51 protein-coding genes, 1 tRNA gene and 1 pseudogene (1 of these 53 running past the window's edge) are annotated in these 57,671 nt (G+C 63.6%); 12 read left to right on the top strand and 41 right to left on the bottom strand.

Annotation, left to right across the window (positions count from 1 at the left end; genetic code table 11):
* Positions 1 to 1,386, bottom strand: the 5' portion of a protein-coding gene (locus R3355_RS17550; RefSeq protein WP_318962360.1) for an FAD-dependent oxidoreductase. The gene continues 618 nt to the left of window position 1, outside the view; only the first 1,386 of its 2,004 coding nucleotides appear in the window; its start codon is at positions 1,384 to 1,386; its stop codon lies off the left edge, out of view.
* Positions 1,387 to 2,013: 627 nt separating this feature from the next.
* Between R3355_RS17550 and R3355_RS17545 the strand changes: the two genes are divergently transcribed.
* Positions 2,014 to 2,379, top strand: a complete 366-nt coding sequence (locus R3355_RS17545; protein ID WP_318962359.1) for a VOC family protein — start codon at positions 2,014 to 2,016, stop codon at positions 2,377 to 2,379.
* 58 nt (positions 2,380 to 2,437) lie between these two features.
* Positions 2,438 to 3,139, top strand: a complete 702-nt coding sequence (locus R3355_RS17540; RefSeq protein WP_318962358.1) for a YafY family protein — start codon at positions 2,438 to 2,440, stop codon at positions 3,137 to 3,139.
* 34 nt (positions 3,140 to 3,173) lie between these two features.
* Here R3355_RS17540 and dnaB read toward each other — a convergent pair whose 3' ends face one another.
* The 7 genes from dnaB to rnr form a co-directional block, all read right to left on the bottom strand.
* The gene (gene dnaB, locus R3355_RS17535) at positions 3,174 to 4,568 is read right to left on the bottom strand and encodes a replicative DNA helicase (RefSeq protein ID WP_318948333.1); all 1,395 of its coding nucleotides are present in this window, start codon (positions 4,566 to 4,568) and stop codon (positions 3,174 to 3,176) included.
* A 148-nt stretch (positions 4,569 to 4,716) separates the two neighbouring features.
* Positions 4,717 to 5,166, bottom strand: coding sequence for a 50S ribosomal protein L9 (gene rplI / locus R3355_RS17530; protein WP_305256633.1), 450 nt, complete (start codon positions 5,164 to 5,166; stop codon positions 4,717 to 4,719).
* A gap of 21 nt (positions 5,167 to 5,187) precedes the next feature.
* Complete coding sequence (locus R3355_RS17525) at positions 5,188 to 6,081, bottom strand: hypothetical protein (RefSeq protein WP_318962357.1); 894 nt, start codon at positions 6,079 to 6,081, stop codon at positions 5,188 to 5,190.
* A gap of 36 nt (positions 6,082 to 6,117) precedes the next feature.
* Positions 6,118 to 6,348: a 30S ribosomal protein S18 gene (gene rpsR / locus R3355_RS17520; protein ID WP_069519637.1), complete on the bottom strand. Its 231-nt coding sequence runs from the start codon at positions 6,346 to 6,348 to the stop codon at positions 6,118 to 6,120.
* Between the two features lie 28 nt (positions 6,349 to 6,376).
* Positions 6,377 to 6,832, bottom strand: coding sequence for a 30S ribosomal protein S6 (gene rpsF, locus R3355_RS17515; RefSeq protein ID WP_318948322.1), 456 nt, complete (start codon positions 6,830 to 6,832; stop codon positions 6,377 to 6,379).
* Positions 6,833 to 7,126: 294 nt separating this feature from the next.
* Positions 7,127 to 7,879, bottom strand: coding sequence for a 23S rRNA (guanosine(2251)-2'-O)-methyltransferase RlmB (rlmB, locus tag R3355_RS17510; protein WP_318948320.1), 753 nt, complete (start codon positions 7,877 to 7,879; stop codon positions 7,127 to 7,129).
* Positions 7,876 to 10,422 (bottom strand): ribonuclease R, encoded by a 2,547-nt coding sequence (gene rnr / locus R3355_RS17505; RefSeq protein ID WP_318962356.1) that lies wholly within the window; start codon positions 10,420 to 10,422, stop codon positions 7,876 to 7,878. Before rnr ends, rlmB begins: the two co-directional genes overlap by 4 nt.
* Positions 10,423 to 10,637: 215 nt before the next feature.
* On the opposite strand from rnr, the gene R3355_RS17500 reads away from it, so the two are divergent.
* Positions 10,638 to 10,724, top strand: a tRNA-Leu gene (locus R3355_RS17500).
* 172 nt (positions 10,725 to 10,896) lie between these two features.
* Here the strand turns inward: R3355_RS17500 and R3355_RS24425 are convergent.
* The 14 genes and pseudogenes from R3355_RS24425 to R3355_RS17435 form a co-directional block, all read right to left on the bottom strand.
* Positions 10,897 to 11,781: a methyl-accepting chemotaxis protein gene (locus R3355_RS24425; RefSeq protein WP_413243534.1), complete on the bottom strand. Its 885-nt coding sequence runs from the start codon at positions 11,779 to 11,781 to the stop codon at positions 10,897 to 10,899.
* Positions 11,755 to 12,015, bottom strand: a pseudogene (locus tag R3355_RS24420) (HAMP domain-containing protein); the annotation flags it as partial. The pseudogene R3355_RS24420 and the gene R3355_RS24425, both read right to left, overlap by 27 nt.
* Positions 12,016 to 12,961: 946 nt before the next feature.
* Positions 12,962 to 14,257, bottom strand: a complete 1,296-nt coding sequence (locus R3355_RS17490) for an adenylosuccinate synthase (RefSeq protein WP_318948316.1) — start codon at positions 14,255 to 14,257, stop codon at positions 12,962 to 12,964.
* 140 nt (positions 14,258 to 14,397) lie between these two features.
* The gene (locus R3355_RS17485) at positions 14,398 to 15,585 is read right to left on the bottom strand and encodes an ATP phosphoribosyltransferase regulatory subunit (protein ID WP_318962353.1); all 1,188 of its coding nucleotides are present in this window, start codon (positions 15,583 to 15,585) and stop codon (positions 14,398 to 14,400) included.
* A gap of 37 nt (positions 15,586 to 15,622) precedes the next feature.
* Positions 15,623 to 15,808 carry a DUF2065 domain-containing protein gene (locus R3355_RS17480; RefSeq protein WP_318962445.1) on the bottom strand — a complete coding sequence of 62 codons (186 nt, stop codon included), beginning with the start codon at positions 15,806 to 15,808 and terminating at the stop codon, positions 15,623 to 15,625.
* A gap of 106 nt (positions 15,809 to 15,914) precedes the next feature.
* A complete protein-coding gene (gene hflC / locus R3355_RS17475; protein WP_318948313.1) occupies positions 15,915 to 16,784 on the bottom strand; it encodes a protease modulator HflC in 870 nt (289 codons plus the stop codon).
* On the bottom strand, positions 16,784 to 17,938 hold the full coding sequence (gene hflK, locus R3355_RS17470) for an FtsH protease activity modulator HflK (protein ID WP_318962352.1): 1,155 nt from the start codon (positions 17,936 to 17,938) through the stop codon (positions 16,784 to 16,786). The genes hflC and hflK overlap by 1 nt, the downstream gene beginning before the upstream one ends.
* A gap of 96 nt (positions 17,939 to 18,034) precedes the next feature.
* A complete protein-coding gene (gene hflX / locus R3355_RS17465; RefSeq protein ID WP_318947208.1) occupies positions 18,035 to 19,336 on the bottom strand; it encodes a ribosome rescue GTPase HflX in 1,302 nt (433 codons plus the stop codon).
* Positions 19,337 to 19,350: 14 nt separating this feature from the next.
* Entirely contained in the window at positions 19,351 to 19,611 is a 261-nt protein-coding gene (gene hfq / locus R3355_RS17460) for an RNA chaperone Hfq (RefSeq protein ID WP_090501586.1), read from the bottom strand.
* Positions 19,612 to 19,713: 102 nt separating this feature from the next.
* Positions 19,714 to 20,688, bottom strand: coding sequence for a tRNA (adenosine(37)-N6)-dimethylallyltransferase MiaA (gene miaA / locus R3355_RS17455; RefSeq protein ID WP_318962351.1), 975 nt, complete (start codon positions 20,686 to 20,688; stop codon positions 19,714 to 19,716).
* Positions 20,689 to 20,783: 95 nt separating this feature from the next.
* Complete coding sequence (mutL, locus tag R3355_RS17450; protein WP_318962350.1) at positions 20,784 to 22,655, bottom strand: DNA mismatch repair endonuclease MutL; 1,872 nt, start codon at positions 22,653 to 22,655, stop codon at positions 20,784 to 20,786.
* Positions 22,652 to 24,082: an N-acetylmuramoyl-L-alanine amidase gene (locus R3355_RS17445; protein WP_413243531.1), complete on the bottom strand. Its 1,431-nt coding sequence runs from the start codon at positions 24,080 to 24,082 to the stop codon at positions 22,652 to 22,654. Before R3355_RS17445 ends, mutL begins: the two co-directional genes overlap by 4 nt.
* 10 nt (positions 24,083 to 24,092) lie before the next feature.
* Positions 24,093 to 24,560: a tRNA (adenosine(37)-N6)-threonylcarbamoyltransferase complex ATPase subunit type 1 TsaE gene (gene tsaE / locus R3355_RS17440; RefSeq protein WP_318962347.1), complete on the bottom strand. Its 468-nt coding sequence runs from the start codon at positions 24,558 to 24,560 to the stop codon at positions 24,093 to 24,095.
* Positions 24,548 to 26,047: an NAD(P)H-hydrate dehydratase gene (locus R3355_RS17435; RefSeq protein WP_318962345.1), complete on the bottom strand. Its 1,500-nt coding sequence runs from the start codon at positions 26,045 to 26,047 to the stop codon at positions 24,548 to 24,550. The genes tsaE and R3355_RS17435 overlap by 13 nt, the downstream gene beginning before the upstream one ends.
* A 59-nt stretch (positions 26,048 to 26,106) precedes the next feature.
* Here R3355_RS17435 and queG point away from each other — a divergent pair, with 59 nt between their 5' ends.
* On the top strand, positions 26,107 to 27,180 hold the full coding sequence (queG, locus tag R3355_RS17430) for a tRNA epoxyqueuosine(34) reductase QueG (RefSeq protein WP_318962343.1): 1,074 nt from the start codon (positions 26,107 to 26,109) through the stop codon (positions 27,178 to 27,180).
* An 8-nt stretch (positions 27,181 to 27,188) separates the two neighbouring features.
* On the opposite strand, the gene orn is transcribed toward queG, so the two are convergent.
* Together orn and R3355_RS17420 are read right to left on the bottom strand one after the other, a co-directional pair.
* Positions 27,189 to 27,731 (bottom strand): oligoribonuclease, encoded by a 543-nt coding sequence (orn, locus tag R3355_RS17425; protein ID WP_318962341.1) that lies wholly within the window; start codon positions 27,729 to 27,731, stop codon positions 27,189 to 27,191.
* Positions 27,732 to 27,811: 80 nt separating this feature from the next.
* Positions 27,812 to 28,618 (bottom strand): class I SAM-dependent methyltransferase, encoded by an 807-nt coding sequence (locus tag R3355_RS17420; RefSeq protein ID WP_318962340.1) that lies wholly within the window; start codon positions 28,616 to 28,618, stop codon positions 27,812 to 27,814.
* Positions 28,619 to 28,767: 149 nt separating this feature from the next.
* On the opposite strand from R3355_RS17420, the gene rsgA reads away from it, so the two are divergent.
* Positions 28,768 to 29,799, top strand: coding sequence for a small ribosomal subunit biogenesis GTPase RsgA (gene rsgA / locus R3355_RS17415; protein ID WP_318962339.1), 1,032 nt, complete (start codon positions 28,768 to 28,770; stop codon positions 29,797 to 29,799).
* A 91-nt stretch (positions 29,800 to 29,890) separates the two neighbouring features.
* On the opposite strand, the gene motB is transcribed toward rsgA, so the two are convergent.
* Positions 29,891 to 30,898, bottom strand: a complete 1,008-nt coding sequence (gene motB, locus R3355_RS17410) for a flagellar motor protein MotB (protein ID WP_318962338.1) — start codon at positions 30,896 to 30,898, stop codon at positions 29,891 to 29,893.
* Positions 30,899 to 30,904: 6 nt separating this feature from the next.
* Positions 30,905 to 31,756, bottom strand: a complete 852-nt coding sequence (gene motA, locus R3355_RS17405; RefSeq protein ID WP_318962336.1) for a flagellar motor stator protein MotA — start codon at positions 31,754 to 31,756, stop codon at positions 30,905 to 30,907.
* A 119-nt stretch (positions 31,757 to 31,875) separates the two neighbouring features.
* On the opposite strand from motA, the gene R3355_RS17400 reads away from it, so the two are divergent.
* From R3355_RS17400 to R3355_RS17380, 5 genes are all read left to right on the top strand, one after another.
* Complete coding sequence (locus tag R3355_RS17400) at positions 31,876 to 33,402, top strand: HDOD domain-containing protein (protein WP_318962334.1); 1,527 nt, start codon at positions 31,876 to 31,878, stop codon at positions 33,400 to 33,402.
* Positions 33,403 to 33,465: 63 nt separating this feature from the next.
* Positions 33,466 to 34,281 carry a rhodanese-like domain-containing protein gene (locus R3355_RS17395; protein WP_318962333.1) on the top strand — a complete coding sequence of 272 codons (816 nt, stop codon included), beginning with the start codon at positions 33,466 to 33,468 and terminating at the stop codon, positions 34,279 to 34,281.
* 50 nt (positions 34,282 to 34,331) lie between these two features.
* A complete protein-coding gene (gene asd, locus R3355_RS17390) occupies positions 34,332 to 35,195 on the top strand; it encodes an archaetidylserine decarboxylase (RefSeq protein ID WP_318962332.1) in 864 nt (287 codons plus the stop codon).
* 249 nt (positions 35,196 to 35,444) lie between these two features.
* Entirely contained in the window at positions 35,445 to 37,256 is a 1,812-nt protein-coding gene (locus R3355_RS17385; protein WP_318962331.1) for a molecular chaperone, read from the top strand.
* A gap of 63 nt (positions 37,257 to 37,319) precedes the next feature.
* Positions 37,320 to 39,389, top strand: coding sequence for an EAL domain-containing protein (locus R3355_RS17380; protein WP_318962330.1), 2,070 nt, complete (start codon positions 37,320 to 37,322; stop codon positions 39,387 to 39,389).
* A gap of 87 nt (positions 39,390 to 39,476) precedes the next feature.
* On the opposite strand, the gene serB is transcribed toward R3355_RS17380, so the two are convergent.
* Entirely contained in the window at positions 39,477 to 40,691 is a 1,215-nt protein-coding gene (gene serB, locus R3355_RS17375) for a phosphoserine phosphatase SerB (protein ID WP_318962328.1), read from the bottom strand.
* Positions 40,692 to 40,864: 173 nt separating this feature from the next.
* On the opposite strand from serB, the gene R3355_RS17370 reads away from it, so the two are divergent.
* A complete protein-coding gene (locus R3355_RS17370; RefSeq protein WP_318962326.1) occupies positions 40,865 to 42,376 on the top strand; it encodes an AhpA/YtjB family protein in 1,512 nt (503 codons plus the stop codon).
* Between the two features lie 45 nt (positions 42,377 to 42,421).
* Here R3355_RS17370 and R3355_RS17365 read toward each other — a convergent pair whose 3' ends face one another.
* The 12 genes from R3355_RS17365 to R3355_RS17310 all read right to left on the bottom strand — a co-directional run bounded on the left by R3355_RS17365 (position 42,422) and on the right by R3355_RS17310 (position 54,425).
* The gene (locus tag R3355_RS17365; protein ID WP_318962325.1) at positions 42,422 to 43,126 is read right to left on the bottom strand and encodes a membrane integrity-associated transporter subunit PqiC; all 705 of its coding nucleotides are present in this window, start codon (positions 43,124 to 43,126) and stop codon (positions 42,422 to 42,424) included.
* 7 nt (positions 43,127 to 43,133) lie between these two features.
* A complete protein-coding gene (locus R3355_RS17360; RefSeq protein WP_318962324.1) occupies positions 43,134 to 44,087 on the bottom strand; it encodes an MlaD family protein in 954 nt (317 codons plus the stop codon).
* Complete coding sequence (locus tag R3355_RS17355) at positions 44,084 to 44,854, bottom strand: ABC transporter ATP-binding protein (RefSeq protein WP_318962322.1); 771 nt, start codon at positions 44,852 to 44,854, stop codon at positions 44,084 to 44,086. The genes R3355_RS17360 and R3355_RS17355 overlap by 4 nt, the downstream gene beginning before the upstream one ends.
* A 1-nt stretch (position 44,855) precedes the next feature.
* A complete protein-coding gene (locus tag R3355_RS17350; protein ID WP_318947230.1) occupies positions 44,856 to 45,986 on the bottom strand; it encodes an ABC transporter permease in 1,131 nt (376 codons plus the stop codon).
* 24 nt (positions 45,987 to 46,010) lie between these two features.
* Positions 46,011 to 48,260, bottom strand: coding sequence for a DNA topoisomerase IV subunit A (gene parC, locus R3355_RS17345; protein ID WP_318962320.1), 2,250 nt, complete (start codon positions 48,258 to 48,260; stop codon positions 46,011 to 46,013).
* Positions 48,261 to 48,283: 23 nt separating this feature from the next.
* A complete protein-coding gene (locus R3355_RS17340) occupies positions 48,284 to 48,772 on the bottom strand; it encodes a TIGR02281 family clan AA aspartic protease (RefSeq protein ID WP_413243533.1) in 489 nt (162 codons plus the stop codon).
* A gap of 35 nt (positions 48,773 to 48,807) precedes the next feature.
* Positions 48,808 to 49,791, bottom strand: a complete 984-nt coding sequence (locus R3355_RS17335; RefSeq protein ID WP_318962317.1) for an esterase-like activity of phytase family protein — start codon at positions 49,789 to 49,791, stop codon at positions 48,808 to 48,810.
* Positions 49,791 to 51,680, bottom strand: coding sequence for a DNA topoisomerase IV subunit B (gene parE / locus R3355_RS17330; RefSeq protein WP_318962315.1), 1,890 nt, complete (start codon positions 51,678 to 51,680; stop codon positions 49,791 to 49,793). Before parE ends, R3355_RS17335 begins: the two co-directional genes overlap by 1 nt.
* Positions 51,681 to 51,697: 17 nt before the next feature.
* Positions 51,698 to 52,306: a YqiA/YcfP family alpha/beta fold hydrolase gene (locus R3355_RS17325; RefSeq protein WP_318962313.1), complete on the bottom strand. Its 609-nt coding sequence runs from the start codon at positions 52,304 to 52,306 to the stop codon at positions 51,698 to 51,700.
* 84 nt (positions 52,307 to 52,390) lie between these two features.
* Positions 52,391 to 53,206, bottom strand: coding sequence for a 3',5'-cyclic-AMP phosphodiesterase (gene cpdA, locus R3355_RS17320; protein WP_318962312.1), 816 nt, complete (start codon positions 53,204 to 53,206; stop codon positions 52,391 to 52,393).
* A gap of 158 nt (positions 53,207 to 53,364) precedes the next feature.
* Entirely contained in the window at positions 53,365 to 53,817 is a 453-nt protein-coding gene (locus tag R3355_RS17315; RefSeq protein ID WP_318947237.1) for a DUF1249 domain-containing protein, read from the bottom strand.
* Positions 53,808 to 54,425, bottom strand: a complete 618-nt coding sequence (locus R3355_RS17310; RefSeq protein WP_318947238.1) for an NUDIX domain-containing protein — start codon at positions 54,423 to 54,425, stop codon at positions 53,808 to 53,810. Before R3355_RS17310 ends, R3355_RS17315 begins: the two co-directional genes overlap by 10 nt.
* 196 nt (positions 54,426 to 54,621) lie before the next feature.
* Between R3355_RS17310 and R3355_RS17305 the strand changes: the two genes are divergently transcribed.
* The gene (locus R3355_RS17305; protein WP_318962310.1) at positions 54,622 to 55,362 is read left to right on the top strand and encodes a DUF3298 and DUF4163 domain-containing protein; all 741 of its coding nucleotides are present in this window, start codon (positions 54,622 to 54,624) and stop codon (positions 55,360 to 55,362) included.
* Here the strand turns inward: R3355_RS17305 and cytX are convergent.
* Together cytX and thiC are read right to left on the bottom strand one after the other, a co-directional pair.
* The gene (gene cytX / locus R3355_RS17300) at positions 55,331 to 56,620 is read right to left on the bottom strand and encodes a putative hydroxymethylpyrimidine transporter CytX (protein ID WP_413243530.1); all 1,290 of its coding nucleotides are present in this window, start codon (positions 56,618 to 56,620) and stop codon (positions 55,331 to 55,333) included. The genes R3355_RS17305 and cytX overlap by 32 nt on opposite strands.
* A 67-nt stretch (positions 56,621 to 56,687) precedes the next feature.
* The coding region (thiC, locus tag R3355_RS17295) for a phosphomethylpyrimidine synthase ThiC (protein WP_318962309.1) at positions 56,688 to 57,671 on the bottom strand (984 nt) is incomplete at its 5' end.

Genomic DNA, 57,671 nt, shown 5'->3' with positions numbered 1-57,671 from the left:
GGGCAGATCCGTAGCACCGTTGGCGATACAGGCGCTGAGTTGGCCGCGCTGAACACCCATGCACTGGCAGACGAGGGTGTTCGCCGGCCACTGCGCGACCTGCTCGCTGGCCGCCGGCCACAAGCGGCCCTCGCGGCGAAAGCGCCAGAGCATCAACGGTCCGATGCGCCGCCCCTGCTGCAAGGCGTCCAGCCAGCGCCGGCTTTCCGCACACTCGCCCACCGCCAGGGCGCCGAGCAGGCGGCCACGGTGCACCAGCAACTTGCGGTAACCGCCCTGCTGCGCATCGCTGTAGCTGTACTCGCGCTGGCGGATGCGTCCCAGCGGCTCGACCACCTCGCCGGCGCTGAACACCGGCAAGCCGGAGACCTTGAGCTGAGTGGCCTGCAACGAGCCACGGTAATACGCCACCTCGCCAGTCAGCCGGGCGGCCAACACCGCGGCCTGTTCGAAGCCCGGCGCGACCAGGCCGTAGGTCAGGCCACGGTGCTCGGCGCATTCGCCAATGGCATGGATGTCGGCGTGGGAAGTCAGCAGTTCATCGTCGACCACGACGCCGTGGCCGACCCGTAGTTGCGCCGCCAGCGCCAGTTCGACGTTGGGCCGAATACCGGTGGCCAGCAGCACCGTATCGCAGGCCAGTTCGCTGCCGTCGCGCAGGCGCACACCGCTGACCCGCCCGGCACCCAGCACTGCGCCCAGACCGGCACCGAGCAACACCTCGATACCCAGGTCGCGCACCTGGCGCAGCAACAGCTCGGCAGCGGGCTCATCCAGTTGCCGATTCATCAGGCGTGGCGCCTGCTGCACCAGAGTCACCTGGGTATTGCCGCGCTGCATCGCCCGCGCCGCTTCCAGGCCGAGCAGGCCACCGCCGACCACCACGCAGTGGCGACTGCGCGCGGTGCGGGCGAGCAAGGCGACGGTATCGCCCAGGTCGCGAAAGACGAAGACCCCGGCCAGATCGACCCCGGCCACCTCGGGGATATGCGCCCGCGAGCCGGTGGCGAGAATCAAGCGGGAATAGTGGAAGCGCCGGCCCTGGGCGTCTTCCAGGTATTTGCTGGCAGGCTCGATATGGCTGACCCGACAACCCAGATGACTACTCAACTGGCCTGGCAGGCCCGGGGTGGTGATGCCCTCCAGGTCGACCTCGCCGGCCAGTAAGGCGCTCAGGCGCACCCGGTCATAGGGCGCCCAGGGCTCGTCGCCGAACAGCAGAACCTGGCCGGGATAGCCACGGCGCAGCAATTCCTGGGCACAGCGCACGCCCACCGGGCCGGCGCCGACGATGATCAAGGGCGCAACGGCGGGCGACGGCACGGCCACCGGCGGCGCAACGGCGGATACAGCGGATGAGATGGCGGTGACACGATCGAGCAGCATCTGCTTCCTCCTCCGCGCACCGCCTGTGCGGCGGGCGCGGGGTTGAGCCGAAAAAAAACGCCGTGGCCAGGGCGCAGGCGAACTTGCCTGCACCGGTCACGACGTCTTTGTCTGTCAACCCTGCACCGCCATTGGCACAGTCGTTGTGTTGCCAGCGCAATTGCAAGCTTTGCGCCAGCACTCCCATAGCCAGCATCAAGTCGTTGAATTACTTGATTTTAGCTCCTTAAAATCGGCCACCTCGCGGCGCCCCTTCCGGCCACCTTCGACCCGCCGCAGGGCACGCCGCCACATCCTGGGGCAGCGCAGTCCGGGAATGTCATATCAGCCGCCTACAGGCTACTGACAGCAGGTTGTCAGTAGCCCTGGCCTAGAGTGGGCTGCGCAGGCCAAAGCGCGCCATCGACGGCGTTAGGAGCCTGTCGGACTTAACACTGTTCTACTGCGGAAAAGCCGGATTTGGGCATTTTTGCTGCTTTCCCTCGTTAAATAGCCAGCTATTCGCCTCGGAAAAGCACCCAAACTGCCTCAAACCGAGATGTCGGACCACGGCCTTTCCCTCGCTACGAACGGTCAAGCCCGACAGGCTCCTAGCCTGCTGACATCCCCCATTCCAAGGAGAGAAAAATGAATGCGATCAACTGGTTCGAACTGTTCGTCAGCGACTTCGAGCGCGCCCGGCGCTTCTATGAGCAGGCCCTGGCAACCCCGTTGGAGACGATGGATGGTATGGGTGGGCGCATGGCCCTGTTTCCCTGCAACCCGGACAGCGGCGTCGGCGGCTGCCTGAGCGAGACGCCCGAACAGCAAAGCGGCATCGGTGGCACCCGGGTCTACCTGAATGTCGAAGGGCAGTTGGCGGCCGTGGTGAACCGGGTTCCAGCGGCGGGCGGCGTGATCATTCAGGGCAAGATGTCCATCGCTCCCCATGGTTTCATCGCTGTGATAAAAGACAGCGAAGGCAATGAGGTGGGCCTGCACAGCATGTCCTGAACCCGCCACCCCGGGCGAGCAAGCGCTCGCCCGACCACCGCGACCACCAAGAGGACGCATGAGACGCGCCGACCGCCTGTTCCAGATCGTCCAGTTCCTGCGCAGCCGCCGGCTGACCACCGCCCAGTGGCTGGCCGAACGCCTGCAGGTCTCGGTGCGCACCATCTACCGCGATATCCAGGACCTGTCCCTCTCCGGCGTACCACTGGAGGGTGAGGCCGGGGTCGGCTACGTGCTGCGCCAGCCCATGGACTTGCCGCCGCTGATGTTCGAACGCGAGGAGATCGAAGCCCTGCTGACCGGCGCACGCATGGTCAAGGCCTGGGCCGACCCCGCCCTGCAACGGGCCGCCGACTCGGCGCTGGCGAAGATCCACGGCGTATTGCCGCAGGCCCTGCGCGATGAACTCAACCGTAATCAGATGCTCGCCCCGGAAACCCGCCCACTGCCCTTGCACTGGCTCGGCGAGCTGCGCCAGGCCATCCGCCAGCGCCGTAAGCTACTAATCGGCTACCGCGACGAAAACGGCGAGAGCAGTCAGCGCCACATCCGCCCCTTGGGCCTGTTTTTCTGGGGACAGGTCTGGACCTTGTGCGGCTGGTGCGAATTGCGCGATGACTTTCGCAACTTCCGCGTCGACCGGGTGCAGACCCTGGACGACAGCGGCGAGACCTTCGCAACCGCAGCCGGCCAACGACTGGAGGACTACCTCGCGCGCCATATCTGCGCCGATCGGCTGGTCCCGACCTACAAGTCCTGAGAGGCGGTGAAAAACTCCCGCCGACTGCGGGCGCTTATTCGTCGTCGAACTGATAGCTGCCCGGCGCCAGGTTCTCGAAGCGCGAATACTTGCCGAGAAAGGCCAGCCGCGTGGTGCCGATAGGCCCGTTACGCTGCTTGCCGATGATGATCTCGGCCACACCCTTGAGCTCGGTCTCCGGGTGGTACACCTCGTCGCGGTAGACGAACATGATGATGTCGGCGTCCTGCTCGATCGCCCCGGACTCACGCAAGTCGGAGTTGATCGGGCGCTTGTTGGGCCGCTGCTCCAGGGAGCGGTTGAGCTGCGACAGGGCGATCACCGGGCAATTGAATTCCTTGGCCAGGGCCTTGAGCGAGCGGGAAATCTCGGAGATCTCGTTGACCCGGCTTTCGCTGCTGGAGCCCGGAATCTGCATCAACTGCAGGTAGTCGACCATGATCATGCCGATCTCGCCGTGCTCGCGGGCCAGACGCCGGGTGCGCGCACGCATCTCCGACGGCGAGATGCCGGCGGTGTCGTCGATGAACAGCTTGCGGTCGTTGAGCAGGTTGACCGCCGAGGTCAGGCGCGGCCAATCGTCGTCATCCAGACGGCCGGCACGCACCTTGGTCTGGTCGATGCGCCCCAGGGAGGCGAGCATCCGCATGACGATGGAATCCGACGGCATCTCCAGCGAATACACGACGATGGCCTTGTCGCTGCGCAACACGGCGTTTTCCACCAGGTTCATGGCAAAGGTGGTCTTACCCATGGACGGACGACCGGCGACGATGATCAGATCCGCCGGCTGCAAGCCGCTGGTCTGCGCATCCAGATCGTTGAAGCCGGTGGACAGGCCGGTGATCGCATCGCCCGAATTGAACAGGGTGTCGATACGGTCGATGGCCTTGACCAGGATGTCGTTGATGCCTACCGGGCCGCCGGTCTTCGGCCGCGCCTCGGCGATCTGGAAGATCAGCCGTTCGGCCTCGTCGAGAATCTCCTCGCCGGTGCGGCCCTGCGGCGAATAGGCACTGTCGGCGATCTCGCCGCTGATGCCGATCAGCTGACGCAGGGTGGCACGCTCGCGGATGATCTGCGCATAGGCCTTGATGTTGGCCACCGACGGAATGTTCTTCGCCAGTTCGCCCAGATAGGCCAGGCCGCCGACCTGGGACAGCTGCCCCTCCTTGTCCAGTTGCTCGGACACGGTGACCACGTCGAAGGGGTGGTTGCGCTCGGCCAGCTTGTAGATGGCGCGGAAGATCAGGCGGTGGTCGTGGCGATAGAAATCGCCATCGGACACCGCATCGAGCACCCGTTCCCAGGCGTTATTGTCCAGCATCAAGCCACCCAGCACGGCTTGCTCGGCCTCGATCGAGTGCGGCGGCACTTTCAAGGCGGAAGTTTGCAGGTCGTATTGCTCGGGAATGCTGATGTCGTTCATAGGGCTCTGGGCAAAAAAATCGGCTGCACTAAATATCGAGAGTTGAAAAACAAAGGGCACGGCATCGCTTGCGCAATGCCGTGCCCGATGTTAACGGGCTTGCGCCTAAGCGCAAGTCCGTTGAGCGGCTAGCTTCAGAGCGAGGCTCTTAGACTGCTGCAACCACAACGACGCGGACGGTCGCTTCAACGTCGGAGTGCAGGTGCACAGCCACGTCGTATTCGCCAATCTGGCGAATAGTACCGTTCGGCAGACGCACTTCAGCCTTGGCCACTTCCACGCCAGAGGCGGTCAGGGCATCAGCGATGTCGTGCGTACCGATGGAGCCGAACAGTTTGCCCTCATCACCCGCGGTAGCGGTGATGGTGACTTCCAGTTCAGCCAGCTGAGCGGCGCGAGTTTCAGCAGATGCTTTCTTATCGGCAGCCAGCTGTTCCAATTCGGCGCGACGCGCTTCAAACGCAGCCACGTTGGCAGCGGTTGCAGCGGTGGCTTTGCCGAATGGCAGCAGGAAGTTACGGCCGTAACCGGCCTTAACGTTCACTTTATCGCCCAGGTTGCCCAGGTTGGCGATTTTTTCCAGCAGGATCAGTTCCATTTGGTAATAACCTCTTAACTTTTAACCTTCACCGTTCGCGGGACCCGAGCCGTGCTTGCGCTCGAAGCGACCACGAAAATCAAACAGGCTGTCGACGATGGCCAAGACCACCAGTAACGGATAAGTCAGCTGCATGAACAACAGCAGCGTGATGTACAACCCGACCAGCCAGAACTTGGCCAGTCGCCCTTGCGCCACCAGCCCATGCAACAGGGCAACGGCGGCGAACACCAGCGGTACGCTGCACAGCGGAGTCAACATGGCCATCTGCGGCCCCAGATTGGGACCCAGTAGCATGCCGACCAGCAGCAACATCGCCGGTGCCAGCGGCAGTCGCAGCGCGCGAAACTCGCGCCCGAAACCGCCAGGGTTATACAACAGCGCCTGCCAGTAACGCCCAAGCATCAGGCTCAGCAGGCTGACAATCTGCAGCAAAGCCGCCAATAAACCGGTCAGCACCGGTGCAATCAGGCTCTCCAGGTGCGCTCGCTCGTCCACCGACATCTGCTGGTGAACCCCATCGAGCATCTGCGGCAGAAGCTTTTGCAGCTCACCTGCCATCGCCGCGATGGGTTCGCGGAACACCGCACCCAAAACCAACCCGTACACCAGGCCCACTGCCACGCTGCAAAGCAGCACACGATTCCAGGACAGACTGGCGCGCAACAACAACGCCAGCCCCAGTGCACCGAGCAACACCAACAGGGTGCGCGGTTCACCGAAATACCACCAGCCAATCGCCGGCAGCAGGGCCCAAACGAGGATGCCCAGGGCATCACTCAAACCGCGCCGCAGGAGCACCAGGCAACCTGCGGCAGCACTTAACCAGAACAGCAGCGGCAATGCCGCCGAAACAACCACCACGAGGATGGCCTGCACACGGCCGCGCATAATGAATTCAGCCAAGGCGCGCATGCGTTTTATCCCTTACTTCTTGTCGATCACCCGATCTCAGCGGCCGTGGCTGTCGGTGTAGGGCAGCAGGGCCAGGAAGCGGGCGCGCTTGATAGCGGTAGCCAGCTGACGCTGATAACGAGCCTTGGTACCGGTGATACGGCTAGGAACGATCTTGCCGGTTTCCGAGATGTAGGCTTTCAGGGTGTTGAGATCTTTGAAATCGATCTCCTTCACCTCTTCAGCGGTGAAACGGCAGAACTTACGACGACGGAAGAAACGTGCCATGTAATTGGCTCCTCAATAGATCCGTGGATTACTCGTCAGCGTTGTCGCTGGCGTCGCTGTTATCGCGGCGGCTATCGCTACGGTCGCTACGGTCGCTGTCATCGCCATCGGCGGAATCGGCACCTTCAGGACGGTCGCGGCGCTCACGGCGCTCACTGCGGTTTTCTTCGGCCTTGAGCATTTCGGACTGCTCGATAACAGCCTCGTCGCGACGGATGACCAGATTACGGATCACGGCATCGTTGTAACGGAAGTTGTCTTCCATTTCGGCCAGGGCCTTGCCGGTGCACTCGACGTTGAGCATCACGTAGTGTGCTTTGTGGACGTTGTTGATGGCGTAAGCCAGCTGACGACGACCCCAATCTTCCAGGCGGTGGATTTTACCGCCGTCTTCTTCGATCAGCTTGGTGTAACGCTCAACCATGCCGCCGACTTGCTCGCTCTGGTCCGGGTGAACCAGAAAGATGATTTCGTAATGACGCATAAATGCTCCTTACGGGTTGTAGCCTGCCGCCAAACGCGGTCAGGCAAGGAGTGAATATCACTGTGTGTCTTGCCGAAACAGAAGGGCGCACTAGCGCCTGCCGTCACGGCAAGGGCCGCCATTCTAGAGAAGCGCCCAGGCACAAGCAAGGTGGACTGGTGATTATTTGAGCAGTGCGAAGATGGGGGGAGCTTCGTCCACGCTGGGCTTCGCGAAGCGAAGCCAACGTGGCCCGGCCAACCTACGGCCTGGAGATCGGCTCGCACGGAGACCGGATCGCCAGCACGCTGGCTCCTACGGCTTGCTCTTGCTGCTGCGCTGACGCAAGGCTTCGAACAGACAGACCCCGGTCGCCACCGAGACATTCAGGCTGCTGACACTGCCGGCCATCGGCAGCTTGACCAGGTAATCGCAATGCTCACGGGTCAGCCGGCGCATACCCTTGCCCTCGGCGCCCATGACCAGCACGGTCGGCCCGGTCATGTCGTGCTGATACAGCTCCTGATCGGCCTCACCAGCCGTGCCGACCACCCACAGACCACGCTGCTGGAGCTTTTCCAGGCTGCGCGCCAGGTTGGTCACCGCCACCAGCGGAATCACTTCGGCGGCGCCACAGGCCACCTTGCGCACTGTGGCATTGAGCGTGGCGGACTTGTCCTTGGGCACTATCACCGCCAGCGCACCGGCCGCATCGGCGGTGCGCAGGCAGGCGCCGAGATTGTGCGGATCGGTCACCCCGTCCAGCACCAGCAACAGCGGCGGGCCTATGGCGCGATCGAGCAACTCCTCGAGCATCGCCTCGCCCCAGACCTGACTGGGGCTGACGTCAGCGACCACCCCCTGATGCACTCCCTCGACCCAGGCATCCATCTCGCGGCGCTCGCACTGGCCGACGGCAACCCGCGCATCAGCCGCCAAGGCCAACAGCGTTTGTACCCGCGGATCATTGCGCCCTTCCGCGAGCCATATCTGCTTGACCCGCTTGGGGTGATGACGCAGCAAGGCTTCCACGGTATGCACGCCGTAGATCTTTTCCAACTGACTCATGATTTCGCCTTACGCTTGCGCGGCGCGCCCCCCGCAGCCGGCGCCCCGCTCTTTGGCGGACCCTTGCGGTGCTTGGTGGATTTCGCATCCGCGCTCGCCGGCCTGGATGATTCGTTTTTAGCACCGCGCCCCTTGCCCTTGGACTCGGCCAGCAGCGCCTTTTTCACCTCGCGGCTTTTCGCCACATCGGCGTTGCCGGCAGCAGCCACTCGACCGTCCCGACGCCCGGTTTTACCCGCGGCCGATTCGAAGCCGCCACGCCGGTGCCCGACCGGCGCATCCACGACGCTCTGGGCCATTTCGAAGTCGATCTTGCGCTCGTCCAGATCGACCCGCATGACTTTGACCTCGACCGTGTCACCGAGGCGGAAGTTACGCCCACTGCGCTCCCCGGCCAGACGGTGATGAACGGGGTCGAAGTGGTAGTAATCGCCGGGCAACGCAGTGACATGCACCAGGCCTTCGACGTAGATATCGGTCAACTCGACGAACAGACCGAAACCGGTCACCGCGGTGATCACCCCGGGGAAGGTTTCGCCGACACGATCCTTCATGAACTCGCATTTGAGCCAGTTCACCACATCGCGGGTGGCCTCGTCGGCACGCCGCTCGGACATCGAGCACTGCTCGCCGAGCTGCTCGAGGATCGCTTCATCGTAAGGATAGATGCGTGCCTTGGGCATGCTCGCCGCGCCCGCGCGCTTGACGTGCGGGGTGTCGAGTTTGGAGCGGATCACGCTGCGAATCGCCCGATGGATCAGCAGATCCGGGTAACGGCGAATCGGCGAGGTGAAGTGGGCATAGGCTTCGTAATTCAGGCCGAAGTGGCCCTGATTGTCGGCGCTGTACACCGCCTGACTGAGCGACCTCAGCATCACGGTCTGAATCAGGTGGTAGTCGGGGCGACCACGAATGCTTTCCAGCAGCGCCTGGTAGTCCTTGGGCGTCGGACCGTCCTTGGATTTGCCGCGATGCAGGGACAGACCCAGCTCGGTGAGGAAGGCCTTGAGCTTTTCCACGCGCTCCGGCGGCGGACCATCGTGCACGCGATACAGCGCCGGGATTTCATGCTTCTGCATGAATGCGGCGGTGGCCACGTTGGCGGCCAGCATGCACTCTTCGATCAGCTTGTGTGCATCGTTGCGCTGGGTCGGGCGGATCTCGGCGATCTTGCGGTCGACACCGAAGACGATCCGCGTCTCCTGGGTCTCGAAATCGATGGCGCCACGCTCGTGACGCGCCGCCAGCAATACCTGATACAGCGAGTAGAGCTGTTTGAGGTGCGGCAGTACTTCCTTGTACTCACTGCGCAAGGCCTTGCCTTCGCTGCCTTTCGGCTCTTCGAGCATGGCACTGACCTTGTTGTAGGTCAGGCGCGCGTGGGAGTGGATCACCGCCTCGCAGAATTGGTAGTCGATCATCTTGCCGGTCTTGGAGATGCTCATCTCGCAGACCAGGGCCAAACGATCCACCTGCGGATTCAGCGAACAGAGGCCGTTGGACAGCTCCTCTGGCAGCATCGGGATCACCCGCTCGGGGAAATACACCGAGTTGCCACGCACCTGCGCCTCGGCATCCAGCGCCGAATCGACTTTCACATAATGGGAGACGTCGGCAATCGCCACGTACAGCTTCCAGCCGCCGGAGAACAGCCGCCAGTTACTGCCATTCTTCTCGCAATAGACCGCATCGTCGAAATCACGGGCATCTTCGCCATCGATGGTGACGAAGGGCAGGTGACGCAGGTCGATGCGCCTTTCCTTGTCCTTGTCTTCGACTTCCGGCTTGAGCTTGCGCGCTTCCTTGACCACCGCCTCGGGCCAGACATGCGGAATGTCATAGCTGCGCAGCGCGACATCGATTTCCATGCCGGGCGCCATGTAGTTGCCAACCACCTCCATCACGTCGCCCTGCGGCTGAAACCGCGGGGTCGGCCAATGGGTGATTTTCACCTCGACGAACTGGCCCTGCTTGGCTCCGGCATTGCGTCCCGGGGTAACCAGCACTTCCTGCTGGATCTTCGGGTTGTCGGCGACCACGAAACCGATGCCGCTCTCTTCGTAATAGCGGCCAACGATGGTTTCATGGGCACGGGTCAGTACTTCGACGATGCCGCCTTCGCGGCGCCCACGCCGATCCAGGCCGGTAACCCGGGCCAAGGCACGGTCGCCATCGAAGACCAGACGCATCTGCGCCGGGCTGAGGAACAGGTCATCGCTGCCGTCATCCGGAATCAGAAAGCCGAAACCGTCGCGGTGGCCGCTGACCCGACCGAGGATCAGGTCGAGCTTGTCCACCGGCGCATAGGTGCCACGACGGGTATAGATCAACTGGCCGTCGCGCTCCATGGCGCGCAGCCGACGACGCAATGCCTCGATCTGCTCTTCGGTGGTCAGGCCGAACTCGTCGAGCAACTGCTCACGGTTCGCCGGGGAACCACGCTCGGCGAGATGCTGCAGAATCAGCTCGCGACTCGGGATGGGGTTATCGTATTTTTCCGCTTCACGAGCGGCCTCAGGGTCGAGGGATTGCCAGTCGGCCATTAGAGAGAGTTCACCTTTTCTATATAAATTCGGTTTGCCATGTGCCTATTGAAGCGCGAAACCACTATCCGGGTCAGCACAGCAGGCAGAATAAAATTTTTTGATCACAGGGGTTTACAAGTAAAAAGTCGATCCGTATTATGCGCGCCACAACGACGGGAAACGAAGTTAACCGAGTTGTAGTTGATAGCAAACTAGCAATATTTGCAATCAATGCCCAGGTGGTGAAATTGGTAGACACGCCAGCTTCAGGTGCTGGTGACCTTACGGTCGTGGAAGTTCGAGTCTTCTCCTGGGCACCAATTCAAAAAACCGAGCCAAGTGCTCGGTTTTTTATTGCCTGCGATTTACTGCAGCGAAACGGCAATCGACCCAAAAACCCACCCCGTTTGGTTGCACAGCGCAGGCCGGGCCGCGCGACTGCAGACTGCGCGCCCCGGCCCAACCGACAAGAAACCTAGCCCAGACCCGCAGCTAGACGCGGAACTGCCCCAGGCTGGCCTTCAGTTGCTTGGCCAGACCATCCAGCACCCGCCCGCTGTCGGCCGTGGCAGCCACCGCCTCGGCCGCACGCTGGGCCTCGGCATGAATCACCTCGACCCGCCCACGCACCGCATCGGCACCCTGCGCCTGATGCGCCGCCGCCTGCGTCGCCGCATTGATGGCGCCATGCACCTCCTCCACCGCCGCCTGCACCGACTGTTGCACCTTGCCGCTTTCCAGCAGCGCAGCCAGCCCCTGATCCGCCTGCTGCCCGGCCTGCCCGATGGCGCCAACCGCCTCACGCGCACCTTTCTGCAAAGCGCCGATATGCGCCTTGATGTCGCCGGTCGACTGCTGGGTCTTGCTCGCCAGCGCACGCACCTCATCGGCGACCACGGCGAAACCACGACCACTCTCGCCTGCACGCGCCGCCTCGATGGCGGCATTCAAGGCCAGCAGGTTGGTCTGCTCGGCGATGCCATGGATCACCGTCAGCACCACTTCGATCTGCTCGCTCTGCCTGGCCAGACGCTCGATCACTGCCGCACCGTCGCCAACCCGCAGCACCAGGGTCTCCATCGCCCCACCGACCCGCGCCGCAATCGCCGCATTATCCTGGGTCGCCTGACGAATCGCCGCCACCCGGCGCAGCGCCTCTTGCATCGCCTGGCTTTCCGCCTGCGCCTCACCCGCCATCTGCGCCAAGGCCTGCAGACTGCCTGCCACCTCGTCGCGCTGGCGCTCGGCGGCAGCCTCGGCCGCCGCACTGCGCAACGCCAGACTGCCGATTTCCTGCCCAGTGAGCACCGCCACCTCGCCCGCCTCGCGTACGATGGGTTGCAACCTGGCGACAAACCGATTGACCGCGGCCGCCATCTCCCCCACCTCGTCACGACTGTCCAACTCGACCCGCCGGGTCAGATCTCCCTCACCCTCCGCCAAGTCCTGCAAGGCCGCGATCAGCAATCGCAGGCGACTCAACACCCGCCAGCCAAGCACCAGCGCCACCGCCAGCAATGCCAGCAAACCGACCACCAAGAGCCCGACGGCAATGCGCCAGCGCAAGCTCTCGGCAGCGGCCCTGACCGAACCCAGGCTACCCTGCGCCATACCCTCGGCCGCCTGCTGCGCCTCGGCCAGACGGCGCTGCAGTGCCTGGGTGCTGTCGCGCGCCGCGCCGACCAGACTGGCATCCACCAGTTCGCCCGCATCGTTCACCAGAGCGGAGAAACGTTGATCCAGCGATTGCAACTCCAGCTCCACCGCCGACCTGGACAGACCCAGCTGGACCTTGCCGATCTTCGCCCCCATGGGATTGATGTCCTTCTCGACCATGTACACCTGCGGATCTCGCCCTGCCGCCTCGACCAGCTTGTCCAGCGGGGTATCGCCCTGCCCCGCAGCGACCAGGGCCCGCACCCGCGCATCGCTGCGATTGAAATTGCGCGTCAGGCGCCGCCCCTCGGCGTCGTAATACACCGCAAACAAGACCGCCGGATCGCGCTGAACGATACGCGTGAATGCAGTCAGCGCTGGCGAATCGTCATCCCAGATGGCCTTGGGTGCGACACCAGCCAGCAACTGCGCCATGGCGCTGCCCGACTGCTTGAGATTCTCCTCGAGCACGCCGCGCAGCTGCCCCTGCTCGGCCTTGAGCCGCCCGGATAACGCCGCGGCGAGGCTCTCACGGGTATTGGCCGAGAGCGCAGCCAAGTTCTGCACCACCTCACGCTCGGCAGCGCCCAACTCACCGCCCAGACGCTGGCTATCGGCCTCCAGGCGCGTCGCCAGGTCGGCGACCAGATCATCGACAGTCGTGCGGGTCAACCACACGGCCAGGAATACCTGCACCAGCATGGCCACGCCCAGGGCAATGAATACCGGACGCAACAAACGGCTGTGCAGCAATGCGAACATGGCGGACACGACTCCACTCCTTTCCAAGTCAGAACAGCTTGTAACCAATGATCGGCCGCAAAACAAAAAGCTGAAGCCATCGCCGCAAAACGACAAAGGGCCGCCCATGGCGACCCTTTGCTGTACGGCTCACAAGCTCTCAGGCGAACGGGTGACGCAACACGATGGTCTCGTTGCGATCCGGGCCCGTGGAGATGATGTCGACAGGCGCACCAACCAGCTCTTCCACGCGCTTGATGTAGGCACGTGCACTGGCCGGCAGTTCGTCCAGGGTCTTGGCACCCAGGGTCGACTCGCTCCAGCCCGGCAGCTCTTCATATACCGGCTGCAGACCCAGGTAGCTGTCGGCATCGGTCGGCGCATCGACCAGCACCTCGCCGTACTGATCCTTGTAGCCGACGCAGATCCGAATGGTCTCGAGACCATCGAGCACATCGAGCTTGGTCAGACACAGACCGGAAATGCTGTTGATTTCGATCGCGCGACGCAGGATCACCGCATCGAACCAGCCGCAACGACGGGCACGACCGGTAGTGGAACCGAACTCATGACCGCGCTTGGCGAGAAAAGCACCGGTCTCATCGAACAGCTCAGTCGGGAACGGCCCCGCGCCAACGCGCGTGGTATAGGCCTTGGTGATGCCAAGGATGTAATCCAGGTACATCGGACCGAAACCCGAACCGGTGGCAATACCGCCGGCAGTGGTGTTGGAGCTGGTGACGTAGGGGTAGGTACCGTGGTCGATGTCCAGCAGCGAACCCTGGGCGCCCTCGAACATGATGTCCTTGGACTCGCGACGCATCTCGTGCAGCACGGCGGTCACATCGGCCATCATCGGCTTGAGCAGCTCGGCGTATTCCATGCACTCGTCCAGAGTCTTCTGGAAATCGACGGCCGGCTCCTTGTAATAGTTCTGCAGCACGAAGTTGTGGTAATCCAGCAGCTCGCCCAGCTTGGCGGCGAAACGCTCGCGGTGGAACAGGTCGCCAATACGCAGACCGCGACGCGCCACCTTGTCTTCGTAAGCCGGGCCGATGCCGCGACCGGTGGTACCGATCTTGAGATCGCCACGGGCCTTCTCGCGCGCCTGATCCAGGGCCACGTGATAGGGCAGGATCAGCGGGCAGGAAGGACTGATACGCAGCCGCTCGCGCACAGGCACGCCCTTTTCCTCCAGCTTGATGATTTCACGCATCAGTGCGTCGGGGGCGACCACCACCCCATTGCCGATCAGGCATTGGACATTCTCGCGCAGGATGCCCGAAGGGATCAGGTGCAAGACGGTTTTTTCGCCGTCGATCACCAGGGTATGACCGGCATTATGGCCACCCTGGTAGCGCACGACAGCTGCCGCCTGTTCGGTGAGCAGGTCGACGATCTTGCCCTTGCCCTCATCACCCCATTGGGTGCCCAGGACTACGACATTCTTACCCATAACACTTGTCCTCTTCGCGCAAGCTTGATGCCGACCTCAGCCGGCGGAAACAATTTGGGACGGCCGGTCGGGACGGCCAGTTTGGACGGCCTGTCCGGGCAACCCATTGACGGAAAGCAGCCCGCGGCCGACCAGTCAGCTCAACCGGCCAACGGCGTCACCTGCCAGCGGCCATCACTCAGCAATAATTGACGATCACAGCCCACCTCGTGCGCATCGGCCAACGCCTGTCCAGGCAGAGCCTGCACCACACGTTCGCCTTCACCACGCAGGCGCTGCACCGCACGCCACAGGTACAGATCATGATGATCCGGCGCCCAGATGCCCGCCGGCAGTTCACCGAGCGGCATCCGCCCGAGACTGACCAGGGTTTTCAGATCGGTGGAGAACCCCGTCGCCGGGCGCGCCCGACCGAAATCCGCGCCTATATCGTCATAGCGGCCGCCCTGGGCTATCGACTGACCGACACCTGGCACAAAGGCCGCAAACACTACACCGGTGTGATAGCGATAACCGCGCAACTCACCCAGATCGAAGTACAACGGCAACTCCGGATAACGCAGACTCAGCGCATCGGCAATCGCCAGCAAGTCATCCAGCGCAGCATGCACATCGTCCGGCGCCTCGACCAGGCAAGCCTGTGCCAGGTCCAGCACCTCACGACCGCCACAGAGTTCGGCCAGAGCCCGCAGCATCTTGCACGGCGCAGCCGGCAAGGCCTCGGTCAGCAGCACAATCTCATCCATGGCCTTGCGCTGCATCGCGTCGAACAGTTGCTGCTCGACCTCACCAGACAAACCGGCAGCACGCGCCAGGCCACGGTAGATACCGACATGACCGAGATCCATGTGAATGTCGGGCACCTGTGCCAGCTCCAGGGTATCCACCAGCAGGCTGATAACCTCCACATCACTGGCCGGACTGGCATCGCCATACAACTCGGCGCCCAACTGGATCGGGCTGCGCGAGGTGGTCAGCGCGCGCGGCTGAGCATGCACCACGCTGCCGGCATAGCACAGCCGGCTCGGCCCTTCGCGGCGCAGGGTGTGCGCATCGATTCGCGCCACTTGCGGCGTGATATCGGCACGAAAGCCCATCTGCCGACCCGACAACGGGTCGGTTACCTTGAAGGTGCGCAGATCCAGATCCCGGCCCGCGCCGGTCAGCAGCGATTCCAGGTATTCGATATGCGGCGTCACCACGAATTCATAGCCCCAGCGCTGGAACAGATCCAGCACCTGACGGCGCGCGACTTCAATGCGCGCCGCTTCCGGCGGCAGTACTTCTTCGATGCCATCTGGCAGTAGCCAGCGGTCTACCGTTGCCATTTCGCCATTCCCCTCTTGAACCGGGCGGCACAAGCCTTCAGTGAAGCAGATAAAGGAGAGCTGTACCCAGCAACATGCTGGTCAGCCCCATCAGTCGCAGTCGTCGATCCGACAGCCGTGCAAGCTGTGCGACTGCCCCACGCCAAAGGCGCGGATAAAGGAAGGGCAGGATGCCTTCCAGGACCAGCAAGAGACAAAACGCAATGCCCAATTCCTGCCACATGATACCCACAGACGCAAAAAAGCCGGGATTTTCCCGGCTGCCGCATGATACCACGTTTTCCTCAACGGTCACCCCGGCGGACGGCTCGCGCCCACCGGGGTAAAGGTCAAGGCTTGGACTTCTCCAGATAACGGAAGAAGTCACTGCTCGGATCAAGCACCAGCACATCACGCTTATCCGCGAAGCTCTCGCGGTAAGCCTTCAGGCTGCGATAGAACGAGTAGAACTCCTGATCCTGGCCATACGCCTTGGAGTAGATGGCCGCCGCCTGGGCATCGCCATCACCGCGCAGCTCTTCAGCCTGGCGGTAGGCATCGGCCAGCAGCACGCGACGTTGACGATCGGCATCGGCACGAATCCCCTCGGCCAGCTCCCGACCCTTGGCCCGATGCTCGCGCGCCTCACGCTCACGCTCGGAGCCCATGCGATCGAACACGCTGCGGTTGACCTCTTTCGGCAGGTCGATGCCCTTGACCCGCACGTCCACCACCTCGATACCCAGTTCCTGCTGGGCGGCACGGTTGAGCGACGCTGTAACGTCCGCCATCAACGCATCACGCTCACCGGACACCGACTCGTGCAGCGTGCGCTTACCGAACTGGTCACGCAGCGAAGCCTCCAGGCGTCGCGACAGACGCTCGTCGGCGATCTGCTTGATACCCGAAGTCGCGGTGTAGTAACGCTCGGCATCGAGCACCCGCCACTTGGCGAAGGCATCGACCATCAGCGCTTTCTTCTCCAGGGTAAGGAAGCGTGAGCTGGAGGAGTCCAGAGTCAGCAGGCGTGCATCGAACTTGCGCACCTGATTGACGTAAGGAATCTTCACATGCAGGCCCGGCTGCACGTCCGGCTCGACGATTCGGCCGAACTGCAACAGCACCGCCCGCTCGGTTTGCGCCACTATGTAGAAGCTGTTCCAGGCAACCAGCGCCAGCACTACGCCAACAATCAGGGCGATCAGCGATTTATTGCTCATCAGCGGCTCTCCCTTGTACGCAGCTCAATCTGGCGTGAATCGCTGCCCACGCGCGCACCAAGTTCACCAGCACCTGCACCCGAGATGGCACTAGCGCCGGCACTGCTGCGACCGTCGATCATCTTGTCCAGCGGCAGGTAGAGCAGATTGTTCTGCCCCTTGTCGCCAGTCACCAACACCTTGCTGGTATTGCTCATCAGTTCCTGCATGGTATCCAGGTATAAACGTTCACGCGTGACCTCCGGCGCCTTGCGGTACTCGGCCACCAACGCAGTGAAGCGATCCGCCTCACCCGTTGCACGGGAAACCACTTCATCGCGGTAACCACTGGCGTCCTCGATCAAGCGCTGAGCCTGACCACGCGCCTCCGGCACCACGCCGTTGGCGTAGGTTTCCGCCTGATTCTTCTCGCGCTGCTCGTCTTCACGGGCACGGATCACGTCATCGAAAGCCTCCTGCACTTCGCGCGGCGCCGCCGCACTCTGCAAGTTGACCTGAGTGACATTGATGCCGGTGCGATAAGTATCGAGGAAACGCTGCAAACGATCCTTGACCTCGCTGGCCATCAGCTCGCGACCTTCGGTCAGCACCTGATCCATCTCGGTCGAGCCGACCACATGGCGCACGGCGCTGTCGGTGGCGTGCTGCAGACTCACTTCTGGCATGTCGACGTTGAGCACGAAATCCTGCAGATTGCTGATCTTGTACTGCACGGTCAGTGGCACTTCGATGATGTTCTCGTCCTCGGTGAGCATCTGCCCCTGCTTGCTGTAGGCGCGCTCGCGGGTGACGTTCTCCTGGAACTTGCGATCGATCGGCGGGAAGTAGATGTTCAGGCCCGGCCCTACGGTTTCGTAGTATTTGCCGAAACGCAGCACCACGGCCTGCTCCTGCTCATCGATCACATAGATCGCGCTGTACAGCCAAACGGCCGCGAGCACACCCAAACCGATAAAGAGCAGCCCGAAACCACCGCCTTTACCAGCACCGTCGTCACTGCCACGTTTCTTACCGCCACCGAACAGCCCGTTGAGGCTTTCCTGCAGCTTGCGGAAGGCCTCGTCGAGATCCGGCGGCCCCTTGCGATCACCGCCTTTGCGGCCGCCCCAAGGATCCTGATTGTTCGAGTTGCCACCCGGCTCATTCCAAGCCATAGCGCTCTCCATCAAATAAAGCAAAGACGCACCCACGGCGCGCCGACCAATGCTACCGAATGCCAGCCATCAGCGGCAAAGCCACTGTCGCAGGCTTTATTGCAAAGTGTGTTGCTCGATAAATTCCAACGGTTTCAACCCTGCCCGGGTGACCAGTCGATTCAACTCGATCCGCGGCAGACGTACTGCCAACAAACTGCTGCCATCCTCGGCATGTTCCTCGCTCTGCACCGCACCCAGGGCAAAAAACTGTGCGCGCAGCCGCGCCAGGCGCTGCGGTAACTGCAATGTAGCGATAAACAGGTCATCACCCAACAACTCGGCAATGGCCTGCTTCAACAATGGCAGGCCACGCCCGTCACGGGCAGACAACCAGACCCGCTGCGGCTTGCCGTCGGCATCGCGCTGAATTTGCGGCTCAACCCCTTCGAGCAGATCCAGCTTGTTGTAGACCTCGAGCATGGGCAACTCGTGCGCGCCGATCTCGCCCAGCACGGCCATGACCTGCTCGATCTGCTGATCACGCTCAGGTTCATGCGCATCGATCACATGCAGGAGCAAGTCGGAATTGCTCGATTCTTCCAGGGTCGCGCGGAAGGCTTCGACCAATTTATGCGGCAGGTGACGGATAAAGCCCACCGTATCGGCCAACACCACCGGCCCCAGATCGTCCAGCTCCAACCGCCGCAGGGTCGGATCCAGGGTGGCGAACAGCTGATCGGCGGCGTAGACATCGGATTCGGTCAAGTTATTGAACAGGGTCGACTTGCCGGCGTTGGTATAGCCGACCAGGGAAACCGACGGGATATCCGCGCGCCTGCGACCGCGCCGGGCCTGCTCGCGCTGGCTGCGCACCTTCTCCAGTTTCTGCTTGATCTGGCGAATGCGTACCCGCAGCAGACGACGGTCGGTTTCCAGCTGAGTCTCACCCGGACCGCGCAGACCGATACCGCCTTTCTGCCGCTCCAAGTGGGTCCAGCCACGCACCAGCCGGGTACTCAGGTGATCCAGCTGGGCCAGTTCGACCTGCAGCTTGCCTTCATGAGTGCGCGCGCGCTGGGCGAAAATATCAAGAATAAGACCGGTTCGATCCAGCACCCGGCACTCGAAAACCCGCTCGAGGTTGCGCTCCTGGCTAGGCGTGAGGACGTGATTGAAGATCACCAGATCAGCCTCGAGAACCTTGACCTGGTCGCGCAACTCCTCGACCTTGCCACTGCCAATCAGGTATTTCGCCGTCAGCCGGCTACTCGGCACGCTAAGAAAGGCCACCGCATCGGCGCCGGCCGAGATGGCCAGCTCCTGAAACTCTTGCGGATCTTCGCGCGACGCGGAGTCTTGACCGTCCAGATGAACCAGGACAGCCCGCTCACCCCCTTCATGGCGCTCGAAGAACAATACGACCTCCTAGATCAGGCGTTGCCCGGCTCGGCTTCAGCCAGCTCAGTCTCGGAAACGCTCGGCAAACGCACCGGGCGGCTTGGCACCACAGTGGAGATAGCGTGCTTGTAGACCATCTGGCTGACAGTGTTTTTCAGCAAAATCACGAACTGGTCGAAGGATTCGATCTGACCTTGCAGCTTGATGCCGTTGACCAGATAGATGGAAACCGGGACGCGTTCCTTACGCAGGGTATTCAGGTAAGGGTCTTGTAGCGAATGCCCTTTTGACATGGGTCGTACTCCTTTGAAAAATCAATAATTAATAATTTTAGTAATGCAATAAACAACTTCAGACCGCCGTACCCCCAAGGATAGACGGCCAATGGCAAGGTCTCAGGTCAATATGGAGTCCGCCGCCAGGTATTTCAAGGCGCGCGGCAAATTGTCACAAGCCAGGCTATCCAGCCAGTGCACACCGGCCCAACTGCGCAACCAGGTAAACTGTCTTTTGGCCAACTGCCGCGTGGCGATGATGCCGCGCTCGCGCATCTGCGCCTCACTCAGGTTACCTTCCAGAAAATCCCACACCTGGCGATAACCCACCGCTCGTATAGACGGCAACCCCGCATGCAGGTCACTTCTCTGCCGCAGGCCTTCGACCTCCTCGACAAAGCCCTGTTCCAACATCAACTGAAATCTTTGTGCAATTCGCGCATGCAACAGCTGGCGCTGCGCCGGAGCAATGGCCAAGTGGGCGACAGTATATGGGAATTGTCCCGCACCGGACGCGCCCATAACATGATTTTGCTCAACCTGACGCTGACGGTGCGCGGTCATGGTCAGACCACTGACACGGTAGACCTCCAGCGCCCTAACCAGGCGCTGCGGGTCATTGGGATGGATGCGCGCAGCGGACTCGGGGTCGACCGCCTGCAACTCGCGGTGCAGAGCCCCCCAGCCTTCGGCCTGGGCACGCGCCTCCAGCTCGGCGCGCACCTGCGGATCGGCGCCGGGCATATCGGCCAGGCCCTCGAGCAGTGCCTTGTAATACAGCATGGTGCCGCCGACCAGCAGCGGGATGCGCCCGCGCGCGCTGATCTCGGCCATCGCCGCCAGGGCGTCGGCACGAAACTCGGCAGCCGAATAGCTCTCGGCCGGGTCACGAATGTCGATCAGGCGATGGGGAAACTCGGCCAGAGTGGCTTTATCGGGTTTGGCGGTACCGATGTCCATGCCGCGATAGACCAAGGCCGAATCGACACTGATCAGCTCGCACGGCAGCACCCGCGCCAGCTCGAGGGCCAGATCGGTCTTGCCGGCAGCGGTGGGACCCATCAGGAAAATGGCGGGGGGCAGGCGTTCGGACATCGTCAATAATTCTCAGAGGTTGTGAAAATATCGAGCGCTGTCGCGAGCGTTTTTTCACAAGCTAATCAGTGTAACGCCAATCGCCCGCAGCCCGGTCAGCGACCACGCAGGAACAGCTTATCCAGATCATCCATGCCCAACTGGGTCCAGGTCGGCCGACCATGGTTGCACTGGCCGCTGCGCTCGGTGTGTTCCATGTCGCGCAGCAGAGCATTCATTTCCGGCAGGGTCAGGCGCCGATTGGCGCGTATCGCCCCGTGACAGGCCATGGTCCCGAGCAACTCGTTGAGGTGCGCCTGGATCCGGTCACTGGTGCCGTACTCGAGCAGATCGGCCAGCACATCCGCCACCAACCGATTGGCCTCGGCCTGCTTGAGCAGCGCGGGAATCTGCCGGATCGCCAGGCTTTCCGGCCCCAGACGCTGCAATTCGAAGCCCAGGCGCTGGAACCAGGCCGCATGCTCCTCGGCGCAATCGGCCTCGCGCTGGCTGACAGCCAGCGACTCAGGCACCAGCAGTGGCTGGCCGCGCAAGCCTTCGCTGGCCATGGCGATCTTCAGCCGTTCATAGGTAATCCGCTCGTGCGCCGCGTGCATGTCGACCAGCACCAGGCCCGGCACATTCTCGGCGAGGATATACACGCCCTTGAGCTGGGCGATGGCATAACCGAGCGGCGGCACATCGCCCTGGGCCTCAGGCAAACCAACCGGGCTCGCCGGCAGCGGTGAAAAGAACTCGCGGTAGGTGCCCTGCGCCTCGGCCGCAGGCACTCCTGCCTGCGACCGCTGGCCCTGATAACCGGCTCCCGGCGAGCGCCAGACCGACTCGCTCGGCGTCGGCTCGAGCAAACTGGCCGCCAGGCCGATCTCGCCCTGCGCACCGAACTCGCCGGCCGCCTGCCCCGTCGGTGCCAGCATGCCGCCCACCGCTGCCGGTGCGGCCAGCTGATCCTCCGGCCGCACGTCGCCCAGGGCGCGATGCAAGGTGCCGTAGAGGAAGTCATGGACCATGCGCCCGTCGCGAAAGCGTACTTCGTGCTTGGTCGGGTGCACGTTGACATCGACCACCGCGGGGTCGATTTCCAGAAACAGCACGAAGGTCGGATGACGGCCATTGAACAGCACGTCGCGATAGGCCTGGCGCACCGCATGGGCGACCAGCTTGTCGCGCACCGTGCGCCCGTTGACGAAGAAATACTGCAGATCGGCCTGGCTGCGCGAGAAGGTCGGCAAACCGACCCAACCCCACAGGCGCAAGCCATTGCGCTCGACCTCGATGGGCAACGCCTGCTCGAGAAAGGCAGCCCCGCAGACCGACGCCACCCGCCGCGCACGACTGACATCGTCATGCGCCTCGTGCAGGCCAAGCACGGTCTTGCCGTTATGGCGCAGGTGAAAGGCCACATCGAAACGCGCCAGCGCCAGGCGCTTGATGACTTCCTGCAGGTGATCGAATTCGGTTTTTTCGGTCTTGAGAAACTTGCGCCGCGCCGGGGTATTGAAGAACAGGTCGCGCACCTCCACCGAGGTGCCCACCGGGTGCGCCGCCGGCTGCACGCGCGGCTGCATGTCGCGACCTTCGGTTTCCACCTGCCAGGCCTGTTCGGCATCGGCCGTGCGCGAGGTCAGGGTCAGGCGCGCGACCGAGCTGATCGAGGCCAGGGCCTCGCCGCGAAACCCCAGGCTCATGACCTGCTCGAGATCCTCGAGCTCACGAATCTTGCTGGTGGCATGCCGGGCCAACGCCAGCGGCAGATCGTCCGCAGCGATGCCACCGCCGTCGTCTCGCACCCGCAGCAGCTTGACCCCGCCCTGCTCGATATCCACCTCGATACGCTTGGCGCCGGAGTCCAGGCTGTTCTCGAGCAATTCCTTGATCACCGAGGCAGGCCGCTCGACCACCTCGCCGGCAGCGATCTGGTTGGCCAGGCGCGGGCTCAGCAACTGGATACGCGCTTCACTACTCATGGCTGAACCGCCAGCGCAGTGGCCGGAATCTGCAGGGTCTGGCCGACCTTGATCACGTCGGAGCGCAGCGAATTGGCACTGCGCAGGGCGCCAAGGCTGACCTGGTAACGCAGCGCGATCAACGCCAGGCTCTCGCCGGAGCTGACCACATGCTCGCGCGGCCCCTGAACAATCTTGCCATTGTCGCGCTGCCAGGCGAGGTAGCTGCCGGGCGGCGGGTTCTGCTGAAAAAACTGCCGCACGCCAGTCACGATAGAGCGAGCCAGCGCCTGCTGGTGACCGGCGCTGGCCAGTTTGCGCGCCTCATTGGGGTTGGAGATGAATCCGGTCTCGACCAGGATCGACGGCATATCCGGCGATTTGAGCACCATGAAGCCGGCCTGCTCGACCCGGCGCTTATGCAGCGGCGTGATCCGCCCCATATTGCTCAGCACCTTGTTGCCGACATTCAAGCTGGACGACAGCGACGCGGTCATCGACAGATCCAGCAACACCCCGGCCAGCATGCGGTCCTTGTCGTCCAGGCTGACATTGCCGGCGCCGCCGATCAGGTCCGACTGGTTCTCCGAGTCGGCCAACCAGCGCGCAGTTTCCGAGGTGGCACCGCGATCCGACAGGGCATACACCGAGGCACCAAAGGCCGACGCCCGCGGCGCCGCATCGGCATGAATCGAGACGAACAGATCGGCACCCTTCTTGCGCGCGATATCGGTACGTTTGCGCAACGGGATGAAATAGTCGCCGGTGCGCACCAGCTCACCGCGAAAGCCCTTCTCGGCGTTGACCTGGCGCTGCAGCTCCTTGGCGATCGCCAGGGTCACGTGCTTCTCGAACCGCCCCTTGACCGGCGACAGCGCGCCCGGGTCTTCGCCGCCGTGACCGGCATCGATGGCGATAACGATATCGCGCTTGCCGCTGGGCACCGGGGTCAGCTTGGGTGGCGCCTGAGTCGGTGTGACCGGCACCGGCGGCGCGCTGGCCACCTGGGTTGCGGGCAGACCGGGGGCGGCACCCGCCTCCTGATCGAACAGATCGACCACCAGGCGATGGCCGTATTGCTGGTTGGGCGCCAGGACGAAACTCTTCGGCGTGACCTGTGCCGACAAATCGATTACCACGCGCAGCTCTTCGGCCGTACGTTGCGCCGAACGCACACCCGTAATCGGCGTATTGCTCAACGCCAGATTATCGAAACCGGTCGCCAGCTTGGCGCCACTGACATCGATGACGATCCGGTTGGGCGCAGTGAGGGTAAAGACACTGTGCTGCACCGGACCGGACAGATCGAACACCAGACGCGTGTTGTCCGGCGCCCGCCACAGCCTGACGCTGCGCACATCCGAAGCGGCAATAACCTCGACAGCCAGCGCCGCCAGCACCACTCCAACCACGATGAAACGCGCGCCTATGCGCATACCCGACCCCATTTTGTTTTGATCATGCCCCGGCGGCCAAAGCGGCACACCAGGTTTCGCCACGCTCACCTTGCGCCTGCAAATGCAGGGAGCGGCCGGACGCTTGCGCGGTAATGGTAATGTCCATGTCGGCCTTTGGCAAAACGCCTGCGCCGCGCTCTGGCCACTCGACTAGGCACAAGGCATCGCCCTCGAAGTAGTCGCGTATACCCAGGTACTCCAATTCCTCCGGGTCGACCAGGCGATACAGGTCGAAATGAAACACCCGAACCGCATCGAACTCGTATGGCTCGACCAGGGTGAAGGTCGGACTCTTCACCGCCCCGGCATGGCCCAGACCGCGAATGATCCCGCGCGACAGGGTGGTTTTCCCCGCCCCCAGGTCACCATGCAGATAGATCACCCCACGCCCGCCACTCACCTCGGCGATACGCGCGCCCAGGGCCAGCATCGCCGCTTCATCGGCGGCATACAGCTCTAACTCGAACAAACAGACTGCTCCCGCAACAATTGACGAATGGCGGCGCACAGATCGCTTGCCGCCAACCCACAGCCCTGCTCGGCCAGGCGCTCGCCGGCACGTGCATGCAGCCAGACCGCCAGACTGGCCGCAGCCATCGCCGGTAGGCCCTGGGCCAGCAATGCACCAATCAGGCCCGCCAGCACATCGCCCAGACCGGCGCCGGCCATTACCGGGTGACCGCGATCGCAAAGCAACAGCTGCCCGGCAGAATCGGCCAGCAGGGTGCCCGCGCCCTTGAGCACGCACACCGCCTGATAGCGCCGGGCCAGAGCTCGCGCCGCTGCCGGGCGATCGGCCTGCACAGCGGCGGCGCTGATACCCAGCAAGCGCGCGGCTTCACCCGGATGCGGGGTGATCACGCCGCCAGCCGGCATCTTGACCGCGCCCCTGGCCAGCAGGTTCAAGGCATCGGCATCCCATACCTGCGGCGCCCCCGAGATAGATGCAACCGACAGCAGGCTGCGGCCCCAGGCCCCCTGCCCCAGACCCGGCCCGACCACCCAGACGCTGGCCGCGGCGCCCAGCGCCAGCAGCTGATTGGCCGAGGCCACGGCGGCGCTCATCACCTCGGGCACGCGTGCCTGCGCCGCTGCCAGGTGCTCGGCGCGGGTCGCCAGGGAAACCATCCCGGCGCCGCTGCGCAAAGCACTCTGCGCCGCCAACAGGGCGGCGCCGGCAAAACCGCGATCGCCGCCGACCACCAGCACATGGCCCAACTGCCCCTTGTGCACGGTGCGCGGCCGGCCCGGCAAGCGCGGCACATGCGCCCCCGCCAGGCGCTGGGCCACGCAAGCCTGCGCAGCGACCAGCGCCGGCTCGGCCTGCAGGTCATCGAATACCAGCTCGCCCACCCAGTCCGCCGCCACCCCGGTGAACAGCCCGAGCTTCAGGCCGATCAGGGTCACCGTCAGCTGCGCACGCACGGCCACGCCCAGCACCTGACCGCTGTCGGCGCACAGGCCCGAGGGAATATCCACAGCCACTACCGGCAGAGCGCTAGCGTTGAGCAGGCGAATCGCCTGGGCATAGGGTTCGCGCACCGCGCCGCTGAGGCCGGTGCCGAGCAGCGCATCGAGCACCACCCCGCTCAGCTCGGCGCACTCGCTCCAGGACTGGACAGTCACGCCTGCGGCCTGCGCCTCATCGCGCGCCTGCGCCGCATCGCCCTGCAGCTGCGCCGGATCGCCCACAGCCAGCAGTTGCACGCGCCAGCCGGCACGCAGCGCCAGAGCCGCCACCAGGTAGCCGTCACCGGCATTGTTACCGCGTCCGGCCAGCACCGTAAGCACCCCGACATCCGGCCAGCGGCGGCGCAGCGCCCGCCAGATGGCATGGGCGGCGCGGCTCATCAGCTCGAAACCCGGGGTACCGGCGGCGATCAGGCGCGCATCCAGCTCGCGCACCTGGGCGGCGCTATATAAGGCGAGGGGAAGATTGTCTGGCGATTGCGGCATGCGTCGGCTCCGATGTCTGGCAGAATTATACCTACCTCCGTCCCGGTTACCCGCCCCATATGACAACTGTCGCACTCGATCTCGCCGCCCTCGCCCAGTCGATCAAGGACTGGGGCCGCGAGCTGGGCTTTCAGCAGGTCGGCATTGCCGGGCTGAACCTGAGCGAGCACGAGGCGCATCTGCAACGCTGGCTGGATGCCGGCTACCAGGGCGAGATGGACTACATGGCCGCCCACGGCAGCAAACGCTCGCACCCCGAGCAGCTGGTGCCCGGCACCCTGCGGGTGGTCTCGCTGCGCATGGACTACCTGCCCGGTGACACCCAGATGGCCCAGCGCCTGAGCGAACCGGAGAAAGCCTATGTGTCGCGCTACGCCCTGGGCCGCGATTACCACAAGCTGATCCGCAAGCGCCTGCAACAACTGGCCGAGCGCATCCAGCAGCAGATCGGCCCGTTCGGCTACCGCGCCTTCGTCGACAGCGCGCCGGTACTGGAAAAAGCCATCGCCGAACAGGCCGGACTCGGCTGGATCGGCAAGAACACCTTGGTGCTCAACCGCGGCGCCGGCAGCTACTTCTTTCTTGGCGAGCTGTTCGTCGATCTGCCGCTACCGGTCGATGCGCCGCACACCAGCGAACACTGCGGGCGCTGCACCGCGTGCCTGGACATCTGTCCGACCGGGGCTTTTGTCGGCCCTTACCTGCTGGATGCGCGACGCTGCATTTCCTACCTGACCATCGAACTGAAAGGCGCGATCCCCGAAGAGCTGCGCGCACCGATCGGCAACCGCGTGTTCGGCTGCGACGACTGTCAGCTGGTCTGCCCGTGGAACCGCTTCGCCCGCCCTACCGAGCAGGCCGACTTCCAGCCGCGCCATCAACTGGACAACGCCGAGCTGGCCGCACTGTTCCGCTGGAGCGAAGAGGAATTCCTCAGCCGCACCGAAGGCTCGCCGCTGCGCCGTGCCGGCTACGAGCGCTGGCTGCGCAACCTGGCCGTCGGCCTGGGCAATGCGCCCTCGAGCATCCCGGTGCTCGAGGCACTGCAAGCGCGCCGCGAACACCCCTCGGCGCTGGTGCGCGAGCATGTCGAGTGGGCACTGGCACGTCACGCCGAACGCGGCGCACCCTAAACCAAGGCTCAGACCTTGATGAAGTGCTCGCGGTAGTACTGGAGTTCGGCGATGGATTCGCGAATATCGTCCAGCGCCTGGTGACTGGCTTTTTTCTGGAAGCCCTCCTTGAGTTTCGGTGCCCAGCGTTCGGCGAGGATCTTCAGGGTCGAGACATCCAGATAGCGGTAGTGGAAATAGGCTTCCAGGTCCGGCATGTAGCGATAGAGAAAACGCCGATCCTGACCGATGCTGTTGCCGCAGATCGGCGACTGGCCCCTGGGCACCCACTGTTCGAGAAAGGCGATGGTCTGCGCCTCGGCCTCGGCCTGGCTGATCGTGCTCTCACGCACCCGCCTGACCAGGCCACTTTCGCCATGGGTGCGGGTATTCCATTCATCCATCCCGGCAAGCGCCTCGTCACTCTGATGCACCGCAATCACCGGCCCTTCGGCCAGGACATTGAGCTCGCTATCGGTAATGATCGTGGCCATTTCGATGATCACGTCCTTTTCTGGATCGAGCCCGGTCATTTCCAGGTCGATCCAGATCAGATTCTGCGGGTTCTGCATGCTCTACTCCTCGGCTGATAGCGGCAGTTTAGCGAATAAACCCGCCCGCGAACCGGCGGACTTGCCTTCGCCACGCACGCTCACGCCCGAGCAACGCCCGGCATCCGCCATAACAGCAGGCGCGAGCGGCGCCAGTCATGCAGCTCGACCTGCTGATCGGCCGGCACCCCGGGCACCTCGAAGCTGTTGCTGACCAGCCAGGCGCCGTCGGCCATCTGCGCCACGGCCTTGGCCCAGAGCGCCGCCATCGGCGCGGGCGAGAGAAAACAATAGACCACATCGAATTGCGCCAGATCGGTGCGCCAGAGATTTTCATAGCGGATCCGACAGTTGCGCTGCGGCAAGGCGCGCAGCCAGGCGATGACGAACGGCAAGGGCGCGGTCTCCACCCCGACGAACTGCGCCTGGGGAAAGCGCCGCGCCAGCCAGAGCAAGGTTCCCGCTGGGCCACAACCGAGATCGACGAAACGAAAATCGGCCGGTTGCCCAACGAGCAGCCCGGCCAGTTGCTGGCGACTGCGCGCCCCGGTCAGATACAACGGTACCCGCTCGCCGACACTGTTCCAGTTGCCCAGCAACAGCAGCAGGAAGCCGACTAAAAACACCCAGGACGGCAGCGCCGCGCCACTCAACAGCAGCAGCGCCGGGACGAACCCCAGGTTCAACCACCACCACCAAGGCGACAGACCGAACCAGCGACCGAAACCCGCCGCCAACAGGCCAAGGAGCAAACCGGCGGCCAAACCGCTGGGGCGCCAGCTCGAGAACTGCACCGCCACAACGATCAGCCCGCCCACCAGCAGCGCCGCGCACAACTGCGCCAGCAACGCCAGCAGGGCCGGATAGCGGCCGGCCACTCGAGCAATCATCGGTACACGCGCAACCATTTATCGCCTCTATCTACCTGTCGCCACTGCGCCGCAGTCTAACCCTCGGCACCAACCCTCGACAGCTTGCAACGCAGCAGCGCGAGTCGGCATGTGCCGCGTGCTAGACTCCCTGGCGGATTTCACCGCAAGTCAACCTCGGAACTTTCATGGCCAAACGCCAACTCAACCGCCGGCAAAGCTGGCGCATCGACAAAATTCAGGGCGAACGCGCCGCCCGCGCGGCCAAGCGCGAGTCGCAGGCCGTGCAAACCCTGGAGGGTGGCGACCTCGGCCCGGAGCAGATCGGCCTGGTGATCGCCCACTTCGGCGTACAGGTCGAAGTCGAAGCTCAGGACGGCGAGCTGGCCGGCCAGGTGTTTCGCTGTCACCTGCGCGCCAACCTGCCCGCCATGGTCACCGGCGATCGCGTGGTCTGGCGTGCCGGCAACCAGGGCATCGGCGTCATAGTCGCGCAACTGCCACGCAAAACCGAACTGTGCCGCCCGGATACCCGCGGCCAGCTGAAGCCGGTGGCGGCCAACGTCGACCTGATCGTCATTGTCTTCGCCCCGCTGCCCGAGCCCCACGCCAACCTGATCGACCGCTATCTGGTGGCCGCCGAACACGCCGGCATTCGCCCCTTGCTGCTGCTGAACAAGGCCGACCTGATCGACGAGCAGAACGCCGTGGCGCTGAACGTGCTGCTCGGCGTCTATCGCCAGCTCGGCTATCCCGTGCAGGAAGTCTCGGCCCATCAGGGCGACGGCATGGAGCAGCTCAAACAGCAGCTCGACGGCCACGTCAGCGTCTTCGTCGGCCAGTCCGGGGTTGGCAAGTCATCGCTGGTCAACAGCCTGCTGCCAGGCGTGGACACCCGGGTCGGACCGCTGTCGGAACTGACCGGCAAGGGCACCCACACCACCACCACCGCACGCCTGTTCCACTTCCCCGGCGGCGGCGAACTGGTCGACTCACCCGGCATCCGCGAATTCGGCCTGGTGCATGTCAGCCGCGCGGATGTCGAAGCGGGGTTCATCGAGTTCAACGACCTGATCGGCCAGTGCCGCTTTCGCGACTGCAAGCATGACCGCGAGCCTGGCTGCGCCCTGCTCAAGGCCCTGGAAGACGGGCGCATCCAGCCACAACGGATGGCCAGCTACCGGCACATCCTCGCCAGCCTGCCCGAAGCGGACTACTGAGAGCATGTAAAAAACTCGCGCTCGATATTTTCACAAGCGCTGAAACGACCAGGCCGCGATCACTCGCGGCCTGGGGCGTACGACCTGCGACTCATTCGCTCGGTTGATCGAACTGCAAGACCCCGTCCTCGAAAATATTCAAGCGCTCGCGCACTTCATCCGGCCCGGCTGGATCCGCGGCGGGCGGCTGCGCTGCAGCACCCTCAGCACCCTCAGACTCTGGGTCGGCAGCGCCATCCTGCTCGCCCTCGATGGCGCGCTGCGCCTTCTTCGTCAACACGACGATGTCGATACGCCGGTTGACCGGGTTCAGCGGGTCGTCTCGATCGAACAACGCCGACGACGCATAGCCAACCACCCGGGCCACCTGCGCCTCGTCATAACCACCGGCGATCAGGGCGCGCCGAGCGGCATTGGCCCGATTCGCCGAGAGCTCCCAGTTACCGAACTCGCCGTCACCGGCAAACGGCTTGGCATCGGTGTGGCCACTGACGCTGATTTTGTTCGGCACCGCCCTGATGGTGTCGGCCAGGGCCAGCAGAATGTCCTCGAAATACGGCTGCAAGCGTGCACTGCCGCTACCGAACATCGGCCGGTTCTCGGCGTCCATGATCTGGATACGCAAGCCATCCTGGGTGATCTCGAACAGAATCTGATCCTTGAAGCGCTGTAGCTGCGGGTTCTCCTCGACCTTGTTCTGCAGCTCCTGCAGCAACAGCTCGAGGCGTTCGCGCTCCACTTCCTCGGCCTTGCCGTCGGCCTGCGCGGGGTCGGGTTGCGCCGGCTCGATCTCGACCTCCTCGCCCTCGGTCTGATCGTCGACCTGCTGATTGAGCGTGCGATCCGGCGCCGGCGTGGGAGAGCCGCCGAGGTCAATGACGAAGGGACTGGCGCTTTCGGAAAAGCCGATCGGATCCTTGAAGTAACCGGAGATCAACTTCTTCTGCTCGGGAGTAGCCACGGACATCAGCCACATCACCAGGAAGAACGCCATCATCGCCGTGGCGAAGTCGGCAAAGGCGATTTTCCAGGCACCACCATGGTGGCCGGCGGCAACCTTCTTGACCCGCTTGACGATGATCGGCTGATTGTTGTCCATTTTTCGTTAGTTTCCGCGCATCGCCTGCTCGAGCTCGGAAAAACTCGGGCGATGGGCCGGGTAGAGCACCTTGCGCGAGAATTCGACGGCCAGCGACGGCGGCATGCCGGACGCCGAAGCGACCAGGCCGGCCTTGATCGCTTCGAATACGTTGACCTCTTCCTTGGCGTCATGCTCCAGCGCCGCGGACAGGGGACCGAAGAAGCCATAGGAGGCGAGAATGCCGAGGAAGGTGCCGACCAGCGCCGTGCCCACCTTCTCGCCGATCTGCGCGTTATCGGCTTCGGCGAGGATCGACATGGTGAGCACGATGCCCAGCACTGCGGCGACGATCCCCATGGCCGGCATGGCATCGGCGACCTTGGCCACGGCATGAGAGGGATGCTCCAGCTCCTCCTTGAGGCTGGCGATCTCCATGTCGAACAAGCCTTCCAGCTCATGGGGCGCCATATTGCCGGAGGACATGATGCGCAGGTAATCGCAGATATAGGCGATCATCCGCTCATCCTTGAGGATCGCCGGGTACTTGCTGAAAATCGGACTGGCCGAAGGCTCCTCGATGTCGGCCTCGATGGCCATCATGCCTTCGCGCCGGCTCTTGTTGAGGATCTCGTAGACCAGCTTCAGCACGTCCAGGTAGTAGGCGTGACTGAAACGCGAGCTGAACATGCTCAAGGATTTCTTGAACACGCGCATGAACATGCTGCCCGGGTTGGCCTGCAGAAAAGCCCCCAACGCGGCGCCGCCGATGATCAATACTTCAAAGGGATGCACCAGCGCCATGAACTGGCCGCCGGACAGAATGAAGCCGCCGAGCACGCTAGCAATTACAACGATGATGCCAATGATTTTTGCCATAGAGAGGAAACTTGCCAGAGCCTGGAGTGAGGGTTATGCAAAACAACCCTTCTATTTATCGGAACTTATGCGCGAGACTATAGCCAGTTAAGTCTAAAAGCCAGCATGGCTAAGCACAGATGCCCACCTCCAAACCCTTACCGCGCACCCTCGAAGACTGGCTCGAACGGCTGGACAAGCACTTGTTGCCGGTGCCTGTCGAAAACCACCAAAATGTCTGTCGCGCCCTGTCCGATAGCCGCCGTTCGCTGCGTGAAATTGCAGAGCTGATGCAGGCAAGCCCTACCCTGGCCCTCTGCGTGTTACGGGAGGCCAATCGACAGGCAGGCAGTTTCAGCACCTGCGCAGAAAGCCTGGAAAGCGCACTCAGCCGACTGGGCCTGCAGCGCACCCTGGAGCTGGTCAAACGCCAACCCGCTCGCCCCCTCGCCGAAATCCCCCTGGCGCTGCGGCAGATCCAACTGATCAGCCAACACGCCGCGCAGCAAGCCAGCGGTTTGTTCAGTGGGCGCCTGGCGCGGCTCTGGCAGGAGATCCACTGGGGCAGCCTGTTGTTTCTCGCGCCTATCTGGTCGCTACTGGCAGCCCACCCCGAGCTGTTCGAGCAATGGGAGCAACGCGTACTGGCTCGCGCCGAGCCGGCCGCCAATGTCGAGCGGGATCTGCTCGGCGTCCCCCTGCTCGCCCTGTGCCTGGCATTGGCCGAGCGCTGGCGCCTGCCGGACTGGGTGATTCAAGGTTACCGCCTGCTGGTTGCAGATCGCCGTCAGTTGGTCAAGGCGCTGCACATCGCCCGCGACAATCAACACCCTCTGCACCAGCAGCAGATGCTCGATGCCGATATTCCTCTGCGGCGCTGGTTGACCCAGCCAGCCAACAGCATCCTGCTGGCCAACGGCCTGGCGCTGTCTGCCCACCACGCCTGGAACAGCCCACACAGCCTGCGCTGGCAACATCTGACCGGTCTCTACCTGCAACTGCCGCTGAGCAACGTGCAGCAACAGATTCACCAGCACGCGGCGCAGAGTGCACGCCAGCAAGCGACGGCAGAACTCTGGCATCCCGCCCAGGCTTTGCTCTGGCCTTGGGGCGCACGGCGCTTGCAACACAACGCCCCCGCGCCACCAACGAAGACAACCGCAGCCGCGGACAATGGATGGCGCCAACACTGCGTGCAATTGCTCGCCCAGCCGAGCGCGTTTCACAACCTCGACCAACTCACCAGCACCACCACTCAAGCCCTACGGACCTGCGGCATGTCGCGGGTCCTGCTGCTCCTCGCCGACCGCAGCCACAGCCGCCTGCGGGCGCAGCAACAGACCGGCCTGGACAAGTCGGCCAATACGCTCATCATCGACCCACAGCACAGCCAGGTAATGCGCCGCCTGCTCCAGGCGCCGGCACAACTGCGCCTGACACCGGCCAATATTGCGCAGTTCTCGGCCCTGCTGCCCGGCTCGCTGAAGGCGCTATTTCCCAGCGAGCATCTGCTGATCCGCTCACTGGCCAGCAACGGCCGCGTGGTGATGGTCATAGTCGCCGACCAGTCCGGCGCCGTACTCAACGACACCAGCGTGCAGGCCTTCGGTAAAACCGCGCAATGCATTCAACGCGCCCTGGACAGTTTTGCCAAACGTGAGCGCTAGCCTTTCCGCTACAATCCGCCTTCTTATTCGCCTTGCCACAACTTGCCATCAAAGAGGCCCAGCATGACTGCCTTCGCTGCGTTGCCATTGGTTATCGAGCCGGCCGAACTGGCCGCGCGCCTGGCTGCTCCCGAACTGATTCTGGTCGACCTGACCAGCGCTGCGCGCTATGCCGCCGGCCACCTGCCCGGCGCGCGCTTCGTCGACCCCAAACGCACTCAACTGGGCCAGCCCCCGGCACCCGGCCTGCTGCCGGAACACGCCCAACTCGAACAGCTATTCGCCGAACTGGGCCATAACCCGAACGCCGTCTACGTGGTCTACGACGATGAGGGCGGCGGCTGGGCCGGGCGTTTCATCTGGCTGCTGGATGTGATCGGGCACAGCCATTACCACTACCTCGACGGCGGCCTGCAGGCCTGGCTGGCCGAAGATCGCCCGCTGAGCACCGAGCAACCCGACGCATGCGCCGGCCCGCTCAAGCTGACGCTCGACGACAGCCCGACAGCCAGCCGCGAATACCTGCAAAGCCGCCTGGGCGCCGCCGACCTGGTGATCTGGGATGCCCGCTCACCCGCCGAGTACCGCGGCGAAAAGGCCTTTGCCGCCAAAGCCGGGCACATTCCTGGTGCAATCAACTTCGAGTGGACGGCCGGCATGGATCCGGCCCGCGCCTTGCGCATTCGCCAGGACATGCCCGCGCAACTCGCTAGCCTCGGTATCAGCCCGGACAAGGAAATCATCACCCACTGCCAGACCCACCACCGCTCCGGCTTCACCTACCTGGTGGCCAAGGCGCTCGGCTATCCGCGGGTCAAGGCCTACGCCGGCTCCTGGGGCGAATGGGGCAACCATCCCGACACCCCGGTCGAGCGCTGAGCCAGCAAATAGCTGCCACCTGCATGCCGTCGAATCCCCAAGGAACACACATGAAAGATCGCCTGTTCATCCTCAGCCAGTACCTGCTACCGCACCACCTGCTGTCACGCCTGATCGGCTGCGCAGCCGAGTGCCGCACAGCCTGGTTCAAGAATCGCCTGATCACCTGGTTCGCCAAGCGCTACCAGGTCGACATGAGCGAGGCGCAGATCGAAGACCCTACCGCCTTCGAGCACTTCAATGCGTTCTTCACCCGCGCCCTGAAAGAGGGCGTACGCCCGCTCGACAGCACCCCGGGCGCAATCCTCAGCCCGGCCGACGGCGCCGTCAGCCAACTGGGCAAGATCGAGCACGGCCGGGTATTCCAGGCCAAGGGCCAGAGCTTCAGCGCGCTCGAACTGCTCGGTGGCGACAGTGAACGCGCCAGCCCGTTCATGGGCGGCGAATTCGCGACCATTTATCTGTCGCCCAAGGACTACCACCGTGTGCACATGCCGCTGGCCGGCACCCTGCGGGAAATGGTCTACGTGCCGGGCCGACTGTTTTCGGTCAACCAGACCACCGCGGAAAATGTCCCGGAACTGTTCGCCCGCAACGAGCGGGTCGTCTGCCTGTTCGACACCGAGCGCGGGCCGATGGCCGTGGTACTGGTCGGGGCGATGATCGTCGCCTCGATCGAAACCGTCTGGGCCGGTTTGGTCACGCCACCCAAGCGCCTGCTGAAAAGCGTCCGCTATGACCAGGCGGCGCGCGCACCCATCACCCTGGACCAGGGCGCGGAACTGGGTCGCTTCAAACTGGGTTCGACGGCCATCGTATTGTTCGGCCCGGATCAGGTGAGCTGGGCAGAAACACTGAGTGCCAACAGCAGCGTGCAGATGGGTCAACGTATCGGCAGCAGCCAGGCTAGCTAGCAGCCCGTCGGGCTTACAGGGAGCGGGCCAATTGCTGCCGCCATAACGGCACATGCATCAAGCCGCTGGCACGGGCCGCACGCCTGATAAATGCCGTTGCCGGCCAGGAGGAGCGGGCAGCGCCCCCTCGCCAGCCGAGCAGCCAACCTATGCAAGGCTGCGGCCTCAGCCAGATACTGCTAAAGTTCGCAACATTATCATCAAGAGAACGGCTCGCCTGAACTACGGGCGTTGGAGTATCCAAGCTAGATGGATAAACAGAGTCCCCACCTACTGCTCCGCGTCCCCACACCGCAAAAGTCTGCCCTGTCTTTCTGCGATGCCAGCCCGCGCGACCTCAAACGCTGGATCGCCAACCTGCCGAAAGCCAATATTGGAGAAACCGCCCGCCAGCTATACCAGGCCCTGGTCGAGCTCAACCAGCTGCGCACCGCGTCGGATAACCGTCTGCAATTGCTGGAGTTACTGCGCCCGGAGATTTACTTCGTCTGCAAACACCTGGAGCGGCACTTCCTCAACCAGGCGATTGTCCTCGATGAACGCCCGCGCAAAGTCGCCAATCTCTGCCAAGCCCTGCAGAACCATCTGGCCGTTGGTTACAAACTGATCATCGCCAGCCTGGCTCCGCAAAATAATGGCGAGCGTAATCCACTCCTGAGCGTCGCCCTGCAACGCGCGACCCATAGCCTGTGCGGCCCGCTGATTCGCGCCAGCCAGTTGTACTGCCCCGTGCCGGAAGGCCTCTGGCTGGAACTGCACCAGATCTACCAGATAGCCCGTGAACGGCGCCTGCACACGCTCGCGATCCGCGATCCGCTGGCCCGCCACACTCAGAGCCTGAGCACCGAGCAGAGCTATGTGGTCGCCCTGCTGCTCGGCTGTGCCCGCTGCAACCAGATGCGTCAGAACGGTATCGCGCGCCTCGCCGAAGTTCTCGAACCCTGGAGCGCACTGGTCAATCTGCAAGCCGGCGATGACCCCTCGAGCCTGTTTGCGGTCGCCCCGCAAGTGGATGGACCACCGCGCTATACCTCGCTGTTTCAGGATAAAGAACGGCACAACGCTCTGGGCATCGACCCTCATCCACTGGTCGATGCGATTCAGGAGTACCTGGTGCTGCCTGCGGAGAATACCCCCCAGGCGCGCCTGCTGGTACCCGAAGGGTTCAGCACGGACATGCTGCAACACCTGCGCGCCGCCTGGGGCGACATCTCCGAACGAACCTTCAATCGCAGCCACGGCCAGGGCACCCTGACCCTGTGCATCGGCATGAGCGCCCTGCATTTTTTCCTGGCCAACAAGCGCCCCTTCAGCGAGATCCTGCAACTGCCGAGCGAGCCCCAGACGGCGGTATTCAACCCCGACACCGGCACAGGCGTTCCGGATGTCTGGTCGAAAGCCTTCGACACCCAGAAGAGCAGCAGCTGGAACGGAGGCATGCTCCTGGAGGAAATCGAGTACAGCAAGCCCTCGAACGAAGCCACTCAGTCCGAATCCGCCGACATCGAGAGCTACCCGACCTTCGCCCTGCCGATCGTCAACCACAGTCCGGGCGGCTACTGCCTGTCCTGGCCCAAAGAGGTGCCCAGTCAACTGCAAGCCGGTGAACTGCTCGGCGTCCAGGACTCGCCGGAGCAGGGCTGGAGCGTCGCCGTGGTGCGCTGGATCCGCCAGGTACGTGGCGGCGGCACACAGATGGGCATCGAGCTGATCGCCCCGCACGCACAATCTTGCGGCCTGCAGCTGTTGCGCAAGGCCGAACACAACAGTCAATACCTGCGCACGCTGCTGCTGCCGGAAATCAGCGCGATCTCCCGACCCGCCACCCTGATCACCCCACGCCTGCCCTTCCAGGAAGGCAACAAGGTGATGATCAACCTCAACGGGACAGAACGTCGCGCCGTACTCAGCCAGCGAAAAACCAGTACCGGCAGCTTCAATCAGTTCGAATACCGCAGTGTCGAACAGAAATCCGCCGATCCAGAGAAACCCGTCACAGGCCAAGGCAGCCAAGGCGCCAGCGGGGAGGAAGACTTTGACTCACTATGGAAGTCGCTGTAGATTGCCGGCACATCAATTTTTGTCGCTTTTTCACGTCCGTTCGCCGCAGATTTGACTCCTGATATGGCCATCGAAAAAAAAACCATTCGGCTGCTGATTCTCGAAGACTCGCAGAACGAGGCCGAGCGTCTCGTCAGCCTGTTCCGTAACGCCGGTCGTGCCACGCGCGTGCATCGCCTGACCTCCAGCGATGACCTGGCCGATGCCCTGCAGCAGAGCTGGGATCTGTTGATCTGCGCGCCCACTAGCGAACACCTCGAGCCGGGCGAAGCGATCAACGCGATTCGCCGCCAGGCGAAAGATATTCCGGTCATCCAGCTGCTCGCCGACAACGACTCCGACAGCATCACCGAAGCCCTGGCGCTGGGCGCCCAGGATGCGCTGCCGCAAGGCGAAGACGAGCGCCTGGTGCTGGTGGCCAAACGCGAACTGGCCAACCTCGAAGAACGCCGCGCCCGGCGCGCCGCCGAAGTGGCCCTGCGCGAGACGGAGAAACGCTGCCAGTTGCTGCTCGACAGTTCCGTCGATGCCATCGCCTACGTCCATGATGGCATGCATATCTATGCCAACCGTGCCTACCTCGAACTCTTCGCCTATCAGGATGGCGATGAGCTGGAAGGCATGCCGATGATTGACCTGATTGCCAGTGCCGACCAAAGCAACTTCAAAGACTTCCTGAAAAACTACCAGAGTGCCGAAGGCAGCATTGAGCTGGCCTGTACCGGCGTCCAGGCCACCGGCCAGACCGTGCCCGTGCGCATGAGCTTCTCGCCGGCCACCTACGATGGCGAGCCCTGTATCCAGGCGGTGATCCACGCGGAAAGTGGCAACGCCGAACTGGAAGAGAAGCTGCGCGAAATCAGCAGCCAGGATCTGGTCACCGGCCTGTACAACCGCAGCCACTTCCTCGGCCTGATGGATGCCGCCGCCGAGCGCGCCGTGAATGCCGGCCAGCCAGCCAGCCTGGCCTATATCCGTATCGACCGTTATGCCAGCCTGCTGGCAGAAGTTGGTCTGGCGGGCATCGACCTGCTGCTCGCCGACCTGGCCAACCTGCTGCGCGGCCACTTCCCCCCCGATGCACAACTGGCACGCTTTGGCGACGATGTATTCACCGTCCTGCAGCCCGGAAAGACCCCGGAGCAGGCCGAAGCCGGCCTGGCGAGTCTGCTGAAAAAGGTCGAGAGCAGCCTGTTCGATGTCAACGGTCGCACGGCGCAAAGCACCCTGTCGATTGGCCTCGCCGGCCTCAACGAAAAAACCCCGAAAGCCCAGGAAGTGGTCGACCGCGCCCAACGCTGCGCCGATGAACTGGACCAGGGTAACGCACTGAAGCTGTTCAACCCTGGCGATGAACTGGCAGCGGCGGCCAACCGCGGCAACATAGTCGCCATGGTGCAGCAGGCATTGGAGCACAACAGCTTCCGTCTGCTATTCCAGCCGATCATCAGCCTGCGCGGCGACAGCCATGAATACTACGAAGTCTTGCTGCGCCTGCTCAGCCCGCAAGGCGAAGAGGTGCCGCCGAACGAATTCCTCAGTGCAGCCAAAGAGGCCGGCCTGGGTGAAAAAATCGACCGCTGGGTGATTCTCAACTCGATCAAGCTGCTCGCCGACCACCGCAACAAGGGCCACAACACCCATCTCTTCGTTCACCTGTCGAGCGCAAGCCTGCAGGACCAGACCCTGCTGGCGTGGCTCAGCGTGGCCTTGAAAGCCGCACGCCTGCCCTCGGACGCACTGGCCTTCCAGTTCAGCGAGCCGGATGCCATCGCCTACCTCAAGCAAGCCAAGGCACTGACCCTGGGCTTGAGCGAACTGCACTGCAAGGTGGCGCTCAGCCAGTTCGGCTGCGCGATCAACCCCTTCAACACCCTCAAGCACCTGCACATCGATTTCGTCAAAATTGACGGCTCCTTCTCCCAGGACCTGGCCACCCCAGAGAGCCAGGAGGCGCTGAAGACCATGCTGGCCAGCCTGCACGCCCAGGCCAAGCTGACCATAGTGCCCTTTATCGAGAGCGCCAGCGTGCTGGCCACGCTCTGGCAGGCCGGGGTCAATTACATCCAGGGTTACTACCTGCAAGGCCCCAGCCAATCGATGGACTATGACTTCTCGGCGGGCGACGAGTAGGGATAGAACAGCTGCAAGCGGCCAGCGCATCAGGCCCGCCCAGGCTGTTACTTGCAGCTTATGTCTTGGCGCTTGCCACTTTCCTGGTCACTCCAGCCCATCGCGATCGCGAAAGCCGAGCAGATAGAGGATGCCATCCAGGCCCAGGGTCGAGATGGCCTGCTTGGCCGACTGCTTGACCAGCGGCTTGGCCCGGAATGCCACGCCCAGGCCGGCAATGGCCAGCATCGGCAGGTCGTTGGCGCCATCGCCGACAGCAATAGTCTGCTCCAGGCGCAACCCCTGTTTTCCCGCCAGTTCGCGCAGCAGATCGGCCTTGCGCTGCGCGTCGACGATCGGCTCGACCGCCACCCCGGTGACCAGGCCATCGACGATCTGCAGTTCGTTGGCGAAGACGTAGTCGATGCCCAGCTTGGCCTGCAGTTGCTTGGCGAAATAGCTGAAACCGCCGGACAGAATCGCGGTTTTGTAGCCGAGGCGGTGCAACTCGCTGAACAGCGTCTCGGCTCCTTCGGTCAGGCGCAGGGAGGCGCCGATATCAGCCAGCACGGCTTCCGGCAACCCCTTGAGCAGGGCCAGACGCTCCCTGAAGCTGGCGGCAAAATCCAGCTCGCCGCGCATGGCCCGCTCGGTAATCTGCGATACCTGCTCGCCGACCCCGGCAGCCTTGGCCAGCTCGTCGATCACCTCGGCCTCGATCAGCGTCGAATCCATATCGAATACCGCCAGGCGGCGATTACGCCGAAACAGCGAATCACGCTGGAAGGCGATGTCGACGTTGAGTTCCTGCGCCACGCTGAGGAACTCGGCACGCAGCCCCGCCGGATCGGCCGGCTCGCCACGCACGGAAAACTCGATGCAGCCCTTGCCCTGCTCGGCCGGCATATCCAGCGGCATACGCCCGGACAGACGATCGATATGATCGATGTTCAGGTCGTACTTGGCGGTAATGGCACTGACCCGCTGCAATTGCTCGGCGGTCACCTTGCGGGTCAGCAGGGTCACGATATGCCGCGACTTGCCCTGCCCACCGACCCACTGCTGGTAGTCCGCCTCGGACACCGGCGTGAAGCGCACCTGCTGCTCGAGCTTGTAGGCGGCGAACAGCAGATCCTTGAGTACCGAGGAGCCCTGTTCGGTAGGTGGGATTTCCACCAGAATGCCGAAAGACAGGGTGTCGTGGATCACTGCCTGGCCGATATCGAGGATATTCACCCCGCCGTGGGCCAGTACACCGGTGATGGCGGCAGTCAAACCGGGACGGTCTTCGCCGGTAATATTGATCAGGACGATTTCGCGCAAGGCGCACCCTCCGGGGCTCGGTTAATGGTCATCAGGCTGCTGACAGAGCAAGCTTGCTGAAAAGCCGCACATTCTACCCATTTTCACTGCCATACGGACACGCACAGTGCTTTGCCCTATGCAGAGCGGTCGCTATACTGCGCGGCACCTACAGTCGATAAGAGCGGAGCTCTGTGAACCGGCCCGCCCCCGTAAAACCCGACAATTTCTTCCTGCTGCTGTTCCAGGCCCTGCGCCAACGCCGCGTACCCCTGGCCTTGCGCATCGCCAGCCACAGCCTGCTACTCGTAGCCCTGGCGCTGGTGATCTATGCCTGGGTGATCGGCATGCAGTTCAAGCATGCGATGGAGCAACAGGCTGAAGCCCTGGGCACCAGCCTGATCACCCAGACGGCCTCCTCGGCCACCGAGCTGCTGGTGTCCAACGACATCCTCAGCCTTAGCGTGCTACTGAATAACCTGGTTAAAAATCCGCTGGTGGCTCACGCCTCGATCTACAGCGTGGATAACCGCGTGCTCGCCGAAGCGGGTTCGCGCCCGAGCAAGACCATGCTGGGCGAGACCGAAGGCCTGTACTCGACCCCGATTACCTTTCAGGAGGTGATCGCCGGCCAATTGCGCATCAGCCTGGATATGCGCCAGTTCCAGCAACCAATGACCATCAGCCTGCAGAGCATGGGCATCCTCAGCCTGATTCTGCTGGCACTGGCCTTGTCCCTGAGCATGCGCCTGGGTCGACATATCTCCACCCCGCTGCTGCAACTGCGCGTCTGGTTACGCGACCCGGATGACCCGGCGCCCGGCGCCGGCCGCCAGGACGAAATCGGCGACCTGGCGCGCCAACTGCAAATGCGCCTGGTACCGGCAAAACCGGAGCCCGAACCAGAGCCCGAGGACTTCCACGACGAAGAGGCCGATGAGCACGAGTTCGGCGAATACGACGATGAGCCGACTTTCGAGGTGCGCGACCTGCACGACGAGCGCTTTGACGCCCTCAACCAGGCAGACGATGACAGCCCACGCGGCCAGCCGAACGATGACGACCCATTCGCCGACCTGCGAGACCACGACGATGAACCGGCAGAGGTTCCCACGCTGACCGTCAACGGCCCACAACAGAGTGCCGTGCTGGCCATTCAACTGGGCGCCCAGGAGCAGCTCCGACGCTTGCCGCGCGTACGCCTGATGGATCTGCTGCAACGTTATCGCGATTGCCTGAACCAGGCCTCGGCGCTCTATCAAGGTGAACTGCACACCCTCAACGACGGCAGCAGCCTGATGCTGTTCCATCGCCAGGACAGCGGTGAGGATTACCTGACCCATGCCATCTGCTGTGGCGAACTGATGCGTGCGCTCGGCCATGCCCTGCAGATCGAGGTAGCCGACAGCGGCATCACCCTCCAACTGCAATTGGGCCTGACCCAAGGCGAAGATCTGCTCGATTTGAGCCAAGGCGATCTGCTGCTCAGCGAGACCGCTCAGGATGCGCTGGCCCTGTCCCAGCACAGCCGCAACCTGCTGCTGCTCGAACGGCGCGTGGGCGATGATGCACTGGTACGTCAGCGCGCGCGCATTCGCACCATCGCCAGCCCGGAAGGTGCCTGCTGCGTGGAACGCCTGCTGGACCCTTATCCGTCACTGCTGGAGCGTCAACTGGCGCATATGCACGAGCACCATCAGCACTGATAGCCGGCCAGGCCGGGCCTCGCGAACCCGACCGGCGGCACGCGCTTAGAAGCGGAACACTTCCATTTGCTTGGCCGGCTCGATCAACGGAGCCGGCGGCTTGCTCTCTGGACGCTTGACCGGCGCAGTGACCACCGGCTTGCGTGGGCGCGCAGCCTCGGCGACCGGCATGGACTTGATTGCGTCCGCCAACTCGCCAGCCAATTGCTGCAACAGTTGACTCTGGGCACGCACTTGCTCGGGCACTGTGCCACCGTGCGGCGCCTGCAGACGCAGCACTCGGCTGCTACGCTGCACCCCGGCAGAGTCGAGCAGACGCCATTGTGCTTCGAGTACCGCAGGTTGCTGCACACCCGAATCCAGCCGGCTGATGTTCAGCACAACCTGAACCTCACTGGAGAAACCGACGCGATCCGGATACAGCGCGACGCGGCTGGTATCGAGCTGTCCGGCCAATTGACCCAGCAGCAGCTGGCCGACATCGTCCTGCAGGCTGCCGGCCCAGAGGGTCTGCCCGCTGAGCGAGAGACTGTCGTCGAGCTCTCGCTGCACCAGATTCTCGCGCAACAGATAGTCCGCCAGCTTTAACGGGCCGAGCAACAATGCCGGCCCTTTATCGTCCTGTGGCAACTCGGGATTGCCCTGCTCGAGCTGATAGAACTGCGCCGGAGGTTGCAGTACTGCGCAGCCCTGCAGGGTCAAAGCCGCAAGAAGTAACAACAACGGCGGTGAGAAGTACAACGATCTCATCAAAACATTACCTTGATTTGCCAAATATAAGCGATTGGGGCTGCTGATCGAGCCCTTCCATCGTGCGCTGCAGCGCTTTTCCAGCCTGGCTGAGCGCCTGCAGGGCACGCAATATTTCATACTGTACCTCGGATTCCGGACCGAGGCTGCGACGACTGTCAGCCGCCAACTGATTGACCTGCTGCATTGCCTGTGCGGCGTTCTGTGCCGCGCGACGAATTTCGCCCACTGCGTCCCGCAGGTCAACACTGCTCTGCTGAACATTGTCCATGATCGGCGGTAATTGCTGCTCCAGGCGTCCACTCAGACGATCGAGTTTGCCCAGCAACTGGCTCATGCTCAACAGGCCCTGCTGCAGTTCCGGAGAACTGGTCAGCTTCTCCAGGGATTGCAGGGTCTGCGTGGCCGAAGTGACCATTTCCTGCAACGGCAACTCACGCAGGCTGCCAGCCAGCTCGCGCAGCACATCGGCAATCTCATCGATCCGCGACGGCACACTGGGAATGGTCGGCAGATCCAACTCGTGCGGCCTGCGCACATAGCCGGCCTGTTCCGGAAACATATCCAGCGCGACTATCGCCTTGCCGGTCAACAGGCTGGGCGTCTGCAACTGGGCACGCAAACCACGCTCGACCAGCTGACCGATGAACTGGTCGAAGCCGCGGGAGCCGGCCTGCTGCTGCCCTGGGTTATTGATGCGCAACACCACCGGCATGACCACATCCTTGAGTTCGCGGTCGTAGGACAGGCGAATTTCGCGCACCACGCCGACCTTGACCCCGCGATAGGTGACATCGGCGCCGACATCCAGACCATCCAGGGCGCCGGTAAAATACACCACGTACTCGCTGGGTTGGCTGAACCAGCTGTCCCGCGACAGCAGCAGCAGGCCCGCGGCCAGCAGGGCCAGGCCGCCGAGCAGGAAGGCGCCAATCATAAAGGGTTTGCGCGCTTCGCTCATGCCGTCTCCATTGGGTGAGCCGTATCGCCCCGCCGCAGAAAGCGCTGCACCTGCTCCGGCCCGTCGGCCAGCAATTCCTGCAGGGTGCCCAGGGCAATCTGGGTGTGGGTCTGATTGTCGAGGAACAGACAGGTATCGGCCACCGCCTGGATGCTCGGCAGCTCATGGGTCACCAATACGATGCTCGAGCCCAGGCTATCACGCAACTGCAGGATCAATTCGTCGAGGGACTGCGAACTGATCGGATCGAGGCCGGCCGAGGGCTCATCGAAAAACAACACCTGCGGATCGAGCGCCAGCGCCCGGGCCAGAGCGGCGCGCTTGCGCATGCCGCCGGACAGTTGCGCCGGATAAAGCTCATCGCAACCGGCCAGTCCTACCAGCGCCAGCTTCAACGCCGCCAGCTCGACCAGCTCGGCCGGCTGCAGATGCCGGCGGTAGGCAGCCAGCGGCAGGCAGATATTTTCCCGCAGGGTCATCGCCCCCCACAGAGCGCCATTCTGGTAGAGCACGCCGAACTGCTGCTGCAGGGCGGCACGACCGTCCTCATCCACAGCCCAGAAATCCTCGCCATTGAACAACACCCGTCCGGCCAGTGGCGCCTGCAGGCCGATCAGATGACGCAACAGGGTGCTTTTGCCGCAGCCGCTGCCACCCATGATGACGAACACCTCGCCACGGCGGATGGTGAAGTTGAGGTCATGCTGGATCACCAGACTGCCGTAGCCGGCACTCAGATCCTCGGCGACCAACAGCGCATCGCTCATCTCAGATCCCCAGCCGGGTGCAAATCAGGGTGATCAGCGCATCGCTGACCACCAGCGCCACGATGATGCTGACCACCGCCCGGGTGGTTGCCTGCCCCACCGCCTGGGCGTTGCGCCCGCAGGCCAGGCCGTAGTGACAGCCGATCAAGCCGATCAGCACGGCAAACACCAGGCTCTTGCCGATCCCCACCAGGAAATCGTTGAGGCTGAGCATCTCCAGGCTCTGCTTGAGGTAGAGCTGCGCGGAAATGTCGAACAGACCGGAGCCGATAACGAAGCCGCCGAGAATGCCGAGGGCGTCGGCGAACACGCAGAGCAGCGGCATGCTCACCAACAGCGCCAGCAACCGCGGCAGGACGAGAAACTCCAGCGGTGGAAAACCGAAGGTCTTCAGCGCATCGATTTCCTCGTTGGCCTGCATGCTGCCCAGCTCCGCCGCGTAGGCCGCACCGGTGCGCCCGGCCATGATCACCGCAGTCATCAGCGCCCCCATCTCGCGGGTCATGCCAATGGCCACCATGTTGGCGATGTACAGCTGAGCGCCGAAGGCCTCCAGCTGGGCGGCGCCGACGAACGCCAGAATCAGACCAACCAGAATGGCGATCAGTGCCACTATCGGCAACGCGCCCGGCCCGCACTGCTGCAGGGCCAGCCAGAAATCACTGCGGCGCATGCGACCGCGACCGCGCAGCTGACGCCCCAGCGCCAGCACCACCTCGCCAAGAAAGCGGCAGGCCTGAGCGACACTGGCCAGCACGCCGAGCAACAGCAACCCCAGACGAGCCACCGGACCATAAGCGGGGGGCGGCTCATCCCGAGCCTGGGTAGACGGCTTGGCGGCCATCTGCAACAGCCGCTCGACACCGTCAGGCAGGCCGTGCCAGAGCAGCTCCACGTCCTGCGCCACGGCCAGGCGCTGCAGGCGACGCAACAGTGCCAGCAGACTGCTGTCCCAGGCAGCCACGGCGATATCCACCTGCACCTGCGCGGGCAGTTGCCGCTGGCTGTACCAGATGGACTCAAGGTCGGGCTTGGCCACTTGCAGCAGCCAGGCACCGTCCACCCGCAGGGACGCCGGCCGGCCATCCTCTTGCGACCATTGCAGCCCTGCGTCCTGCCCGCCCTTAACCATCACAGCCTCCGTCAGTTAGCCCTGCTATTCCACCAGCAGTGCATCGACCCGCTGGAAGCCACGCGGCAGCTTGTTGCCGCGGCGACCGCGTTCACCCTTGTAGTGTTCCAGGTCATCCGCCTTGAGCGACAAGGTACGCTTGCCGGCCTGCAACACCAGGGTCGCCCCGCTCGGCAACACCACCAGGTCGGTGAGGTATTCCTCGCGGCTGGCGACCCGCTCGCCGGGGATGCCGATGATCTTGTTGCCCTTGCCCTTGCCCAGTTGCGGCAAGTCGCGCACCGGGAACAGCAGTAACCGCCCCTCGGTGGTCACGGCGGCCAGCCAGTCCTGCTCGCGGCTGAACAACGGTTTTGGTGCCAGCACCCTGGCGCCTGGCGGCAGACTGAGCAGCGCCTTGCCGGCCTTGTTCTTGGTCTGCAGGTCCTCGCCCTTGACCACGAAACCGTAGCCGGCATCCGAGGCGATGACAAAGAGGGCGCTGTCGTCCGGCAGCAACACACACTCGAAGGTCGCCCCCGGTGGTGGGGTCAGCCGCCCGGTCAGCGGCTCGCCCTGGCCACGCGCCGACGGCAGCGAATGGGCGGCCAGGGAGTAACTCCTGCCGGTCGAATCGATAAACACCGCGTACTGGTTCGAACGTCCCGGCGCGGCGGTCTTGAAGCCGTCGCCGGCCTTGTACGACAGGCCGGTGGCGTCGATGTCATGACCCTTGCCGCAGCGTACCCAGCCCTTCTCCGAGATCACCACGGTGACCGGCTCGGTGGGTAGCAGCTCGGTTTCCGACAGAGCCTTGGCCTCGGCGCGGGCGACGATCGGCGAGCGGCGGTCGTCGCCATATTTCTCGGCATCGTCGAGAATTTCCTGGCGTACCAGCTTCTTCAGCTTGGCTTCGCTGCCGAGCAGGGTCAGCAACTTGGCGCGCTCCTTGGCCAGCGCATCCTGCTCGCCGCGAATCTGCATCTCTTCCAGCCGCGCCAGCTGGCGCAGACGGGTTTCCAGGATGTATTCGGCCTGGATATCGGTGAGACCGAAACGCGCCATCAACACCGGTTTGGGCTGATCCTCGGTGCGGATGATATGGATCACTTCATCCAGGTTGAGGAAGGCGATCAGGCGACCTTCCAACAGGTGCAGGCGGTGCTCGACCTTGTCCAGACGGAACTGCAAACGCCGACGCACGGTGCCGACCCGGTATTCCAGCCATTCGCGCAACAACTGGCGCAGGTTCTTCACCTGCGGCTTGCCGTCCAGGCCGATGACGTTGGCGTTGACCCGGTAGCTCGATTCCAGCTCGGTGGTGGCGAACAGGTGTTGCATCAACTCGTCGGCATCGACCCGGTTGGAGCGCGGGATGATGACGATGCGGCACGGGTGCTCGTGGTCCGACTCATCGCGCAGGTCGGCGACCATCGGCAGCTTCTTGGCCTGCATCTGCGCGGCGATCTGTTCCAGCACCTTGGCCCCGGACACCTGATGCGGCAGCGCGGTGACCACGATGTCGCCGTCCTCGACACGGTACACGGCGCGCATGCGCACCGAGCCCTTGCCGGTTTCGTAGATCTTCAGCAAGTCCGCGCGCGGGGTGATGATTTCCGCCTCGGTCGGGTAATCCGGGCCAAGCACATGCTCGCAGAGCTGCTCGACCGTGGCGTCCGGCTGATCGAGCAGGCGGATGCAGGCCGCGGCCACTTCGCGCAGGTTGTGCGGCGGCACGTCGGTGGCCATGCCCACGGCGATGCCGGTGGTGCCATTCAACAGGATGTTGGGCAGGCGCGCCGGCAGGGTCGCCGGCTCGTTGAGGGTGCCGTCGAAGTTCGGCACCCAATCCACGGTGCCCTGGCCCAGTTCGCTCAGCAGCACCTCGGCGTAGCGCGACAGGCGCGCCTCGGTGTAACGCATGGCGGCGAACGACTTGGGATCGTCCGGCGCACCCCAGTTGCCCTGACCGTCGACCAGGGTGTAGCGGTAGCTGAACGGCTGGGCCATCAGCACCATGGCTTCGTAGCAGGCCGAATCACCATGGGGATGAAACTTGCCGAGCACGTCGCCGACGGTACGCGCCGACTTCTTGTGCTTGGAGTCGGCGTCCAGGCCCAGCTCGCTCATGGCGTAGATGATCCGCCGCTGCACCGGCTTGAGACCGTCGCCGATATGCGGCAGCGCGCGATCCATGATCACGTACATCGAGTAATTGAGATAAGCCTGCTCGGTGAAGTCGGCAAGGGAGCGGCGTTCAACACCGTCCAGGCTCAAATCGAGGGGTTCGCTCATGCGTGCCTCATTGATCAGAAAATTTAGTCAAGCGAAGTTGGCTGGCGCAACACCAGGGTGCCGTCGCGCTGGGTAAATTCGAGTTGTTTCAGGGCGCTCATGCCGAGCAGCACCTCGTCGCCGTCCATGCCCGGCGTGATCAGGGCGGCCACGTCGTACAACAGGATCTCGCCGAGCTGCAGACTGGCCAGTTGGGTCCGGTAGCCGACCACGGTGCCATTGGCGGTACGGATCTGCACCGGCGCACCGCGCTGCAGGCCGAGGGATTCGGCCAGGGCGGCGGGTACGGCGACGGCGGTGGCGCCGGTATCGAGCAGCAAGGTCACGCTGGCGCCGTTGATCTGGCCGCCCAGCAGGTAATGCCCGCCGCGACTGCTCAGCAGGCGCACCTCGATATAGCCCTCGCCCTGCACCGACTGCGGCGCCTGGTTCGGGTTATCACGCCGTTCCTCCCATTTGCCGAAGAAGTGCGTGGCCAGCAGCAACGCGGCGGCCCAGGCCAGCACCAGCATCACCCGGCCGATCCGCCGCCCTGCCGTCTGGGTACTCACTTGGCTTGCCCCCAGCCGCCCTTGGGCGCGGCGAAGCGCCAGACGACCGGTCGCTGTTCGCCATCGGCGCGGGTGTGTCGGCCGCTGTCGCTACCGATCCAGGCGCCCTGCTCATCGATCCACAGCGCTTCGGCCAAGCCATAGGCCGGCGGATAACGCCGGGCATCGGTCAAAGCTTCGGCGGCGAACGACCAGCAGCGCTCGACCCCACCATCGCTCAGCTTGCGCCGACAGATGCGGTGGGCCTGACGCTCGAGGGTGAAGAGCTTTTCCTTGTAAAAGGCCAGTCCGGCAAAATCCCGTGCTTGCGCCTCGCCGCCCAACTGCGCTGCCGAGGGTTCGCTACCGCCTTCGCTCATCAGCACGCAACCACCGGTGCAGCGCCAGCTCGAACCGCGCTGGTGCAGCACCAGCAGGCCGCGGTGCCGGCGCTCGGCCGCCAACCACAGACGCTCGCCGGCGGGATCGATCGCTATGCCCTCGAGCAACGCATTGAAGTGCCAGAGCATGCCGCTGGCACGCGCCTGGCGCACCATAGAGTCTGGCAGTTCCAGCCACTGCGGTGCTCCGGCAGGAGGGATCTGCAATACGGCAGCACGCGCCTCGCTGACCAGGTAGCGATTGCCGACGGCATCGCAGGACAAGCCTTCGAAATCCAGATTACCACCACGCAGCAGACCGGTTGCCCAGGTGCGCATGCGCAAGCCCCAAGGAAGCGGTGTCGAAGGCGAGGGCGGGGCGACAAAGTGCTCGACCTCGGCCTGCCAGACGGCATCGCCGGCAGCCAGGCGATACAGGCGGTCATCCTCTCGGTCCGAAACGGCCCAGAGCGCCTCGCCACACCAGGCCAGGCCCGACAGGTTGCCGGCGGCGATGCCATCGATCGGGTGCTCGCTGACCAGCTTCAACTCCTCGAGAACCTGGGGTTCGGCCAGGGCCGGAGCGGCGACCAGCAACAGGGCGACAGCCAGTCGCCGCATCAAAGCAGTACCTCGGCCAGGTTGCCCTTGGACTCCAGCCAGGACTTGCGGTCACCGGCACGTTTCTTCGCCAGCAGCATGTCCATGAGCTCCTGGGTGCCCGGATAATCCGCCAGGGTCAGCTGCACCAGGCGCCGGGTATTGGGGTCCATGGTGGTTTCACGCAGCTGCGGCGGGTTCATCTCGCCGAGCCCCTTGAAGCGGGTGACCTGCGGCTTGCCGCGGCGCTTCTCGGCGACCAGGCGGTCGAGAATACCGTCACGCTCGGCCTCGTCCAGGGCATAGAAGATCTCCTTGCCCAGGTCGATGCGGTACAGCGGCGGCATGGCCACGTAGATGTGCCCGGCATCCACCAGCGGACGAAAATGCTGGACGAACAGCGCGCACAGCAGGGTGGCGATGTGCAGGCCGTCGGAGTCGGCGTCGGCGAGGATGCAGATCTTGCCGTAGCGCAGCTGGGCCAGGTCGTTGGAGCCCGGATCGATGCCGATGGCCACGGCGATGTTGTGCACTTCCTGGGAGGCCAGCACTTCGCCGACATCCACTTCCCAGGTATTGAGGATCTTGCCACGCAGCGGCAGGATCGCCTGGAACTCCTTGTCGCGCGCCTGCTTGGCGCTGCCGCCGGCGGAATCGCCCTCGACCAGGAACAGTTCGGAGCGCATCGGGTCCTGGCCGGCGCAGTCGGCCAGCTTGCCGGGCAGCGCCGGACCCTGGGTGATGCGTTTGCGTTCGACCTTCTTGCCGGCCTTGAGGCGCCGGTTGGCGTTGCTGATCGCCAGCTCGGCGAGCTGCTGACCGAGCTCCGGGTGGGCATTGAGCCACAGGCTGAAAGCGTCCTTGACCACCCCGGAGACGAAGGCCGCGGCCTCGCGCGAGGACAGGCGCTCCTTGGTCTGGCCGGAGAACTGCGCGTCCTGCATCTTGGTCGACAGGACGAAGGCGATGCGCTCCCAGATGTCTTCCGGTGCCAGCTTGACCCCGCGCGGCAGCAGGCTGCGGAACTCGCAGAACTCGCGCATGGCGTCCAGCAGGCCCTGACGCAGGCCGTTGACATGGGTGCCACCCTGGGCCGTGGGGATCAGGTTGACGTAGCTTTCCTGCACCGTATCACCGCCCTCCGGCAGCCACAGCAGCGCCCAGTCGACCGCCTCCTTGTTACCGCTGAGGCTGCCGCAGAATGGCTCGAGCGGCAGGCGTTCGAATTCGCTGACCGCATCCACCAGGTAGGAGCGCAGCCCCTCCTCGTACAGCCACTCGACCCGCTCGCCACTGGCCTTGTCCTCGAAGCTGACGTGCAGCCCCGGACAGAGCACGGCCTTGGCCTTGAGCACATGCTTGAGGCGGCTGACCGAGTACTTGGGTGAGTCGAAATACTTGGTGTCCGCCCAGAAATGCACACTGGTTCCGGTGTTGCGCTTGCCGACCGTGCCGATCACTGCCAGATCGCTGGCCTTGAAGCCATCGGCAAAGGTCATGCGGTATTCGTTGCCATCACGTTTGACCCGCACTTCGACGCGGGTCGACAGGGCGTTGACCACGGAGATCCCGACGCCGTGCAGACCGCCGGAGAACTGGTAGTTCTTGTTGGAGAACTTGCCACCGGCATGCAGCTTGGTGAGGATCAGCTCGACCCCCGAGACCCCCTCTTCGGGGTGAATATCCACCGGCATGCCGCGGCCGTCGTCGACGACCTCCAGGGAGCTGTCCTCGTGGAGAATCACCTGGATCGAGCTGGCGTGACCGGCCAGGGCTTCGTCGACGCTGTTGTCGATGACTTCCTGGGCCAGGTGGTTGGGCCGGCTGGTGTCGGTGTACATGCCCGGGCGCTTGCGCACCGGATCCAGGCCGGAAAGGACTTCGATGGCGTCTGCGTTGTAACTGGCCATGGGCTCTCGGGTCGTTATTAAAGGTCGGAAAAGTCGCTATCGCGCCACAGCTGGGGCGCAATACCGGCGAAGGCAAAGAGCGCGGGCAGGCGCGCAGCAAAACCCTGAAAACCATGATCGCCACCGGCCTGAATACGCAGCGCGCAGGCGCGGTAATAGGCTTGGGCATCGCGATAATCTAGGGTTTCGTCGGCGGTCTGCAACCACACCTGGTAACGGGCGAGATCTTGCGGCGGCGGCACGTCCAACTCGGCCAGGGCCCGCACATGATCGGCCGTCAGCTCCCAGGTTTCACCGCTGTAATAGTTGTGTTGCGGACCCAGATAGCCATCGAAACGCAGATGCGGACGCACCGCCGGATTGATCAACAGCGCGCGCAAGCCATGGCGCTCAGCCAGGTGGGTCGCATAGTAGCCGCCCAGGGAGCTGCCGACCAGCACGGGCCGGCCGAGCTCGGCGATCAGAGCCTCGATCTGGGCAATGGCCCGGCGCGGATGATGGTCCAGGGCCGGCACCCGCAGCTGCGCCGCCAGCCCCATGCGCGTCATGGCACGCGACAACTGGCTGGCCTTGAGCGAAGCGGGCGAGCTGTTGAGGCCGTGGAGATAGAGAATAGATGCAGTCATGGAGCGGGAGGCTACTAGTGCGGAGCCTCTGGCTGCAAGCGGCAAGTAGGTACGCAGGCTGCGCCAGCGCAGCGCCTACAGCGGCTAATAGCCTTTCACCGTGTAATCCACCTCGAAGTCGATCCCGGTCACCCGCGACACGCCGGTATCCAGCCGACCGTCGGCGTGCAGGCGCAGCCAGCGGTAGCCGGGGGCCGTGGTGTCGACCTGGAATTCCTCACTACCAGGGGCGAACTGCACGCAGGTGGAGGGCGACGCCAGCAGGCGCAGACCTTTGTGCACTTGATCGAATTCCTGATGGATATGCCCCCAGAGCAGCGCACGCACCTGACTGAAGCGCTCCAGCACGGCGAACAGCGCCTCGGGGTTGCGCAGGCCGATGGGCTCCATCCAGCGGCAACCGATGGACACCGGATGATGGTGCAGGCAAATCAGGTGGTGGCGCTCCGGCGCTTCGCCGAGCGCGCGTTCCAGCAGGGCCAGCTGTTGCTGATCAAGATAGCCAGGCACCGCACCGGGAATCGACGAATCGAGCAGGATGATGCGCCAATTACCCAGGTCGATCACCGGCTCCAGCAGATCGCTGCCGACGCAGGCGGCCTGCATGGCCGGGACGTCGTCATGGTTGCCGGGAAACCAGCGGGCCGGTGCCGCCAGCACCTCGGTCATCTGCCGAAAGCGCTGGTAGGACGCCAGGCTACCGTCTTGCGACAGATCGCCGCTGGCGAGCATCAGGTCGATCTGCGGCTGCTCTTGCAGCACCCGCTCGATCACCTGCTGCAGGCTGTCCCGGGTATCCAGACCCAATAGCTTGCCGGCCGCTTCGGCAAATAGATGACTGTCGGACAGCTGCACCAGCAGGACCGAGGAATCAGCAGCGGAATTGAGCTCGCTCGGCAAGGCCGTCTCCTTGAGCGGAATGCGTGGATTATGGTGGCTAGTCCGGGCAGCGGTAAACCCGCGAAGCGGGCATGGATCACATAAAAGCAGCTGCAAACTGTCGGCTGACTCGCTCAGGAGACTTCTCGACGCCTATGGCTTGGCGCATGTGGCAGGGTTTAAACCACCGGTTCCAGTTCATGGCCACAGGCCAGGCAATGGCTCAGCCATTCACCGAGGAACAGGTTGAGCTGGGACTTTTCATCCGGCTGATGCATGGCGGCGTTCGGATACGGGTAAATGCTGCGAAAACGCCGGGCGTTCTGCGCGCCTATCACCTCGGCCATGCGCGCATCGTGGTACACCCGCACTTCCAGTTGCGGCACCGGCAACCAGGGCAGGCTGTGCTCCTGGCGCACCCGCACGGTCGAGGTGTAGGGACAGGTCTCCAGCACTTCCAGGCTCAGCACGCCGAGCAGGAGCTCGCCCTGACTCAGGGCGACCCGCCGCGGACATGACACCTTGCGCATGTCCGGCAACAGGCGCATCAAGCGCGCATAGTTGGCTTCACAGGCCGCCTGCAGCTCGATCAAGTCAACCCGATAACGCTCACGCAACAGGTTCACGACCATAACCCCCTCACCTCGACGCGGTTCAGCGCCAGCCACTGCAAGGCGATGATGCTCGCCGCATTGTTGATCCGCCCGTCCTTGACCGCGTCCAGGGCATCTCCCAGCGGCAGGACATGCACCCGAATGTCCTCACCCTCCTCGGCCAGACCATGCACGCCCCCGGCGCCCTGGCTGTTGCAGCGCCCGAGGTAGAGATAGACCCGCTCGTCCGAACCACCGGGCGAAGGAAAGTATTGGGTAATCGGCCACAGCGAGGTCAGGGCCAGGTCGGCCTCCTCCACCGCCTCGCGTAGCGCCACTTGTTCCGGTTGCTCATCGGTGTCGATCAGCCCGGCGACCAGCTCCAGCAGCCAGGGGCTGGCGGACTTGCCCATGGCGCCGACGCGAAACTGCTCGATCAACACCACTTCATCGCGCTGCGGGTCATAGGGCAGCACGCATACGGCATCGTGGCGGATAAACAGTTCGCGACTGAGCGTCGGACCCATTTCGCCAGAAAACTGCAGATGGCGCAGATGCAGGCGATCGAGGCTATAGAACCCGCGAAAGCAGACTTCTCGCTCGATAATTTGCACCGCATCCGGGCCTGGCTTAAAGGTGTCGGTCATCCACGTCTCACTCAATCGGATAATCAGGGCTTTCGCGCATCCTACCCCGGCATCTCGCCTTGCGCAGCCTCTTTGCAGATTAGGCGCTGACTGGGATCATGCAGCGTTATTACGACTGTCGGCCCGATGAACCCCAAGGGCAACCGACAGTCCAACCCAACCACTCCCACCCTCTCTCCGCCTGGCGCAGAACTCAATGTCCCCACGTAAAAAAATCCTGACAATCAGCCTTGGCCTGCTCCTCAGCGCCTGTCAGAGCCTGCTTCCAGGCGATAGCGCGCTGCCGGTGCAACGTGTCGCCTGGGAAAGTATCCAGCCTGGCTGCCGGGACGATACCTGCCCACTGGTGAATATCGACACTCTGATTTTTCCCGACGAAGCGCAACTCAACCAGTTGATCGAACAGCGCCTGCTGCAGATGACCAACGACTCGCCAGACGCGCCCCTGCCGGCCTCGCTGCAGTCCTATGAAAAAGATTTCCTGCAGAGTGCCAAGCGCGGCTGGAACACCTACCTGCAAGCCAAGGTGCGCGAGCAACATGACCAACTGGTGATCATCGAATTTTCCAGCTACCTGTCCACGGGCGGGGCACACGGTATGCCGGGGCGCGGTTTCATCAACTATGACCGCACGCTGCAAAAGGCCCTGAGCCTGCAGGACATGCTGCTACCCGGGCAGACAGATGCGTTCTGGAACCTCGCCGGCCAGGCCCACCAGCGCTGGCTGATAGCCAACCAGCTGGAGCAGGACCCCGAGTATCTCCGCACCTGGCCGTTCGAGCGCACCGAGAACGTCGCCCTCGGTCAGGCCGCCGTGCTGCTGAAATACAACGTCTACAGCATCGCGCCCTACTCCAGCGGGCATCCGCAGCTGACGATCCCCTACAGCCAGCTCCGGGGCATCCTCAAACCGCAATACGTTCCCGCCCGCGACTGAAGGAACCGAAGACCAACTGCAGCACACCGGCCAGCAACAAAGCCGGCAGGGTCGCACCGATCCCGGGCCAGAAACTCGCCAGCACATGATAGATGGTCGCCCCGCAAGCCCAGGCCAGCAGCGTGTCCCAGCGCAACGCCACGCGCGGCGCCAGGTCCGCCCGGCGACGGCGCAGGATGAAGTGGTCGACCAACACCACGCCGAACAGCGGGGCGAACACCGAGCCGATCAGCAACAGGAAGTTCTGGTACTCGGCCAGCGGTGCGAACCAGGCGATCAGGGTGCACAGCGCACCAATCGCCAGCGCCAGCAGTTCGACCCTGAACGGCAGCAGAATACCGACGGAAACCGCCGCCGAATGGATGTCGGCAAAGGCGTTCTCCGACTCATCGAGCAGGATCAGCAGCAACGGAATGCCCAGGCCAGCGCCCGCCAGGGCCAACAGCAAGGCGTTGACTTCGCCGTTGTCGGCAAAGGCCAGGGTGTAAGCCACGCCCAGGCTCATCAACCAGAAGTTGCCGAAGAAGAACCCCAGCGCGGTGCCGCCGAACACCCGTCCGGCCGCCTTGCCGAAGCGCGAGTAATCGGCGATCAGCGGCAGCCAGGACAGCGGCATGGCAATCGCAATGTCGAAGCCCAGGGCAAACGGCATCGAGCCATCGCCAGTGCGCGCCCACAACGCCGCGAGGTCGGCCTTGTCGAACAGGTTCCAGGTCAACCAGAGGCAGGCACCGAGCAGCAGCCAGATGCCCCACTTGCGCAAAATACGCCGCACGAAGGTCAGCGGACCAGCCACCGCCAGCAGGGTCGCCAGACCACCAAACAACAGGGTCCACAGACCCGGGCTGTTCCACAGGCTGCCTTCGCCGAAGGCCCGCACCGCCAACACGCTGGCGGCATCGCGCATGACGATGATCTCGAATGCGCCCCAGCCGACCAGTTGCAAAAGATTGAGCAAGGCCGGCACCACGGCCCCCTTGCTGCCCAGGCTGAGCTTCAGCGCCGCCATGGATGACAGCCCGGTATCAGCGCCAATCACCGCGACCGAACCCAACAGCAACACCCCGACAGCCGTACCACAGGCAATCGCCAGCAGCGCGCCGCTCAGGCCCAGGCCCGGCGCCAGCAAGGCGCCAAGCTGCAGCACCATCAGGCCGATGCCCAGGGAAAACCACAGGGAAAACATGTCGCGCGCGCCAAACACACGCTGCCCGATCGACACCGGCAAATGCGGTGAGTAATTCGTTGGGGGGTTCACAATGAGGAGGGTCTCGAAGAACTGAATAGGCGACGCCAGGAGCAGGCTCCTGACGCCGGGTAACGCGTCAGACCTGCTTGTAGATCAACGAACCTTCATCCTTGAAACGCCCGGACTGCTCGGCGAAACCGGCCTCGATGGCCTTCTGCTCGTCGGTCAGACCATGCGCCTTGGCGTAGTCGCGCACTTCCTGGGTAATCTTCATCGAGCAGAACTTCGGTCCGCACATGGAGCAGAAATGCGCGACCTTGGCCGAGTCCTTGGGCAGGGTCTCGTCGTGGTAGCTGCGTGCGGTGTCCGGGTCCAGGCCGAGGTTGAACTGGTCCTCCCAACGGAATTCGAAACGCGCCTTGGACAGGGCGTTGTCGCGGATCTGCGCGCCCGGATGGCCTTTGGCCAGGTCGGCGGCGTGGGCGGCGATCTTGTAGGTGATGATCCCGGTCTTGACGTCATCCTTGTTCGGCAGGCCCAGGTGTTCCTTGGGCGTGACGTAGCAGAGCATGGCGCAGCCGAACCAGCCGATCATCGCCGCACCGATGCCGCTGGTGATGTGGTCGTAGCCTGGGGCGATGTCGGTGGTCAGCGGGCCGAGGGTGTAGAACGGCGCCTCGTCGCAGCATTCCAGCTGCTTGTCCATGTTCTCCTTGATCAGTTGCATCGGCACGTGGCCGGGACCTTCGATCATGCACTGCACGTCATGCTTCCAGGCGATCTTGGTCAGCTCGCCGAGGGTTTCCAGCTCGCCGAACTGCGCCGCGTCGTTGGCGTCGGCGATCGAGCCGGGACGCAGGCCATCGCCCAGCGAGAAGCTGACGTCGTAGGCCTTCATGATCTCGCAGATGTCTTCGAAGTGGGTGTAGAGGAAGTTCTCCTGGTGATGCGCCAGGCACCACTTGGCCATGATCGAGCCGCCGCGGCTGACGATACCGGTGACCCGCTTGGCGGTCAGCGGCACATAGCGCAGCAGCACGCCGGCGTGGATGGTGAAGTAGTCGACGCCCTGCTCGGCCTGTTCGATCAGGGTGTCGCGGAACAGCTCCCAGGTCAGGTC

Source organism: Pseudomonas sp., from assembly GCF_033723075.1.
Classification (GTDB): domain Bacteria; phylum Pseudomonadota; class Gammaproteobacteria; order Pseudomonadales; family Pseudomonadaceae; genus Aquipseudomonas.
This window is presented reverse-complemented; position numbering and strand designations above follow the sequence as displayed.

Excerpts from the sequence above, each read along its gene's own strand:
- R3355_RS17525 (WP_318962357.1), bottom strand. The coding sequence starts at position 6,081 with ATGCGCGCCTTGGCTGAATTCATTATGCGCGGCCGTGTGCAGGCCATC.
- dnaB (WP_318948333.1), bottom strand. The coding sequence starts at position 4,568 with ATGAACGACATCAGCATTCCCGAGCAATACGACCTGCAAACTTCCGCC.
- R3355_RS17545 (WP_318962359.1), top strand. The coding sequence starts at position 2,014 with ATGAATGCGATCAACTGGTTCGAACTGTTCGTCAGCGACTTCGAGCGC.
- parC (WP_318962320.1), bottom strand. The coding sequence starts at position 48,260 with ATGAGCGAACCCCTCGATTTGAGCCTGGACGGTGTTGAACGCCGCTCC.
- R3355_RS17325 (WP_318962313.1), bottom strand. The coding sequence starts at position 52,306 with ATGACTGCATCTATTCTCTATCTCCACGGCCTCAACAGCTCGCCCGCT.
- rplI (WP_305256633.1), bottom strand. The coding sequence starts at position 5,166 with ATGGAACTGATCCTGCTGGAAAAAATCGCCAACCTGGGCAACCTGGGC.
- R3355_RS17485 (WP_318962353.1), bottom strand. The coding sequence starts at position 15,585 with ATGGCAACGGTAGACCGCTGGCTACTGCCAGATGGCATCGAAGAAGTA.
- R3355_RS24425 (WP_413243534.1), bottom strand. The coding sequence starts at position 11,781 with ATGGCGGCCGCGGTCAATCGGTTTGTCGCCAGGTTGCAACCCATCGTA.
- hflK (WP_318962352.1), bottom strand. The coding sequence starts at position 17,938 with ATGGCTTGGAATGAGCCGGGTGGCAACTCGAACAATCAGGATCCTTGG.
- R3355_RS17350 (WP_318947230.1), bottom strand. The coding sequence starts at position 45,986 with ATGGTTAAGGGCGGGCAGGACGCAGGGCTGCAATGGTCGCAAGAGGAT.
- mutL (WP_318962350.1), bottom strand. The coding sequence starts at position 22,655 with ATGAGTAGTGAAGCGCGTATCCAGTTGCTGAGCCCGCGCCTGGCCAAC.
- R3355_RS17335 (WP_318962317.1), bottom strand. The coding sequence starts at position 49,791 with ATGCGGCGACTGGCTGTCGCCCTGTTGCTGGTCGCCGCTCCGGCCCTG.
- R3355_RS17435 (WP_318962345.1), bottom strand. The coding sequence starts at position 26,047 with ATGCCGCAATCGCCAGACAATCTTCCCCTCGCCTTATATAGCGCCGCC.
- R3355_RS17395 (WP_318962333.1), top strand. The coding sequence starts at position 33,466 with ATGACTGCCTTCGCTGCGTTGCCATTGGTTATCGAGCCGGCCGAACTG.
- rpsF (WP_318948322.1), bottom strand. The coding sequence starts at position 6,832 with ATGCGTCATTACGAAATCATCTTTCTGGTTCACCCGGACCAGAGCGAG.
- motB (WP_318962338.1), bottom strand. The coding sequence starts at position 30,898 with ATGGACAACAATCAGCCGATCATCGTCAAGCGGGTCAAGAAGGTTGCC.
- hflC (WP_318948313.1), bottom strand. The coding sequence starts at position 16,784 with ATGAGCAATAAATCGCTGATCGCCCTGATTGTTGGCGTAGTGCTGGCG.
- rnr (WP_318962356.1), bottom strand. The coding sequence starts at position 10,422 with ATGGCCGACTGGCAATCCCTCGACCCTGAGGCCGCTCGTGAAGCGGAA.
- R3355_RS17385 (WP_318962331.1), top strand. The coding sequence starts at position 35,445 with ATGGATAAACAGAGTCCCCACCTACTGCTCCGCGTCCCCACACCGCAA.
- R3355_RS17400 (WP_318962334.1), top strand. The coding sequence starts at position 31,876 with ATGCCCACCTCCAAACCCTTACCGCGCACCCTCGAAGACTGGCTCGAA.
- R3355_RS17365 (WP_318962325.1), bottom strand. The coding sequence starts at position 43,126 with ATGAGATCGTTGTACTTCTCACCGCCGTTGTTGTTACTTCTTGCGGCT.
- queG (WP_318962343.1), top strand. The coding sequence starts at position 26,107 with ATGACAACTGTCGCACTCGATCTCGCCGCCCTCGCCCAGTCGATCAAG.
- miaA (WP_318962351.1), bottom strand. The coding sequence starts at position 20,688 with ATGTCCGAACGCCTGCCCCCCGCCATTTTCCTGATGGGTCCCACCGCT.
- R3355_RS17355 (WP_318962322.1), bottom strand. The coding sequence starts at position 44,854 with ATGAGCGATGCGCTGTTGGTCGCCGAGGATCTGAGTGCCGGCTACGGC.
- rpsR (WP_069519637.1), bottom strand. The coding sequence starts at position 6,348 with ATGGCACGTTTCTTCCGTCGTCGTAAGTTCTGCCGTTTCACCGCTGAA.
- R3355_RS17315 (WP_318947237.1), bottom strand. The coding sequence starts at position 53,817 with ATGGTCGTGAACCTGTTGCGTGAGCGTTATCGGGTTGACTTGATCGAG.
- orn (WP_318962341.1), bottom strand. The coding sequence starts at position 27,731 with ATGCAGAACCCGCAGAATCTGATCTGGATCGACCTGGAAATGACCGGG.
- hfq (WP_090501586.1), bottom strand. The coding sequence starts at position 19,611 with ATGTCAAAAGGGCATTCGCTACAAGACCCTTACCTGAATACCCTGCGT.
- rsgA (WP_318962339.1), top strand. The coding sequence starts at position 28,768 with ATGGCCAAACGCCAACTCAACCGCCGGCAAAGCTGGCGCATCGACAAA.
- R3355_RS17305 (WP_318962310.1), top strand. The coding sequence starts at position 54,622 with ATGTCCCCACGTAAAAAAATCCTGACAATCAGCCTTGGCCTGCTCCTC.
- R3355_RS17310 (WP_318947238.1), bottom strand. The coding sequence starts at position 54,425 with ATGACCGACACCTTTAAGCCAGGCCCGGATGCGGTGCAAATTATCGAG.
- R3355_RS17540 (WP_318962358.1), top strand. The coding sequence starts at position 2,438 with ATGAGACGCGCCGACCGCCTGTTCCAGATCGTCCAGTTCCTGCGCAGC.
- motA (WP_318962336.1), bottom strand. The coding sequence starts at position 31,756 with ATGGCAAAAATCATTGGCATCATCGTTGTAATTGCTAGCGTGCTCGGC.
- asd (WP_318962332.1), top strand. The coding sequence starts at position 34,332 with ATGAAAGATCGCCTGTTCATCCTCAGCCAGTACCTGCTACCGCACCAC.
- R3355_RS17445 (WP_413243531.1), bottom strand. The coding sequence starts at position 24,082 with ATGGGGTCGGGTATGCGCATAGGCGCGCGTTTCATCGTGGTTGGAGTG.
- R3355_RS17360 (WP_318962324.1), bottom strand. The coding sequence starts at position 44,087 with ATGAGCGAAGCGCGCAAACCCTTTATGATTGGCGCCTTCCTGCTCGGC.
- parE (WP_318962315.1), bottom strand. The coding sequence starts at position 51,680 with ATGGCCAGTTACAACGCAGACGCCATCGAAGTCCTTTCCGGCCTGGAT.
- R3355_RS17380 (WP_318962330.1), top strand. The coding sequence starts at position 37,320 with ATGGCCATCGAAAAAAAAACCATTCGGCTGCTGATTCTCGAAGACTCG.
- R3355_RS17480 (WP_318962445.1), bottom strand. The coding sequence starts at position 15,808 with ATGTGGCAGGAATTGGGCATTGCGTTTTGTCTCTTGCTGGTCCTGGAA.
- rlmB (WP_318948320.1), bottom strand. The coding sequence starts at position 7,879 with ATGAGTCAGTTGGAAAAGATCTACGGCGTGCATACCGTGGAAGCCTTG.
- R3355_RS17340 (WP_413243533.1), bottom strand. The coding sequence starts at position 48,772 with ATGCTGGTGCTGGCCTGGGCCGCCGCGTTGCTGCTGGCCACGCACTTC.
- R3355_RS17420 (WP_318962340.1), bottom strand. The coding sequence starts at position 28,618 with ATGGTTGCGCGTGTACCGATGATTGCTCGAGTGGCCGGCCGCTATCCG.
- R3355_RS17490 (WP_318948316.1), bottom strand. The coding sequence starts at position 14,257 with ATGGGTAAGAATGTCGTAGTCCTGGGCACCCAATGGGGTGATGAGGGC.